We start from the raw sequence: 54,941 nt of genomic DNA, 5'->3' as shown, positions 1-54,941 counted from the left end.
AAGCGCTTTATTTGAGCTATTTAACAATTAGATTGTTTAATTATAATCATTTGGAAGATGAAAGTAATTCTCCCTCTATCTCCCTCAACATATAGATTGTCTAAGTCAAAAATATAAAAGTCTATATAATTAGTAAAGCACATCTTCTCCCTTATGTAAAAAGGGAGAAAATGTGCTTTTTTTGTTACAATTCATTGCACGGGACATCAAGGCAACAAATTGTGTACATGTCACAGGATTATCGAGTTTAAAATAGCCATCATCCCCCAATGCAATTCCTTGTTATTGTAAGAGGCTATATAGTTATAGCTCCATCGGCATTCACCTTCGTAGAGTGTACGTTACTAATAAAAAGTCATTATTATTACTACTTCCAAACCCTCTTTTGTAAACTAATGATTTTCGTTAAGCAAATGAAGAAGTTTGACAACTTTACTTTTTGAATTAATGATTGAATCTTGTGGACCAATACAAGATGGGCAACCAGTCTTACAAGGACAGGCTGTAATATGCTGCTGTGCCTTCATTACTAAGTCCTCCCATAAATCATAAACCTTGTCACTTAAACCAATACCACCTGGATACTTATCATAGACAAAAAACGTAGGTTGTTCGTTGTGCGTTGCCTTCACTTGTGGCACTACCGCTACATCACTACTATCACATTGAATAAATAATGGTATAAAAGCATTCATCGCATAAGCCGCACCCGTCATAGCATCTGTCAACTCTTCTTCAGTCCATTTTTCCGGCGCTAAAAACGATAGCCACGAAGAACTTGTATGCATTTCATCTGGCGGGAGATGAATTGGGCCCGAGCCAATGTTATCATGCGTACCAAAGCGGATTTTATTTAACTTAAGTAAAATCACTTTAAAATATGGATAAGTCACCACCTGTACATTCCACCTCATAACAACTGAGGCAACAAAGTTTTACTCATGTATATAGTATATGTGAATTAGGCGTATTAGGTATATATTATATATGCTATATACACCTATATTATATAAATACATTCAATAGATATTAATTGTTTACTTTGTTTACTTATATAAGCAGTCCTTTTAACCGCAAGGGTTTATGTATCACAGAAACGGCAACAGCGTCTGTTTACCCTTGTTGTCTTTGTTTACCCACTTTAACGCTTTAAATCATTGCTATTTGTTGCTTTTTTATAGTTTGTTGCCCTTTATTCTGTCCGTTTGTTTACCCTAACATCTGTAAATAGTGGTATAGTTTATTCAATGGAAAAATCATGAAAGGTGGGTATTTGATGTACGCAATTGATCAAATAAAAGAATATTTAAAGCCCAACGGATGGATGACTTTAACTAACCTTAAAAAGGAAATCGGGCTAATAGCTGAGCATATAAATGTTGATGAAATCATAGAAAGTGCAGGCGTTGCCGTTCGAGGCAAAATAGCTTTAAAAGAATATTTAGTTGTCCTGACTTCAGAAAGATTAATAACAACGGATAAACAAAAGAAACTGATAGCCCATAATTATGAGGAAATTACGCAGCAAATTGCTATAAAGAAATTTAACACAGTAGAGATACAGTTCCAATTTAACAAAGAAGTAATTGAATTAAGCATCGCTCAGAATGACACAGGGAAGGTTTTCACCCAAGCTATCCAAGACAAATTAGGAATTCTTCCTGAAATTCAAATGGATAGTGAAGAAAGAAAAGTTGTTCAGGTCATGAAGCCAATTAAAACGACTATTGATATCCTTAATGGTAAAGAACAGTTAAAAGACAAAGGTAGTATTTTTAAATTATCTCAAAACAAACAAGGTGAAGTTGAAATAAGTGTTGATTACCATAACACACCTGAAGTATTTCGCTTAATAAAATGGGAACGAGTGGAAAACATTCAAAAGAGCGCTTTTGACATCGCTGGATGGTCTTTAATAGGTAGTACATTTGGTAATGCTGGAGCTATTGCAGGAGCTATGGGGGCGAATATCGGCAAAGATAAGTCTGTAGCTACACTTTATCTAAAAAGGCTAAATGGCGAAAAAGTAGCTCTCGTAATTAAATGTGACAAGAAGGTCTTAGAAAAGCTTTCAATGTTAATAGTTGCTGAAGGTGAGGAAGTCGTTGCTCAAACAGTGACGGAAGTCCAACCAAGCGTAGCAGATGAGATAATAAAATTCAAACAGCTATTAGATGAAGGAATTTTAACTCAGGATGAGTTCGACGCTAAAAAGAAACAACTTTTAGGTATTTAAGCCACTCAAGTAGAGTGGCTATTTTTATAGGATTTCCTGAAGCTCGTGCCACGGTCTGCCGTACTCTTTTGTGTGCATTTTTGTTAAGTGGTCATTGTTATTTAGTTTCTTTCTTGGTGGAGCCATCTTACATATAAATGCTGGTTGAAGCTCTCCAGCTGTTCTTACACTTACAATTGCATGATGTGCAGGTAGCTTATAAGCCTCTTCAATTGGTATCGTATCTTCAAAACGATGCTTAGATATGTCGAATGTTTTGGTATAGTCGTTCATGAATAGGAATTGTTGTACTCCTCCCCCTTGTAAATTCTCTTGTAAACTAGGTGAAAGCTTATTCCAATGATGGAATGCATATAAACTGCCTAGACGCTCTTTTCTGCCTTCGGTGCCTATACGCCCCATTAGTTTACTTAATCCATCTGTTTGGTATTGCTCCGGTTCATTAAAGACCACAAAACAACCGTTTTTCTTTTCTTCTTGAGACATCAACATGCGTGTCATAAATGTTTTCAAAGTCACCCAATGCACCAGTGTTTTTGTTGCCAGCTCCCCTAAATTACGATTTGGAATACGTAAAATAATTACTTTCCCTTCTTGCATCCATTTTCCGAAATTAACGCTTTCTAATGGATCTTGTGCAAATATGTCATAAAGCACATCGTTACCAAAGAATTGATCTAATCGATTAATTATGGGATCTGCTTTACTTCCTAATTCGGCATTTGTGCCCCATGACATTAATTCTCTAGCTAGGCGTTGATTGCCTGAATCAATAAGCTGTGCAATGACATCAATTCTAAAATCTTCATCTTCAATTATTTGCTTGATTTTATACAAAGAGCCCTTGGACGCTTTAGCAGCTGCTTTTAAATATCTTTGTGACCTAGTTAGACCGTCTATTTGCATAAAATCTATCATTTCATCTGCAAAACGAGATGCACCATTGCGGCCAAGCTTTGTAATGACTTCTGTTAAATCCATTGGCACTTTGAATTCTTCGTCAGATAAATCAATATCTACAATTTTGTCAGCTGGTAATGAATCTCGCACGCTATCAGCCATCCCTCTACCATCCTCGTTGATGGCATCTGGAATGACGAAGCTAATGCCGTGCTTCATACTACTCTCTACAATCCAGTTAATAATTGCTGTATCTTTCCCAGCACCTTGACCACCGATAAAAGTGTAACCACGATAAAATTCATCAGGATTGGAAACTGGCATGAACACATCAATTTTAGAATCCTTTAATTCAGCAATACCTAAATGTATTCCATTGGAATCTTGCAGAGCTTTTGGTATCTCTACCTCAACGCGCTTTTTAGTGTTTAATGCATCAGCATATTTACGCTGTAAGTCTTTGTTCGGCATCATAAGCGCAAGTTTACTCATTTCGTCGGTGCTCACCAAATTCACGTTTGGGTCATTACGAGTAGTAAAATTTAATTGAAGCTTATTCATTTCTTCAATGATTTTTTCTTGCTTCTTTTTATTGGAGATCTTAACACCTTGTAATTCATTCGTATCAGTTAAGTCTTGCAAAGCGAGTGAGATAGATTCAGACACGCTGTCTCGTGTTAATCTATCAACAGAGTGAGAAGCAATACGGATATGCGAACTAAACACAGGTAGGTTTCCTTTTTCCCTGTTCAGTCGCGTTGTACCTATCTCATCCTCTAAACTATGCGCTTTGCTAATGACGGCTTTCTTTTCGATTCCCTTATCTGATTTAAAGAATGCATTACTTAATGCTTGAAAGATGTCCGTTAATAAATCATTAATTTCATTTACAACGGCACCCGCACCTATTTTAATTGCATTACCGATTCGTTTACCATTCAATGTTGGTCTTTGAGGTACTTTCCCTTTAGCTGCTTTCTCATACGTCCATTGAGCATTTTTCACCCATTTGTTTCGATTCTCAACTTCGTTGCAGATACTTAAACGAGCTGTATCACCTTCAAATTGCAATTCTTCAATTACATTTAACAGATTCCCAATCGGTGTTTTCGTATCATTAGCATTATGGTTCAAGCTAAATATGTCATGTTTTAAGTATCGTAGTTCCTGGACTATCGTATTTTCATTAGGTATATGTATATCTTCAATAGAAGCTTCTGTAAAAGTAACACTCATTTTATTCTCAATTTTTCTTTTTAGTTTTTGTGCTTGGTATTCACTTGTAGCTACATAAAACTCTACTGACTTGTTACCATCTCTTTGTTTGAAAAGAACATCGAACCAAAATAAATCCTTTTCACGAAATGTAAATTTGAACCCTTCTCTTTCAAGTCGTGTACCTCGTTTTTCGTACATTTCGTACATCTTATGCAACGCACGCCATAAGCGCTTATTGTTAACCGTTACATCAGCATGCGGAATAATGCGATATACAATCATATTATTCCGCACATACTTAAAATAATTCGATGACTTAAATGCATGTTTAATCTTATCAAACGAAAATACTGTTTTCGTTTTTTCTTCACGTAAGGCAGGTAAATACTCACTTACCACAGCAGGATAATACATCGTCACATTAAACACCTACCAAAATACAAATAGATGTAATGAGGGCGCAAGAATAGATACCAATCGGCTTTATCATACCTTGCCCAGCAGCAGTGCTTATAATAACTGCTGCGCCTGCAGCTAATGTAGCGTATCCAGTTAAATCAGGTAGCACACCAACAAACCAATCCCAAGATGAAGCAAAGACACCAGTGACAGTTTCAGAAACCGACTCCTTCACATGAGAAATCAGCTTACGATCCGCTTCTTCTACCCACTTATCCATAAATGACATTCATTCAACCCTTCTATATCGATTTTAAGAAATCACGAATATCAATAGCATGTCGAGCAAGGAAATAACCACAGCACACACCAATTAATAGTTCAATAGCCTTTGAACGATGTCCAAGCGTCCAAGCTGCACCAGCAAAAATTATGACTATCACAACTCCAGAATCGAAGATGTTCATTACTGCATCATACACATTTTTAAAGGTATTATCTGTCGTAGCAGCAAAAACTGATAATGGAGTAGTTAAAACCAAGCCTGGAATTGAAAGTGTAATAATTTTAGCCTTATTAAATTTTGGCTTTTTTACACTATCAAGTTCCTCCAACTTTACCTTCGTCAAATTAGGATTTTTGTAGTCTGCATTTAAAAAATCATAAGCAGGGTTTAATATCATCCAATCGCCTCCATGTATTTATTAAATATCACATGGCCAAACTAACAATAAAACATCGAGAGGAAAGTTGAAACATGACTTTTGTGATTGGATTAGGAATCGGTGCTGCCATCGGTATCGTTACGCACGTTATTGGGTCTTTTCTTTAATTGTTCTTGCATACGAGCCAGTTTTTCAGCCGCTGTTTGTTTTGTCTGATTAACTGGCTCGGTTTTTGTTTCCTCTACTTTTGATTTACTTGCTTCCTTTAGAGCAATGTCAGCAAGTATCAGTTTTTTTACATAACCTGAAAAATTTCTTCTTTTAACGTGGTCTAAAATTTTCTTGTCTGATTCGTTTTTACTGTTAAATGCTACGGGTTTTGAAAATCTGTTCTTTTCCACAAATACCACACCTCACTAACGATATGAGCGCTATTAGCGTTTTATACGTAAAAAATGTCGGATATTGAACCCGACCGAATTAGAAAGCTAATAGCGCTTGCTGCTATATAGCTTATGCACGAGTATGAGAAATGATGTCTGTCCTATAAAATCTTTTTCAAATACCGAAAAACGATTATAAGCACATAAACATAGGATCAACAGTGCATGCTGTCCATACAGAATTTTAATGCAAAAAGACTACCCCCAAAAGGAATAGTCTCAACAAAAATCTCTTTATCCTGTTACAATTCCAACTGCAAATAATTTTTGAATATCATACCTAGCTGGATGATTTTCTGGTACATCCTGGAATCCCTCTATTTCTAAAGTATATCTAATTCTGAAACCCTTATAATAAAAGCTGCTAAATGGCTTTGTGGCACTTTACCTTCCGGCTTACATTCTCTACTTGCTTATCCGTAAATAATTCTAGCTTCTAAAATTGATTGAATGTACCCAGAATTTTTATTTCTTGTAGGCACATAAAATGGACCATGAAATTCAAGGATGTTCAGGTAATGGGGTTTGCTTCATTGCGGATATTATAGTAGCTTTTAAATGAGCATTCGAACGACATTCAATATCTTTCGAGAAAAAAAAGTGGATATCCTTATAACGGATCCACTTTTTTTCTTTATGAATTTATTGCTGAAATAACCCATATAATAATGTTAGTAATAATAATTACAAGAAGTGTGTAAATTAGATACTTATCATCTTTTTTCTTCTCCGTTTTAAAGAATAAAATTTTGATGAACATAAATACAATTGCAAGACCGCCAAGTATTTTTGCAAGTATGAACGCAGACACCTTTATTTCTCACTCCCTTAATTACAGATTAAGAACATTGTGAACCTGACCAAATTGGCTTATCTAAAGTAAATCTTACTATAACTCCACACCCATTTGCACTAGCATATGTTAATATACCCGCACCTGCACCAATTAAACCACCAGCAATTGCAATAGCAATACCAACAGGGGGTAATAGAGCTGCAGTTATTGCTCCAGCAATTGTAGTAAGCCCTGCTCCCACTGTCAATAAACCTATAATTTTAGTAGTATTACAACTATCGAAGTACGTATCATAACCATACCAACGATCTTCATACTTATTCGTCCCTTCACAAGAAGCACGAGTATCCAGAGTATTTGCTAAACCATTAACCTTATCTACATCAGATTTTGTTGTATTTATGAGTTCCATTGAAACTCCATTTTTTTCTGCGGCTATATCATCAAAAAGAATTTGATCTCCTTCAAAGGTAAAGTATGGTGTAATATCCAGAGTATCTTTTATTATTTTATTATATTCTTTAATTTTTTCTTTTGCTTCATTTATTTTATCGGATGAAATGCCATTATCAATTGCTTTTTGTTGATCTAAAACAACAAAATCTCCATCCAATCCAACGGCTCCAACAAATACTTCTTCTAATTGAACAGCTTGTACCAATACACTCGAGTATTCATAATTAACTTTCACGCTTTCTGCAAAAACACTTCCAACCATACTAAATAATAATACTAATGATAAAATAGAGGTAAATAATTTTTTCATTGATATCTTCCTTCCTTTCCTTCTTTCTTTCTTTCTTTCTTTCTTTCTAGATTTCATTTAAAGAAGGCGGTGTCTTACTTAGCGGTATATTTGAGTAGAATCCAAGATGTCATTTGTGCAAAAGTAAAATATTACCTCCGCGAAACAAATATAACATATATTTACATAACTTTAAATGCGTTACGGTAAAATAATACATTTTACCCAGTACCTAAGCATTAACTTCATCATTATATAAATGTTGATTCAGCAGCTTTTCCACTTGCGTTTTCACAGCCATATTTGCATACGTCAACACGAGGTCTTCGCCTGCTGTGGCAACAATTAAATCACTAAAGTATTCATTTTTCTTTTCCCATCGCACTACTCTTATTTTATCTTTAGCCAACAGCCTCTTAGAGTTGTAACATTCTTGTGAAATGTCATCTAGAAGCTTATCGAGTATGGGTAAATATACTTTACTCATTTTAAGATTTTCAATCACCTTGTAGTCACGTTGTAATGTCTGTACTGCCATATCATAAACTACATATTTATGGAGTAATCGCCTTTGTTCAAAACTTATCATACAACTGAACGCTCCTTGTGAATGATTGGAACAACTGCCAAAACGTTATTGATAGCAAAAGTACGCTTCGCTTGTCGAGTAAAGCAGTATGCCTGGAATGAATCACCGATAACCTTAATTAGTTTTACTCGCCTTTTTGTAATTTCACCACTTCTTGACACATACATCATGTTTACTACATGATTGCGTTGCATGGCTTTTATCAGTTGTTCCTTCATTCTTCCCACTCCTCCAACGAGAACGTTTGTTTGTATTTTAGAACATTCGTTCCTTTTTGGCAATACATTTATTTTGGAATTATGGGAATTAAATGGAAAAAGGGGTTGACTTAACATACTAGTACTAGTATAATTAAAGTATAGAAAGGAGGTGAACTTTTGGAATACTTAGGAACAATAATAGCCCTAGTGTTCATCGCATTACAACTTCAATCAAAATGGCTGGACAACCAAAAAAAGAAGTTGGAAAATGAACAACTAAGGCTACAAAACAGAAGAACAAGAAGAGGGGGTTAACCCCTCCTTGTTTCCTAAAGTATACCATGAGCCCATGAAAATATTAAATATTATACTCATTGTCTCTCTTGTTGCATTGCTTGCGCTTTACGTTAAAGGTTATTTTTTAAAACGCGAGCAAAAAAGATTATTGAAGGAACGTGAAGAAAATGTCAAAAAATCCTCAAACGGAAGCAAATAAACGCTGGCAAGAAAAGAATAAGGAACGTGCAAAATATACTAGTGCCCGATCTAGGGCACGCAGCTTTATCAAAAATTCAGCTTTAGAAGAAGATTTAGATGAGTTTATGGCATTGATTTTAGAACGCAAACAAATGTTGAATGACATGAAAAAAGACCAAGATGGCATTTAGCTTTCTTGGTCTTTTTCTTTCCTATAAAGTTCGCTTTACTACTGAAATCAATAATCCTAAAGCTTCACCATCAGTCATTGAACAAACTCTTTCGCTATGATCCACTTTTAAAATTCCTTTTTGATAAGTCTCTTTTAACAAACCTTTCAAATCCTCTTTAGCTGTCGATGTTAGTGTGTTAGTCACTATTGGTTCCTCCTTTTGTTGGATAGTTGTTTTTGGTTTCATAGCCTCTTCAATTCGTTTTAAGAAGCTATTCCATCGGTTTTCATTTAAAATTCGATGCGGACAATATTTTCCGTTCCAATCTTGATGTTTTTTAACTCGCTCAATGCCCCATCCAAATTGTTTTAGTAACGAGGCTATATACTGCACTGCATTTTCCTCAGCAGCAATGTAACGAACTCCCCCACTTTTGCTGTAGCAAATTTCAACACCAATTGATTTACGATTACCGTTACCTTGACCATCCCCGCAATGCCAACCGTTACGGTTAAATAGGATTGCTTGAATAACTTCTACATCATCAACAGCGACATGATAGGATACCTGGTTGTCGTTAGTTATCATGTACTTAATCTCATTAGCTGCCGATGCATCATTGGCCGTATTATGAACCGTAATATACTGTGGTGTCATAGTGTAAGGCGATTTTATTGAATACTTACTAGATGGCAATAAGTTTTGTTTAAAAACGTAAGCCATTATTGCTCACCTTCTTTTTTAGCAGCCTTTAATAAATCAAAAGTTCCCGAAGCTGTTAGACCAGCCACAAAGCCAGCCATCAACATGACGTATGCTGGATACTCTGATACCGGCCAGCAAACTAAGCCAATAAAAATACCAATCACTACCGACGTGATTGGCATGTATTGCGTTTTAATTTTAAATGTCTTTTTTAGTACTTCCGAAACGGCTAAAACGATAGCCACCATCACCATTGCAATCATAAAAATATTTGTTAAATCCATTATTCATCATCCTTTTCATTGTTTTTATTTTTAAGTGAGTATTTTTCAATACGGTCCACACGACCTTCCAATACATTCAGCGATCGGTTCATACCTTCGAGTGCGATTGCTGTTCTTTCTTGTGATTCATTTGACCGTTCTAAGTGGTCCATTAATTTGTTTTCGCGTTCTTCTGCACGGTTCATTAAATTATCATTTTTGCTAATTAGATAGCGAAATGCTCCAAACGCTATAATTAAACAAGCTATTGCCCATACTGCTTGGCTTGTAGCAATTTCATTTACTGCAGCTACATCCATTCCATCACCAATCCTTTGCCCTAATAAAAAAAACCATCTCAAAAGAGACAGCTTTTACTTTATATTCAAAAACTAAAGATAGTTTTATAGGTATTTCATTAATATATTTTTTTCATCTATTTCAAAACCATGCTTTGTATAGTATTTAACTTGGCGGTTTCTATGTTCTATTGACTCTGAAACCATACGACCAGTTATAATTTTCATATTTTTTTGTTTCGCTATTTCAATTGCCTTCTCCATCAATAAATCTCCATACCCCTTACTCTTAGCATCATTTAATACTTTTATATCTTGAATTTGCATTGTATTATTTTTAAATATCAGATACATAAGAGCTCTATGGTATTTTTGATTTATTATGCTAGTTAAAAAAATTGTAGCGAGTTCATCATTTAAATCTTCAGGGTAACTCAACAATACAGACTCACCATACTTTGTCTCTACAATATCGTTGAAATATTTTTCTTCATGAAAACCAAATGTGTCTGCCCTATTTTTTTCTTTTACAAGCTTGCTATAATTAACTTTTTTAAGAATATTAAACATAACTATTCACCCTTTCATCTGCTATATTTCGACAAAAGGAAGGTATTTCCTGCAAAAAAGTTTGCTACTTCTTTAATTCTGGATTTATTGCCGAAATTTCTTTTTTAATTTTACTCATGAAATTAGGTCGGTCTTTATCAAACGTCAATTCAACCTTTTGCTTACCGTACTCGTAAATCTCTTTGATAGCAGTAATACGAGTATCAATCATTACGCCCCAACCTCTATCTTGTAATGTGATTGTATCCCCTAAGTCATAATCACGCTCGTACATAAGTCTTGATGATGTGAGTGCCTGCCCTTCCATAAACACTTCTTGGATGTGCTCTAATAACTTTTCATTCCCTCGTTTAGTTAAGTCTGCAACAATCTCAACAACAGGACGTGGTTGAGGTGTCTCACCTTCTGTTTCTTCAGATACATCCCTTGCATCTACAAACATTTCGAAGCGATCACGACCTTGTGAATCGCCGATTGTCACAATTCGCCTGTCTAGCCCCTCTCCTTGACCAGCAACAACAGCAAAATTCTTGTACTCTAAATCACTTTCTAGGTATGACAAGGATTCAAGTGTTTCAAATTCAGTACTAAAAATAGCAGAAGGTGTATTCTGTTGAGAGGCTGTTAAATCGCGTCCTTGACTAATCGTAAAAACAAATTGTTTAGCAGTAATGTTCAGAACGATATTCCAACCTAAGTTGTGAAGTTGTGATAATTCAGTAAGCTTTTCAGCTAAATTGTCATATCGTGATTGTTCTGAGACAGTAACACCTCTGTTTTGGTTCGAAGCCAGCACAAGGTTCGGGAATTTCCTTTTTGAATCAACTGGATTAATCATTTGCGTATTCACAAAATGCCTTATAACAGTTTCAACGTTACCTGTCACTGATTCATGAGTTTTATCCGTTGCAGGGTATATGAGCCTTTGAGTAGCAAAACTTTTAAGAGACTGTGCTTTAATGAGCCAGTTTTCTGTAGCTTTCCCATCCTCGTCTAACTCAATTTCTCGATGCCTGATAATAAAAGCTTTATGCAAATGATTACTAGGGAAAATGATATGTCCTTTTTGTAATTTGTCCGCATGTAGCAAGTACCGATTTATTTGTAATTCTAACAGCCCAATATCTGCATCTGAACGAGTCAGTTGTAAACTGCTATACTGGTCAATTTCGCATATTAGATTAAAATTGAAATCAAAAATACGTAAAGGTAAATTTTTAATGCTGTTCACCTTCTTTCATAATAAAAGCCCTCCACAGTTATCTGTGGAAGGCATAAAAAATAACGCTAAGCTTATGCTTGCGTTTGTCCTGTCGTCATCATATCCATCATTTCTGCATATTGTTCAGTTGTTATGCGATTATACGCTACATACAAATCAAGCAGTGTCATCATTTGTTGTGGATTATAATTCCCCGAACCGATTACTTTTTTTGCGTTTACATAAGTGATATTCATATTTATTTCCTCCAAGTTTTATTATTTAGGTTGTGTTGTCAATATTTCTGTTAAGAATGCTACATAGTCAACTTGCAATTGCGTGTAAGCCGATGTCAATTCAATTTGTTCTAAACGTTTTTCAATACTTGTTTCGACTGGTGGTACTGGCTCTGGCTCAGGTTCTGGATTCGGGTCCACTGGTTCCAAAACGGACTCGTAGTAAAAAGTACCATCATCACGTCTTCTTAAAATACCAACACCCTCTGGTAAAGCATCGAGGACGATAGCGCCCTCAATATCTGGTTCGTTATTAAATACTACGAAAGTGTCTCCCGAAGGATATAGCCATACTGTCATTTTATTACCTCCTCATAACCTTTTATATCTTTCATATATTCTGCTTTGAATAATCCATTAATTGCAGAACCAGTAGTACCTATGCCACTGATTGCGAACTCTGATGTCTGTATATAAACCTCTTTGGAGTCCTTGCCGTATAGCGGTACAATAAATCCCGTTGATGCGTATGGAGGGAGATAGTCAGATGTGTCGAAATATAACGGTTCCAATGGTTCAGAAGGTCGTCCGTCAAAATAAAACTTCTCTCGGGGACATCGTATGCTATTACCATATACGCCACCAGTAGTAGATTGATCCACGTATCCCTTAACAATAAATGATTCAGAATCCATTGAATGCATAGTTTTAGGATACGAACTAACGGACTCTAATCTTGTTACTCCTAATGGTGATTTTTTGTTAAGTATGAATACATACTCGTTGCTTGAGGAAATAACTTTATTTTCATCTTCATATATCACATTAGTACCTATAGCCTCAGCAAAGATAGAAGGTTCGTTTATATATGATAAAATTGTTCCACTTGAGAGATCCATTCTACATATAAATCCAACACTTGATGTGTTTAGCCCAGTTATAACTATTATATTTTTATCTGCTTCGTATGCGTCGAACACCCCATAGATGGTTTTAATAAGTGCGCTACCTCCAACATATTTGGGGGCAACGGCCAACTCCATCCCTTTAACGGGATTGGTTCCTGCATTGTGAGGTAGCTCAGCATTAATATAGTATAACATCGATGTTTTACCATGCCACAAAATGTTCTGCCTAGTCTTATATAGACCACCAGATGCTGGCACCGATGACGTTATATAACGTACCGCTGCATTACCATTAGCATTTATACCTACTATCTTGGAGGTATCGATTGTTATAATCGAAGTAGCACCACCTGATAGTGTGGCTATATACAATAAATGATTTCCGTGTTGAATAAGCATGTTTTTCGAATTTTTATATCCCGTTAATTGAGGCCCAGTCAGACTTGGATGGGAATTGTAGTATAAAGCGTCACCCATGGTTACAGTTTGTGACAATCCAGTATTTTTGTTATACAATATGTGAACCATATATCCACCAGGTGGGGTTTGATTACGCATGAAAATAAAGTCTTCAGTTATCGCACAGAGTGATTGACGACCTGTTATATTCGTAGTGGATAACTGACGCCCACCTTTTAATTCCTCACGCATTACTGGAAGATATTTATTACCCTTATTATCAATCACCTTGCCAGCAGTCTCGTCAATTACAGTTTTAACATCTTCCACCTGCGCATAATTCGGAAGATTAATCACGTCATGAGGTCCTGCCTCGGTAGCGCCATATACAAATGCTGGCGTGTCTAAAGTAGCGTTTCTTTTCAACCCGTATAGCATAGATTGAGCCAGTCCTTCATCATAGTATTTATGAGGTACTGGCGAGTCCTTATGGTCGTTGATTACGTTCATGATATTACCCGCGGCTTCTTCATCCAATACGCCTCTGATTGTAGCGAACCATTCGTCAAAGTTGGCCTTACGTCCTTGTATCCATGACTGGTATAATGCCTCTTCACCATCTCTCCATGCTACAAAATCACTTTTCTGACCTTCTTGCCACAAAGTAAACGACGCCTTTTCATCGTCCATCCATTTATTTAACTCTTCAGCAAATGAATACTTTCCGATGTTAAACCAGCTATCCCATTGCTGTTGGAACACGCTAGTTGGTACGCTTATCAGTGAATAAACAATTCCACATAAAGATTCTTGCATACGCTCATCAACTAAGAACAGAGGATTCAGTGTAGCAGTATTCTTTGTTAAGCGAATCTGTGCCAGGGAGATTTCATGAATATAATTATCCCTTTGCAATGCTGGTGCAACAGGGTTTGCTGCTGAAACACCTTCCTTTATAAACAACCTTATATATCGTGAACTATTTCGTTTATCCAATCGTAATACAATACGGTCAATGCGATCTAAATTAGGCTCTGGAAGGCTATGTGTTAGATATAAATCTTGTGTATTTTGATACTGATAACCTTGCATCAGCGCTTCTCCAGGCTCTACGTAAGTCTGCAATGTGCCTGCCTTAACCTTCACCTGCAAATTAGGACTGCCATCTTTATGAAGTAGTCCGGTACTTAATACTTTGCCAAAATAATCGGCAAAATCACTAGCGTAATGCCAACGCTCATCACCTGGTGCACTGTTAAAAAACTTAAATATCTCTGTCACGATTACCCCTCCTTATACAGCGTTGTAACGCTTATGATAACTAATATTGACGATAGCCCCTTGCACTTCATTATCAGCGGTGTAAGCTATGTCGTTTTCACCTATCTGTAAATTAAAAAATCGACTGTTTAAATCAATCCAAGTGTATACATTTCTTCTCACGCCTAAAGAATTAACAAACTCAACTGATTTAACGCCAGGCGTTGTGTCAAGAATCAGCCTTTCACCCTCAAGCAAAGTCTGTTTAATTCGAATAAACTCGCCTGTAGTGACGTTTTCGATTTTAGGATTTACCGCAGGTCCATAAAACTCTACATAAATTGGTGCCGGAGCATCACCGTCATTGTTGATAATACGTCTATCCCTTTGTTCACCCATCTGAAACGGACCTGAAAACGGAAACTGGAATAAAGGTTTGAATGCTGGTTCTTCTTCAACTTTCAAACTTCGCCAGTATGGATCAGGTGCAACAAAGTTCACAACGCCTTTTTGCATTGTTTTAGTTCGTGCGTCATCTGGATAAACAGGTACACTGTCAGCAACTACAAAGATTTCACGCACTAAATGTTCATTTTCATATCTCAATGTACCTGGTCCAAGTTTAGGATTTAATACTTTTGCGATTCGTTCCCTTCGCTCTGACACGGTGCCATAACCACCTTCATCAAAAGCATTGACGATTAAGAATTCAATATCTATCTCTCTTTCTTCGAGCAAAGCATCTATAAAAACGGAACCGTCTTGATAAGGGATTTTTTGCGTTTGTAAATTAACAGAAACGTCACCTAACCCATTAATTTTTTGTAAATAAAAAGGAGGGCCGCCAAATGAGACGACCTCTCCAAAACGATTAGTAAAAGTAATATTCTCCAAATGAGCGACCTCCTTTAATAGATTATTTGCTGTGCTACTCGTTTTAACTGTCTAGCATTCTCTGACGGGCTTAAATGTTTAGGAGAGTGTAAATTAACCTCCTGATGGACAATGTTTCCTTTAACTTCTCCACCATTCCCCTTCACTTCAACGTCAACTTTCACCTTGTGTTCAATTTCTGATTGGATAGCGTCGATTACACCACTTATATCGTTGATAATATCGCTCACATCGATTGCTGGCTTAACCCACTCTGCCACTTCAGCAGCTGCTTTAATCGCATCTTGTTTCATATCAGCAAGCCCAATGATGATTCCTTTAACAAGGTTGTGCCCTATCATTTTTTTACCCCAACGACTCGGACTGTGAATAGCTAAAGCACTTTCTATTGTGGCTTTGATGCTGTTTGCGATTCCCTGCGCTTGTGCCATAAGAGCAGGCGTCATATCAGATAATCCTTTTTGCATTCCGCGTATAACATTAGCACCAACTTGTGGCATTTTCGCTACTAACGCGTTGAACTGATTCTCTGTACCTGTACGAACTTCTTTTATTTGTTCTGCCCATTCTTTTTCGTACTTCGTGAGTTGTTCTTGTGTTTTTGTATGAAGTTCATTAATCTGCTGTTCAGTTTTAGCTTTCATACCTGTGAGCTCAGTCTCAGCTTGTGTTCTAGCTAAGCTAGATTTCTCTTTCCAAAGTGACACATACTCAGTTAATTGGCTTGTACTAAGTGAGTTTAATGCAGAGATTTCAGCAGCAGCACTTGGCCCCATTGCTTGTAACTCAGCAAGTAAACCCTCATCTATCCCTTTCGATGCTAGGCTTTGAACATTGGCAGCCCAATCTTTAAACGCTGCGTTCTGTCCTTTTAAATTATCGATAAGTTTTTGACCAGACACTTCTGCTTTTTCTTCCATCTCATCGAAAATGCCCATAAAACTATAAAGAGAACTTGATCGAGAATTTAAAGCATCCTCATATTCTTTATTGAGTTCTCGCGTACCGTCGATTAATTTCTGATTGGTTTCTTGCATTTTCCCCGTGAACTCATCATTTAAAGCCATTAGCTTTTCGTGAATAGCTTGCTTCGTTTCTGCTACTTTGTCTTCGTAGTAAATTCGCTCTTCACTGCCTGCTTTGTATTGCTTTACATATTTTTCATACGCCTCCAGTTCTTGAGTAAGAGACATTTGCCCATATTTTTTCACTCGGTCAATAAAGTACTTCTCTGTCTCAAATTTCTCTTTAGTCAGTTCAGACATCGCTTTATTGTAATTAATTTGGGCTTGAATACGTTCATCAGTACCATCTTTGAACTGTTTAGTTGCATACTGCCAATATTCGGCCTGTTGCTTTGTAGACCACTTCTCTAACCCGATTTGCTTATCTGCAAAATCTTTAAGAGCATTAAAGGTTTCTTTCTGCGTTTTAGACTTTATCTTCTCAAGTTCTTTACTCTCGGCCAATGCTAGCTTTTCACGACTAACTTTAGCGTCTTCCATAATCTTTGTGATTTGACGCTCTTGTGCTGCAGTAAGACTTTTACCTTTATCAGCGGCTTTAGCTTTAATTTCTTGGATTTTAGCATCTGTCTTTTTAGAAAGTTCAGCACGTTTAGCATCATATTCCTTTTGAATTGCTAGAGCCTCACTATTGGTTTCTTTGAGTGCATTGTTTACAATTTGTTTTGTCTGTAAGATCATCTTCTTTGTGATGGATAGTGTCTCACTAAAATCAGGAATTGTTTTTTGTGTCATTTTATTAACTGCATTTTTTACAACGTCAGTTGTACTCTCAATCCCTTTAGCTACTCCTATCGGAATCCATTTAGCAATAGCAATCATGACACGAGACGGTGAGTGAATCCCTAATTTATTCCGTAGCCATTCCGGTAATAGCTCGGCTAATTCCATAACTTTAGCTTTCACTTTACCAAACCAGTTGTTAATCCCGGTAACTAATCCAGCTACGATAAATTCACCGATTTTCACTAGGCTAATGCCTTCTAAGAATGACTTTGCAGCATTCCAACCATTTACCACAGCAGTTTTCACGTTATCCATCGCTGTTGAAACGGTTGTTTTAAATCCATTCCAAATGGTTTCAATAACTGTTTTTATACCATTTAGGATTGATGAGATTGTTGATTTAATACCATTCCAAATGCTCTTAATAATGTTTGCAATGGCGTTTAATACACTAGAAAAGAAGCTCTTGATACCATTCCAAACAGTACGGATTGTGCCCGATAAACTAGTAAAGAAATTATCTAAGAATGAAGCAATAGATTTCCAAACACTCGTGAAGATAGATTTAATGCCATTTAGCACTGTATCAAAAAATGTTTTAACACCTTTCCAGATAGTTTCAATGGTTGTCTTCATCCCATTGAAAATCGTCGTTACAGTACTTTTTATCGTGTTTAAAGTATTTGTAAAGATACCTTTAATCGTTGTCCAAACACCTTGTAAAAGCGTTTTTGCAGTTGAGCCAAATGCTTTTAATGGGCCAAGTAATTTACCAATAAAGTAAAGATTGATTACGCCCCAGACAGCTTGTAAAGCACCGCCAAGTATTTGCTTAACACCATCCCATACGCCTTGCCAGTCACCACTAAACAGAGAACTGAACGTTTTTATGATTCCTAAAATAACATTAATAGCACCTTGGATGACGTTTTTAATAGCATCCCATGTGGAGATGATTAAAGCTTTTACGACAGGCCATATAAACTGCATGATTGCTCCGATTGCAGACATCACAGATGTTACAACAGTTCCTATTACGTTCCATACAGTCGATGCAGTAGACATAATATTTGCTTGGTTTTCAGCCCAGAAGGTCGTGATTTGAGACCAGACTGACATAATCAAATCTTTAACAGCTGTTACTGCAATCGAAATTCCTGTTTTAATAGCTTCCCAAACAGTTTGAACTTGGCTACGGAACGTTTCATTTGTACGATATAACCCCACAAATACCGCGATCAAACCGGCTATAGCTGCTATAACTAGAGTAACTGGATTAGTTATAAGCCCAATTGCCGTGCCTAATTTCGGTAATACAGATGCGCTAATTCGTGCAATGGTTGCACCAAAGTTAGTAAATAAAGGTTTGATAAATTTAAATGCTTTGCCGAGCCCGCTTGTCATAGCAGTGCCCAATCCTTTAAATAAAGTTCCAAAAGCAATAATGTTCGGTACTATTGTAAGTAAAATACCACCAAACGAAATAAGACCAGCTATGATGACTCCTATAGATCGATTATTTTCCATCAAGCTATTTGCAAACTCTAAAAATTTATTAGCAATGTTAATAATAGCTGCACCAAGAGGAGCCATTCCGATACCTAAGTTCACAAGGAAAGTAATTAAGTTACCAATTAGAGTCATGACACTAGGTGCTGATTGTTGAACAAATGCTATAAACTGTTGGAAACCTTGATTTTGACTAAGGGTTGATGACCACTCTTTAAATCGAGCCATCATCGAGACTAGCCCATCCATCATTCCAGATGAAGATCCAGCAAATGCGCTAAAGAAATACACAACTCCAGCAATTGCATCTCTGAAGATAGCACGAATCTTTGGCATGTTTGTATTCACGTAGTCAATGAATGCTTGAAATTTCGCGCTACTACTTAACCCATTTGCCCACTCTGCAAAACGGGCTGTCATTTCTTCAAAGCCCTTTGCTGTACTTACACTTAACGGAGCAAAGGCTGTAAGCATAGATAGTAAGCCTTTGAATACATTTCCGAATGAGCGACCAAACGTCTCCAACATTGGAGCTCCACTAGCATTTAGATAATCTAAAAACTGCTGGATAGGTGGCGATTCGATAGCTGTATTTAGCTGAGCCATTAAATTAGCTACTGCTTGTGCACTGGTATTAAATAATGGTCTTAATTTATTTAATATAGAATCTGTTGCTTGCATTGCACTTGTAAAAGCTTGCAAGACTGGCGTTTCTGTCTCTTTCACAAGAGAACGATATGTTTTCTTTACGCTTTCAAACGAATTCCAAGCTTTCTTTTGTAGCGCTGTGAATGGTGGACCAGTTTCATTGAATAAATCTTTGATAGTTGGTATGGCTACAGCACCAAACGCAACTGCTGCTGCACCTGCTGCGACGAATGCACCAGCTAATGCAAATGTAGAACCAGCGACAGTACCAATCATTGGACCTAAATTTGCAATAGCCACCGCAACATTAGCCAATATGGGTGCTATTGCAGGAAAGACAGCCATCATTGTGCCCATTAAGGTGTGTTGCATTAACTCGCCGAAAGCTCGAATATTTGTTGCAATCCGGTTGATTTTATTCTGAAATTCTTCTATTCGAGCTTCTATCTTGATGACCACCCGTTCACGAATTAAAGATGCAATTCGTGCTCGGATTTCAGCCATTCGACGATTAAATTGACTAACATCTGCTCCAATGTCAACACGTACATCATTGGCTGTAGTGCGAATAGTGTTTTGAACTTGACGCATTCGAGCCATAAACTCTGTAATACGAGCACCTATACGTGCTGTAAAGTTACCATTCACCTTTATCACCCTCTCCTGTTATGATTCTCAGCCCATTTCTTCATGGCTTCTTGAGCTTTAGCATGACGTGTAGTATCAATCTTTTTGGATTCTTTCCACGCTTTATCCCCACTCGTAATACGATCTCGTGCAGACTTAGCATCAAATAAGTCCTTTGCAACATTAAGCTTCTTTTTATTAGCTGCGATGCGGTGAAACACAGCCATACGAGCCATGTTGTCATAGTCATCAATAACTTGTAATAAAGCGCCTTTCTTAAAAGCTTTGTACTCATTAGGCGTCCATGACATAATTAAATCCACATCATAAACACTCATGTGTTGGGCTACATCTGTTAAGACTTCAAGCCACTCTAATCCATCAACTCGATTTTCGCGTCCGATAGCATCTTGACTCCCTGAGCGTTCTCGGCTTTCTCCGCGTCTGTTTTGCCCATGTCTTTGAACATCTCTAAGTTCTTCCAAAACGTCTTCGCATCTCTTTTGAAAAAACCCGATGCATCAATTTCCTTGAATGCTTCTTTAAATAACTGATCAGATTCCCCGTCTTTGTTAATTCGCTCCTCTAAGGCTTCTTCTATTTCAGCAATAGAAGGTCGGCCTTTCGTACCTAAGTGAGCTAAACCGCAGTCCCAAAATGCTTTTAACGCATCAATATCGAATTGTAAAAGACCTGTATAGATACCATTGAACCCACCTAAATCATTTCCTTGTGCATCTTTTTGGTTGTAGTTTTTATCTGCTAAGTTTTTAAATGCAAATCCGAATTTTGCCTCTTGCTGTTCACCTTTAATTGTTAATGTAGCCATGTGTAATAGCCTCCTAAGTTTTGTTTTTTAGCATAAGAAAAAGCACTCACGAATGAGTGCTAAGTTATTTATGAAGCTGTAACAGTTACCGCCACTGTTGCTGTTTTTCCTCCACTTGCAGAAGTAACAGTAATTGTTGCTGAACCAGCAGCTACCCCTGTCACTAATCCAGCAGGTGTTACAGTTGCGATTGACTCGTCATTTGAAGTAAAAGTAACATTCTTATTTGGAGCTTCAGCGGGAAGGACAGTAACTGATAATTGACGTGTACTTCCAACTACTACTGAAGTTGATTGAGGTGTCACGGAAATACTAGAAACTGCAATGCCTTCTTCTTGTTCTCCACCAAACTCACCCGATTTCTGACCAGGAGCCTCAAATCCATATCGAGCAAATTCAATTACTTCAGATGGCAAAGGCTCAAGTTCTCCTGGTTGAGATTTACCGATTACTTGGAGCGTAGCTGAAATTTCTTGGAACCCATCGCCCGGACTTGATTTTTCTACAGATTCAACAAGTGTATATGCAAAAATAGCATCATGTTTTCCTGCTGCATTTAAAGATAAATCAACTTCCCATACCTTCAACTGTTTTTCATTTCGAATTGCATCAAGAATAGCTTTTTGTCCAGGATCCGTTTTATCCCCGTAAGCTGTAATTTCAAATGATTCACTAGATTGGCCATAGGCTAAAATACGCCCGAATTTCGTTTGTTCATCTACTAATTCATTCTCCATTGAATAAGAGTTTTCAGTAAGGTTCCCGATTAAAAACCCGTCAGCACCTAATGCGTTTGTCGCAACCTGCACTAGTAATACTGTATCTTTACCGTTTTGCATGTTTGTTTTCCCTCCTAAAATAAAAACAGCCCCATAAGGACTGTTAAATGATTTGTACTTTATATTGAATTGTTAAAATTCCATGCTTTACGCCAGGGCTATTGTCATCAAAAACGTGTGAATCACGCCTTGTGACACTTAATACATTTGCCCCTGGTATCGAGTAGTTCCGTCCCATAAGAGCTTGCTGTGAAGCTGATAGCATCTCATAAACCTTACGTTTACCACTATACTCATCGTTATCCATCCACCAAGCATGCATAGTAAAAGTTACTGTTTCGATATTGCTTGTCTTGGTGTCAAACGGACTTGAATAAGGTTCTGAAATAGTGACATAAGGATAAGGCGTGTTTTCATCTACTGCATCGTATACACCTAAATCCCATTCATCTTTTCTGGTGATGTTTGTTAGAGCTTCACAAGCTGTTAACTTCTGAAAAATGACTTTTTGTAGCTCGAAGAAAGGCAAGGCATAGTAATTACTCATAAGCCTAATCGCCTCATTTCTGTTTTAAAATACTCTTGACCAGCATCAACAGCCGGCCCCCAGAATTTTTGAGCTTTCATGCCTTCTGTTGTCACATAACGGCCAAGCTTTAGACTGTAATAAGTCCAAGGTGTTCTTCGACCATTACCGTTCTCAGCATAAATGCCTGTACCATGTTCCACATATACAGCATAATGGGCTCCTACAGTAACAACAGCGTTGTACTTCCCTAGCATTTTCATTTCGATAGAGTCTTTCAAACTTCCATCATCAACTGGTGCAAGGGCCTTTGCTTCTGATTGAATAAGCCTTGCTGTTTCATAAACTATGTCTGAAATCTTATCTAGTAATCCTTCTTCAAAACGTTGTGCTGCTCTTAATAGTTGACGACCACTGAATGTAATTTTAGCCATTACGCAGTCACCAACTTTAACGCCACACGCATAGTTTCATGTTGACCACCTTGATCTTCAGGACGTCCTGCAAAAGCATATAGTTCACCTTCATACCGCAATCGCATAGCTGATGTTAAATCAGTACGATATGGGTAATACATGTACCTATCCAAAGGATTGCTTAACTGTTGCGCATAATACTGCTCTTTGCTCGTTGGTGTATCAACAAATGCTTCTAAGGTATCAACAGGCACCCAATCCGTCTTAAAACCTCCAGCACCATCAGGAACGCGTTTCTTCTCTACTACCTCGACTGTGTGAAAATATTCATCGTAAGGCATGATATTTCACCTTCTTGTAAGGTCGTAAATACGTCCAGATAGCTTTAGGAAACTCTGTGTCATAAGAATACGAAACAGTTCCCATTACGCGCCCTTTTAATCCTGTTGTTTGCATATTGAATTGAATAGCCTTTGCAATGAACAGCCGCACACCTTGTGGCATAGTTTCAGGACACCACTTTCCATTACAGTGGTCTTTTGCTAGATCGAATAAAATAGGAGCCATTGCACGATAAAACTCGTCATGCTTGGCTCCGTTGATTCCATTGAACTGTTTCAGCTGATTGATTTCTTCTTGTGTTGGTTGCCACATATTGACCACCTACTTTTCAGTTTCTACTTCTGTCTTTTTAGAAGTGGCACGTTTAGGCTTTTCTGCTTGTGTTTCCTCAAACTCACCTGAACGTAAAAGACGGGTACCGTGTTCATCAGTGACCGCCCATGTGATACCTGTCTTTAAGTTTTTCACTAACAATTATAGCCCCTCCTTACTCTGGACGTTTAGCTGATAATACAGCTAAAGCTTCAGGACGTGTCACTTTGGCCCCATAGAGGTGGAGGCCTTTTACAGCATCAGCAAAGCGTTTCTCCATGCGGTAGCCTTCAACCTTAGCAGCTTGTTCAGCGTACGTCCATGCCATATTGTGACCAGCAATAATTTTAGAGTTTGCTACGACACCTGAACCTGTTTCAACTGACGGTGCGTTATTTGACTTCATTAGTAAGAAACCTGCAGCACGGCCAACAACACCATTAATTAAGCGTTCGTCAGCTGGTAATGCACCAGAACCTACAAAGCGATCATCTTTTAATAAAAGCCCTTCAAACCAAGGTGGCAGAACAGCAAATCGTCCTTGTGTTGGAACGTTTGATTCATCAAGTTTAGTTGAAAGGTCAACAAGGTACTCATAAGCATTGGCTTTCGTTACTTCAATCGGTGCTGCATCAGTGCCAATTGTGTTAGTTGCATGTACATAGTGAGATGCAATGAACTGATCTGCTACATTCGATAATGCATAAGCAGCTTCACGCATTGCAGCATCCATTAATTTTGGATTTTGTTGAATTTTATCTAGATCATCAATTAGGAAGTTGAAGAACTTCGATTGGTCAATCAATAGATTTCGAGTGTTATCAGACAGTTCTTCTGGATCCGTCATATCTGCATTACGAGTGTAGTCACCTACTGATACAGCACCGATACCATTGATTTTCACTGTGTCACCGTATGCCTTGATTTCACCTTCATAGTCACGATTGATTACACCAGCTTGTCCAAAAACTAAAGACTTTTGTAAGTTGTGTAATAGTCGAGCTGACCAGATTGTTGGAATAAAGTTTTTAATAGTCATATTGAAATTTCCTCCTTACCGCTAATGCGGAATCATAATAAATTGTTTTTTACGATTTCATCCCAGTTAGCATTGATTTCATCAGGTGTCATTTTAAGAACTGCCTCTTTTGTCAATGTCGTTGGGTTGCCACCTTTTGGTGGGGGTGGCGTTCCACCGTCTTTAAATCGTTTGTCCACTTCTGCTTGAACAGCAGCATTAAATTCAGCTTCTAATACTCCTAAATTAGCAGTTGTCTTTTCTGCATCTTCTCCGACAAAGAATTCTACTAATTTACTTGGTAGACTCTTTTCTGTTGCAGTTGATAACGCATGATTCACTAACTTTTCACGAGTAGCATCTTTTTGTGACTGCTCAAATTGTGCCTTTAAATCGCGTAACTGCTTTGCTTCCTCCGTTTCCGGCGGATAACGCTTTGAAATTTCTTCTTCTAATTTCTTTGGAAGAGTTTTAGTTTCATACGTTTTAATTGCATCCGTTACACGAGTATCAGCAAAAGACTGTAGGTAGCTTTTACCTTCAGCATTTTCGTTTAAGAAAGCTTGAACCGATTCAAGTGTCAATGTAGCCCCTTGACCGTTTCCTGGTGGTGCTGGCTCCGGTGTAGGTTCAGGCGTTGGCTCTGGATTTGGATCTCCTGCAAACATTTGAATATCTAAAGGTAAAAAGGTTTTTAAATTGAATATATTTTGATTCATAATTTCCTCCTTGCCCAATTTAGTTATTCTGTAGAATCCCTAAACTGTTCAAAAGTGTATTTGTTCTCGTTCTTTATAGCGTCTGCGAGAGGAAAGACAAAACTTTATATAAAAGTTGGATTTTTATATGCTTCTGCCGTTTCACTATCCACTTGTAGGAAGTGACTTAGGTTTTCGTTATTAAAAGATGCGACTAGCAATTCTTTATTATAGAAATCAACAAAGTCTTCATGTCTGCAAACGTCAGTTACATTATCTACAAGAATACCTATCTCATTTTTAAGACTTACTATAAATTTTGCCAACTCTATACCTTCTCTCAATATTTTTCTAGCTTACGTGCTAGTCACGAGATACGTTGATTCTCATTTGGATCACCTTGTCTTTCAGCGTTATCAGCTTCTTGCTTTAATCGCTCAATTACCTCAGGAGATAAGATTCCTTCAAGTTCATCAAAAGGGAAGTCTTTCATAATCACACCTTCTTTCGTCTTGGTCGCATAAATGCTTTTACGTACCAATGAGAGTCTGCTACAGCACTTTTAGGCACATCTGCAAGAACTAGTTCAGGTACTGTAAACATTTCTAGGTTAAAAGCTACAGACGGAATTGAACAACCCTGCCCAGCTCTAATAATTCCTTTAGACATGAGCACAAGAAAACCTACAATACAAATTAAAATTAATAAACCAACGAATATTAGCATGTTATTCACCACCTTTTAGGCATATAAAAAGCCACTTATTCAGTGACTACATTTAATATTATAAATTTGTGCTAATGACAACTTTTCTTTTTCTCTGTACAATTGGCAATACTCATCAAACTTTTCATCAGTTAAAGAATTAAGAGCTAATACCTCGATTAGACATTTTGGGCCAAGACTGTTTAACTCCTTTAGTAAACCAATATCAATGTTACGTTTAGCTAATTTAGCAATTTCAGTGTTCCATTGATTTATTTGTTCAACTAGGCTATTTTCATTATTTTCTGGTGTACTAAAGTGATATTCTCCATCTGTACAAGGGACTTGAAATATTGCTGTTGCTTTCTCCAAGATTTCACACAATGCTAAGTCCGTTTCCTGTCGGCTATTTGCATTGAAAATTATTTCAAGATTCAATGTAGAATAACCATCATAGTTAACTTCTGACTTATTACTTTTCAGACCAATCCATTTCACATGTTTTAAATCAGAAAAATCATGTTTATTATGAATTTCTTTAACTGTAAGTGCCTTAGTTAACTCTGCAATTTCGTTAACATCACCTTCGAATGTTTCATATAGTTCAACTGCACCAACCTTACTGGACTTTGAATATTCCATTTTCTACACCTCTCCGCTAAATTTTTTCTTCCACTCTTCATAACTCATAAACGGCACTGTAACGCTTGGTGGCTTAACTTCTTTGTATGCTTTGTTAAAAGCTTGCTTGTAAGTAAGACCTAAATCCTCCATATAAGCATCAATACGAACAGCCAATTTCTTTTGGTATGCGTCATCCATATAGTCTTTACCACGTCTGTATTCAGGAAGCTTACCGTTTACCATGTAGATCGTATGACATCGACATTGAATATCCATTGAAGCAACGCCCCATAGCCTTGGAGCTTTTGATTTCAATGCACCATAGTGATAATAGCCGTCTTTATCAGCCTTTTGCCCATCTAGCTTTCTATGTGACTTTCTAACTCTTGTATCGAGTGAAGACATCCACACTTTTGTTAACCGAGCTGTATTACTAGCCTGTTCTTCTACAGCTAAATCTGCTTGTGACCTTACTCGCCCTCCTTCTGTACGAGCAACAAGGATAGCTTTCTTTTTAGCCCAACCCATAATAGCCTGTTCTAATCGAAATGCCATTTCAGTGTAACTTTCTCCAGCTTGTAAGCTTTGTGCTATCTCAATGTTTAAACGTCTGATAATGTCGTTCCTTTGCGTTTCAAATACCTTAGGTAACGTTAAAAATTCAATTGGATTGACTATAGCACTTTCAATCATTTCAACTGTAGGTATCTTAAAGCCCATTTCTTCGCTGGTCGACTGCTCTAGCAGGTATGCCATCATTAGGTATTTCTCAATGTAAAGACGCTCCTCAGACTCTCGTATAATTTTGATAACAGCTTTGTAATCAGCATTGAGCTGTTCAGCCATTAGCTTCATTTCCTGGTTGAATCGATTGTATTTGTTAACGTCAGTCCATGAGGCTTCACCATTTCTGCCAAACTTACGATGCATCTGAAGCATCTGGTCAAGAATAGCTTTTAAGCGCTTATTAAAGACAACTTCAATGTCTTTCTCAGACTTTTTCTCCAACTCATCTAGGATTTTATTAATCTCTTGTTGGTTCATTGCTTTTCAACTTCTTCAGCTTCATCATCCAAGTCCTCTAAACCCTCACCATACAACTTAGCATCCTTTTCCATCTCTTCTAGCTCATAGTCCACATCATCAACTATAGACATCTTAGAAAGGCGTGTACGCTCTGATACTAAACCTTTTAGAGCTTGTGAAGCCTGAGCCTCTGATAATAAATCAATTGGAATGTTTCGCTTGTACTCAAACCAAAGTTTTAAGTAATCGTCCTTTGAACAGATACCCTTCTTAGCCCAAGCGCTGCATAACACTTTGAATTGATAGCGTAAAGCAGTGGTAAACTTACGCTCCATCGTTTTGCATTTGTTCTCGAGTGCCATAAGCTTGAACTTCATAGCTACTCCACTTGCATTGCCGGCAAATGATTCATCGCTAAAGTTCACACTTTTAGCTAAACGCATGATGTTTTCTTCTAAGCGGTCAAGGTGATTCTCAATCATCTGGTCATTAACTTCTTTGGTTAGATATTTGATGTCATCATCTTCACCCATCAACTCGAAAATGCCAGTGCGTGCAACCTTCTGTGCATCCTCTTCATCCATTCCCATGCCTTTAAGCACCAGGTACGCTAAACGCCACTGTTCAATCTCATTAGATGCATCGGATAGTGTACGGTCGTAAGCATCAATCAAGTTGTACACTTTGTCAGCATCACCTTGAAGCTCCTCATTGTTAGGAACCCCAAATAGAGGGCAATAGTTGAATAAATGCTTGCGCTCGTCTTTTAGAACGAATGGCGAATCCTTATCTGTACGAGAATAGCGCTTTTCAGTTGTAGCATCATAAAACACCAGCTGCTCGACTTCTACTTTCTCACCTTCTGCATCTAGTACAGCGCTTTTGAAATATCGCATAGCGTATTTAGGTTCACTCACATCTGCTTTTTCTGAAAGAATGATTGTTTCCCATGGATCGATGACCATCGCACGTTCATTCCCGTCAGTGTCAATGTAAAGTAAACGAGCAGAATAGCCACAGATAGCTGTTTTCTTACCAGATTCACTGTCCATGTCATCAATAGAATTTCGTAAATTAAAAAGCTCAATTGCCTCAGATAACTTAATAAGGCTTTGAGCTTGTTTGTCTACCACATATGAAATTGGATTACCGAACATATAGCCAACCTTTGTGTCTACAATTTCAGCATCAAGAGGGTTGTTTAAAGTATTGTTCACCTTATCATCCACTCGTTGCACATGCGCATTACCTTGGGCATAGTCTGCTGGTTTACGTGTTAAAATCGGCACTGCTGATACCTCAGCCTTATAGCGATTGTAGTTAAGTAAACGTTTATTACGTTCTGTTTGCGTTTCTTTTACTAACTTGTCGAGTAGTAGAGGCGTAATGCCCTTTTCATCGATGTATTGAATATATTCGTTCATGCTTACGCCTCCTTATTTTGAATTGGCACCTTTCACACTTGCCACCTCGTAGTCATCTAAGCCGTACCACATTGCTGAAAATGTATGGGGATCAATATTGAATTCATCCTCAATGATTTCATCAGTTTTAGGGTCTTTCTTGAATGTTAGCTCCTTCAATTCACGTATCGTATTAACGCAAGCATCAGAACAGATGATGCGCTTAAAACGTTTCATCTTCTTTGTATTCTCAACTCGTGTGAGCTTTTTACAGGAATACATACGGAAGCCACGCTGTTTAAAATAAGCAATTGTTTTCGGCTCAGCGTTATCAGCTTTAATAATTGATTTCTTAAGCCCTAACTCCTCAAGCTCATCTGCTGTTTTGTCGTCCGTCATGCCTCGCTTATAGTATTCCTCGTAGATATACAACCACTTTTTTTCATGGTCAACCACCATACGCAAAACTGCATTGTATGAATCAACAAAACCGAAGTCCATGCCGTTTTTACGTATCGGTTTACGAATAGATGCTATTTCAGCCATCACCTGGTCATGATGCTTTATTTCAAATTGTGGTAGTACTAACTTTCCGTTCACACCAAATCTCCCTTTGCGTGCAATTCTGTGTAAATCTGGATCATATGATTTCATCTCGTCCAGCTGGTCAATATAACTTTCAGGTAGAAAAAGATTATCGTCAGCAGTTGAGTGATGATAGTAGATGTCTGTTGGAATATCCGAACTTTGCTTTTTTGGAATCACTATGGTCTTCTGCGTATAAAGCTCTTCATCATCCAGCACATGATAATCTTCAATTTCGTTCTTGAAGAAATGTTTGTACACCCAATTCCCTTTTGACACAGGGTTGGTTGAAAGAATCATGTACAATGGCAAACTTGGATGTCGTAATCGCCCTAGTAGCTCTTTAAATCCTGTGTACTTGATTTCACTGCACTCTTCTAACCAAACGAGTGAAATGTTGTTTATCGATTTCAACTTCTCCGGCTTATCCATACCTCGAAAGATAATCTTTGAGCCATTAGGAAATTTGATTTGCATTGGTGAACTACCGATTTTCACTTTGCTTGCTAGCTGTAGATCCTCAATAATTTCGCTAAACAAAGAAAACGTACTATCACGGTGCGTGTCGTAAACTTCACGAACAACCAGGATAGTACGTTTCTCTTCTAAAGCTTTTAGCGTAATCTTTAAAGCTGCATGATAGGACTTTGAAGAACCATAACCGCCAACTAAGAGCTGAAACTTTTGGTTCCAGTCAAAAAGAAAATCTTCAAAATGCGGGTTTACCTCTTTTACTGTAGTCAATCGTCTCAACTCCTTATACATTTCTTGAATTTAGTATTCGTTTTAGGTTTACATAATTTTGGTTTTCGGAAGTTAATAATTTCTCAAACACTATTGTATCAACGTTTCTAAAACACCGATTATTATTGATTATGCAAGTTTTTATACATTATTGATTTACCAGGCTTTAAGCAACCTAAGTATTTTTATTTCCCACGATTTCTTGCATAAATTTAGTCGCGTTTTTTGCCTACAATTTTAATTTCAATCGGGCCTGTTTGTTCATCTTTACCAAGCTTATCGATTTCCACTTTCGTCTTATCAATGGATAGCTGCATCTGCTCTAACTTCAATCGTCTTTCATCGGCTTCATCAGCCAGCTTAATAAAATGGTTGATTGAAGTACGCAATTCACTAATTGCCCTTGATTGAGCTGTAAGGAGTTGCGCTTGTCGTTCCCAAGCAAACTGGAACTCATATTCAGTTTCTTGAGATGGATTTTTACCACCTTGCAACTTCTCACGTTTCAGCTCTTTAATCATTTCGTCTTTTGATTCAACATGCATGATTTTCTGCGCTCGTAAGATTGCAGCGTATTGAATTGTGATTTGATCCCACATTAAGTCAGCAGCAGACTTCGCATTCATTGCTTCGATAATCTCCTGTGTTTCGTCAGGAAGGTACTTTGCGAACAGTCCATGCGTCTTACCATAGTCGTTGTGCTTCGGAAATCGATGACTTGGGTTCGGGTTACCTGAACGCTTTCTAGGTGGTTTAGATGTAGCATCTTTTTTGGATGGTTGCATCTTTTTATTTTTGGATGCATCTTTTTGGGTTGCAACCTTCTTCCACCCTTCTCGGCTTTTCCTGCTTTTCAACGTTCCCTCTTTTACACCATGTTTTTCTGCTAGCTCAATTAATGTAATCTTTGATGTTTCCCATTCGTTTCGAATATCGTTCCAGTTTGTCATGTCATAAACAACTCACTTCCGTTCCTGATTAGGATTTTTTATGTACTCGGATTAACTAAAAAACCACCCACGCTTTATGCGTGAATGGCTTATTTGTAGGGCTTTCATCATTTTCATCGATATTTTACCCCTTCACTATATATGTTGGCTCGTATGGGTTTCGTACGGGTGTTATGCTTCAAGCTGAATATTTACAGCAATATTTTTGATTTTCTTTTCTGCATTGTCCAGATGTTCTTGAACTGTGCTTTTAGCAATCCCTAACTCATCAGCTATCTCTTGCATGCTTCTCATGTGAGCTGTATGCAGTAAAAAACATGTTAGCTGTCGTTCAGTTAGGTGTTGAATTACTTGCATTACTGCTCGTTTACGATTATCACTGATGATCCTATCAGCTGTAGGCGTTATATCAAGACAAGGGAATATTTCTAAGTCTAGTAATGCTCTTCGGGAATATGCTGACTTTGATTCTACAGCTCGGCTATATGCATCTGGCTGTTCTCCTGTTTTCATCCACCGTATCGCATAATCCATATCAGCTATGATTTGATTGGCTATTTCAATCTTCAAAGGGCCGTCCATCTTTGCCTTATCTCGCTCCATAGATTTCTTAGCCTTTTTGTATTCTAAGATTAAATCAATCAATACCCAACACCTCGCTCATGCGGGCTTTAACGGCATCCATCAACGCTTCCTGTTGTTGCTCTTTACCTTGCAACACACTCATTACGCGCTCGTCTATGCTGTCTTTCAACACCAGGTGATGGATTACGACAGTTTCCTTTTGCCCTTGTCGGTGAAGTCTTGCATTAGCTTGCATGTAAAGCTCTAACGACCAACTCAGGCCATACCATACAATCGTGTGTCCACCATCCTGCATGTTCAGTCCGTGGCCTGCGCTTGCTGGATGTGCTAAAAGTAATTCAATTTCTCCGTTGTTCCACTTCTCGATTGTATTAGAGTCTTCTAGTTCTTTTGCTTGTTTAAACTTCTTCTTGATACGTTCTACATCATGTTTGTAGTTATAAAAAACTAAAACAGCCTTACCTTGTGATCCCTCAACAATCTCTTCTAAGGCATCCAACTTTACGCTATGAATGATTTGCACACCATCGTTATCGTTGTATGCTGCCCCACTAGATAGCTGTAAGAGCTTATTACTCAAAACAGCTGCTGTTGTCGCCACAATATCACCATCTGCAAATTGCAATAACGAATCCTTTTCCAGCTGATTGTACAGTTCTCTCTCTTTTGGCGCTAAGTCTAGTTCAACGATATTCATTACGGCTGCAGGTAAATCCTTCAGGTAATCTTTCGCTTTCATGGACAAACATACGTCTTCAATCTTTTCGTAAATTTGCTGCTCTGCACCTTCTCGTAATTCTGTGTGATAGATGCGGTATGGATCCTGAATAAAATACTTACGCTTGTACGCTGTAAATGATTTTTCTAATCGCTCACCTGTGTCAATTAAGTAAATCTGTGACCACAAATCAATCAAACTGTTTGGTGCTGGCGTTCCAGTTAACCCTACTACTCGTTTCGTCCGAGTTCTCACTTTACGAAGTGCTTTAAATCGCTTAGAACTTGGATTCTTAAAACTTGATAATTCATCAATGACCATCATGTCAAACGGCCAAGTCTTTCCGTTCTCGTAGTACGTTACAAGCCATTCAACATTTTCACGGTTAATCACGTAAATGTCAGCCTGTTTTTGAAGGGCTTTTCGTCTTTGTTGTTCTGGGCCTAGAACCTTGCTTATTTTTAAATGTCTCAGGTGCTCCCATTTGGCAACCTCTCGTGACCATGTATCTTCTGCCACACGTTTAGGTGCAATCACTAACACCTTTTCGACTTCAAAGTAATCATTTTTTAATTCATCAACTGCCGTTAGTGTCGACACAGTTTTACCTAGCCCCATGTCTAGTAATAAGGCGTAGGCTTCGTTTTCAATAATTCGCTCAATCGCAACCTTTTGGTATGCGTGGGGGATGAAGTTTGTCATAGTTCAACCCTCAATTCTGCTATTAGTTTATCAACCAACGGTTTAGAATTCAAACAAAAAACTCTACACTTTAATTCTTTTAGTGTTTCTATCGTTTTTACTTGAATCGGTGAAAGCTTACCTGTTTCATTTTTTAACTCTACAAAAATGACTTGTCCATTTGGAAGAATGATTAGCCGATCAGGTACACCTCTATTTCCCGGGCTTACAAACTTATAACAAAGCCCTCCTAATTTTTCTATTTCTCGTTTCAAATAATTTTCAATTTGCGATTCTCTCATGTCTGTTTTTAACCTCCGATGTGAAAGGTAAACAAGGCAACAAACATACACACACGTATAGAGTATTATTGATTTAGGCGTATTAGGTATATGTATAATCCATATATTACCTATACTATATACCTAATTAATATAAATACACTCTATAGATATTATTTGTTTACTTTGTTTACTTATATAAAGAAATGTAATAACCGCAAGGGTTCAAGACGGCAACAGACACGTAAAATATTCGTTTACCCTTGTTGCCTTTGTTTACCCACTTTATTACGCTAGTGCATTAACATTCGTTGCCGTTTTACGACTTTGTTGCCGTTAATTTTAAGGTTTGTTTACCCTACATTTTGTAAGAGTTGTTACTAATCAACACGTATAAATGCCCTTTGTGTGCCGTACTCCCCACCGAATTTTAGGGTAGATTTGTGAGGTTTCCATCCTGGTAAAGTAGCTAAAATCGAATTTATTTCCCGACTTTCATGCATCGGAAACGAACCTCTATCCTTCCCTAAACACTCGCACCAAATTTCTAATGCACATACTTTTTCTCGTAATCTTACATCAGGTTTTTGCTTTTCAAGTGCTTCATTATTTTCAAGAAGCTCCTCTTCTTCCTCTGTAAATTCATCAGAAAAATCGTTTTCTCGCATAGCTAATTTGCGGTCGTTAATCGACTTTTTATACCAATCTGATGTAATCGGTTTTTCCAAGAAGCTAAGAATTTGTCCGGCATATGTCGACTCTACTGTATGGGCTAACTGCATATTAAGTGCCTCGGCCGCCATCGCCTCATCCAAGTATAAAGGTGAACCACTTCTATACAGATGCACTGCTTCTGCCCATAACTGATCGATTTCTAAGCTCCCTTTTTCAGAATCAAGCTCTTTCCATTTACGCTTACTATTTGCTTGCACTTCCACTGGTAGAAACCGACGGTTTCCTGTTCGGTCACGAAGAAACTCGTGTTCATTAGTTGTACCAATAAAGATGCACTGGCGTGGAAATTCTTCTGGACGTTTACCATAAGCAACACGATAACGGTCAACCTGTTTCGATAAGAATTGTTTAATCGTTTCCACTTCACTTTTCTTTGTTGCCGCAAGCTCACCCATTTCCATAATCCACACGCCATGCAAGCTTTCATAGGCTTCTTTTCCATGAATCGATGTTAAGCTGTCACTAAACCATTCACGTCCTAACATATTAAACAGCATTGATTTACCAAGCCCTTGTGGACCGACAAGTGTTAACATGAAATCGTATTTGCAACCAGGTTCGTAGATGCGTGCAACTGCTGCAACCAATGTCATGCGAGTCACTGTTCGAACATACTCCGAATCACTAGCCCCTAAGTAATCTATTAACAACTTATCAACACGATTTATTCCATCCCACTCTAAGCTATTCAGGTAATCACGCACAGGATGGAACGTATTTGCACGTTGCACACCACCTAATGCATCTGCAACCTTAGAGCTACCTGTAATCGACCAAACCATATCTAAATAGTTGCGTAAGTCCTCATCATCACCGTTGGACCAGCCAACACCCTTTTCTTTCTTACGCCAAGGTAAGTCTCTTAGTACTTCAGGCTGTCTACTAAACTCATTGAAGGCGAAACATCCTTTAAGATGCGGATCATTTTCTAAAATCAACTTTAGATTCTTTGCCGTAACTTCAAGCTCACCAGCTTTATTAATATCGAATTTCGCCTTCCACATCCCATCATCTTGTGGCTTTTCAGTGCTATCTGATTCTGTATCATCTTCAATGTCGAAGTCCTCAGCAGCACTTTTTATTCGTTCATCTGCGAGCATCATTTTCACTTTATCAAGAGAACGAACTTTATCGTTCATTGCCTTTGCTGATGGTAACCGATTGACTGGCGTGCCTTCTTTTGCATCCTCATCTAAATCATTGAATAGATGCAACCGGACTAAATCATAAGCGTTTACCAGCTGTTCACTTACTGGGTCAGTACCGTGATGGCTGTAAGCGAACACATCATCATAGAGTACTAGACCACCTGTTGTGGAACCACCGTTAAACGTGTAGCGACCATCACCTGCATCAGAGTAAACATCTGATAAAAACGTTTCAATTACTTCAGTGATTGTGTACGTACGACAGAAGGCACCAACCATACCAGGTTTCGTTAATGGGTCGCCTTGCTTGTCAGCCATTTTCTTTCGGCTTTCGCGTTGCCGACTGGATTCAGGCCATTCTGCTGGATCTCGCCAATCGTTGTACATCTTTAATATCTCGGCTGGGTCTAACCACTTCGCATCCTGGTAATCGAATACGTATTCACCGTCATTCGCTGTAGATGGCCAGTACATTAAACGATGCGGTTGATAGGTTGTATCATCGAAATAATCAATACCAAAAATATCAGCAAGCTTCTTTGCAACAGCTACATATTCCTCTGCTGACACAGGTCGAGACAAAGGAATGATTAAACGTATACGCGGCTTATTAGGTGTATGCTTGTGTGTGCTATAAATGGCACAAGCATTATCAAAGAACGCTGTTACCCCGTCCCAGAAATCGCCTTGGATGAAGTCAGCATCTAATGTAATCAGTTGTCGCCAGGCTACGCTATCAGCCTTTCTTCGACCACCTTTTAAGCTACCGCCTACAAAGCCTCCTACGTCTTTAATGGAACCTTGCTCGTCTTTTGAGAGCTTCATATACTCTCCAAGTGATTCTTTTGTACGTACAGTTGTAGACAGCTTTTTCAGGAAGTCACTGTACGACATGTCAGTGTTCTTCCATGCTGTTGATCTACGGGATGTTGCTGTTGCAATCGTCAGCATGCCATCATGCTGTATTGCAATCTTTTTTGGTTTATCTGCTGACTGCTGCATGTGTTTCAATCCTTTCTTTTGAGATTATTAGCTTTCTATCTATTTAATTATTTACATTCCCTTTTTTACCAAAATTCGCTATAATATTACTAAAATAGCGAGGTGTTTTTTTTTATGTCAGAAGAAAATAGTTTTTTTAAAGATATTTCACAATCAATTAAAGTTCCGGCAGATGTTACTAAAGCTGTACTTCTACCTCCGGCACAACAGATTGGTAAAGGTTTGGAGGACATTTTCTATCTTGTTTTCGCCCCTCTTGCAAAGAAGAGGGCGAGAGCAGAGCAAAATATTGAGGACTTCAAGAGAGAAATAGCTGTAGAAGTAGCTAAGATCGATAATGATGATATTGTTGAGCCCAAATTAGCTGTAGTAGGACCTGCATTAGAATCCTCAAAGTATTACATTGAGGAGGAAACTATTAGAGTGATGTTTGCTAAACTTATTGCTGCATCAGTAAATAAGGAATACGCAAATAGTACAGTTCCAGCTTTTGTAGAAATAATTAAGCAATTATCTTCTTTTGATGCTCAAATATTCAATACTCTTTTCAAGGAGCAGATTAGGGATAAAAGTACATCCCCCAAAATAGGTGCTGGGCGAATTAGAGTTCAAAACAAAACAGGTGGTAAGAATATCGTAGAAACTTTTTATCCTTTCCCTGAATTAAACATAAAAAATTTAAATCAATATTCTGCTTCATTGGATAATTTAGTAAGATTAGGGCTTATTAAGCTTACTCATGGAGTTGCTTATACAAATAAAGAGTGCTATGAAAAATTATATAATCATAATTTATTAAATGAACTCAAGAAAAAACAAGACTTGAAAAATATTGAAAGAATTAAAAAAGGGTTACGACCATCTGAAATAATATTTGTCGAATCTATATGGAAAGTAACTACTTTTGGTATGGAATTTGGTAAATGCTGTTTAAAATAATAGCTAGCCTATTTACCCAAATTAAATAATTTTATCCTTTATGCTCGTACGGCTATACATTTGTGCATATTTCAAAGCTGTACGAGCAGACAAGGCTTCAGCTTTCCAGTGTGTGACTTGTTTAGTCATTTGCTCATTTACCACTTCCAGAGCGTCAATGTACTCTTGTTCATACACCATATCTCCGTTTTCACGGCGTTCGATTACAGCTTCAGCTTGTTTTAAATCCATTTGATTCACTCTCCTCTAATGACTTTTTCAAGGCCATCAAATACACCATACTATCAGCATGTTCCTCTAACGCATGTTGGCACCATTCCACTTGTGTTAGGTTATCTGCACGAACTGACTCACCGTACTTGCGTATACCTTTGTTTGTTTGATTCGCAAACAGTTGCTGGATATCTACCAAAATACTATTTGACTGTTGAGCTTCATAGGCTTCTATCCTTACTTCACAAATAGAATTTGATATTTTCAAAGAAGTAATTTCACCTTCCAGCTCACATATTTTGTACTCCTGTTTAAGTAGCAAATCCTTATACTCTGCAATGGCTTCTTGTTCAGACGTTTCTTCTGGTGTTATCCTACGGTTAATTGATTGTGTAGTTCTTTTTACGTCTAACTTTTTAGCTAGCCAAGTTTTTGTATGCTTGAACAATTCATTCACTCTCCAATACCATTTTTAAAATCAGTTGATAATCAGCTTCACTCAAAATAGATTTAGCTGCATCGTGGAACTTAAAGTGAAATGCATCTTCACGTTTCTCACGTTCTTTCTTACGTTCAAAGCTCATAAACCTTTGCAGTTCAGTAATTCGAACATTTTTATATTTAAGTTCATTGCGAACCTTAGCACGATCAGTTTGTAAAGCCTTGTACTCTTTGTATATTTCATCTTTGAAAAGAGCCTCGCTATCAGATAAAAGCTGACGATATTCTCGAAGTTGTTCATCCATCTGCACAAGCTTTTCGCGAAGCCCTTTCACTTCTATTAGCAGGTTGTCATATTCTTTTTGGTGCATGTTTTCAACCCCTATTATAAACCAACGGTTTATATTTTTCGCATAATAAAACTAGTAATCATTGTTTTGTCTATCAATGTTCTCCTGATGCTTTTTAGCGTAAGCTGCTTCGACTTCTAACCAAGTGAAGCCTAACATCTCAACTAAACCAGCGAACAGGTTGAATGCTATTGCATAAGTAACTGAACTTTCTTCATTGGTTACAATCGTTTGCATAAGTGCAATATACTGTCCTGTAATTGATTTTTTCTTCAATGCTTTAATAGTTGTAACGTACCAGCCAAGTGCAATGCCGCGTGCTAAAATTAAATGTAGGACATCTACTGTTTCTTCTAACAAATTTTCACGATTGACTTTCTTGTTCTGCTTCCAATACTTGAAGGCTTGCCACTCATTAGCTGATTCTGCTAATTCAACTAAGATTGAGAGCTGTTGTTCCTCTAAATAATCCTGGGTATTTAACCCATGCTTTTCAGCGATAAAGTTTTCAAGCTCTGCCTGTTTTGCATATAACACTTGCAGACGATTACCCCATAGCTGTTCATTTAATGCTGTATTCTCCGTTTTTAGAGATTCAATAAAAGTCAATGCTTCTTTAAATTGCGATTTTAGATCGCCTAATTCTTTTTCAAGGATAGCAACACGGTTTGTATCAATTTCAGGAGTCTTAATGCTTTTTTCCCTTAACGTTGGTGTAGTTTCGGCTTTGTCTTCTGATTGAGCTTGTCTACCATACGTGCCAATAAGTCCGTTATCCTGTTTAAATTTATAAAACTTATTGTTATCCAGCCCAACTTTTTCACGAATAGCTTTATCAATTAATCCCTGGGCTTTGAAATCATGATACATTTCCACTGTAATTGCTTGTGTCATTTTCACACCTTCACTTTCAAGTTTTTTCACTAGTACTGGTTGATGCGTGACCATAGTTCTTATGACTGCTTTTGCAGGTTGTGTGTTAGTACGTAGCGCTCTTATGGCTATTATGTTTTCATCCAGTTGTTGGCCGATTTCGCGGTAAGGAGTAATACCTGGATATTTGGATTCTGTTAGCATATCTATCTGCCGAAGCAATGATATACGTTGCTTTATAAAATATTCATGGTTCATGGGTTCAATCCTTTCTGCCGCGTTCTTTTTTGAGCTGGTACAGTAATAGCATCTTCAACAGACCACCCACGTTTTACCCTATTAATTATGGTAACGTAACTAAGGCCATTACTTAGTGCAGTGCAGATTTGTTCATTAGTAAATCGCCTATTCTGCAAAGGCTTTGTTGCTGCTGTCTGTGGACTCATCCCTGTTTTCATACGAGCACTAAATAATGCTCTACTAACGCCATGGGTTTGTGCTGTTTGCTTCCACTCATGCCAAGCAAGTCCTACAACTGATTTCGCTCTTTGTTTCACTGGTTCTATGATTGAATCATCGATTTCTTTAATCTGGTTAGCTTTCCGATACTGCCTAGTTACAGTAATGTACTTCTTCCCAATATTCGTTATTTTGCTGAAGATCGGACACCCTTCACAAGCAGTAACATCTTGGCCTTTGTTTGGACACTTGTCACAATGTTTCTCAGTTAATTTCCGTTCTTGTAACCCTAACTTTTTACGTTTGGCTTTTGCTTCGTTCCGATCCATTTAACTCCCTTCTTTCTAGCTGTAGATTTTCATATCCTCTAGCTCATCGTGTATAGCTTTAAGACGGTTTTTACTGCGAATGATTTCAGCGCTGTTATTATCTTTCATAGCTTGTGACAAACTAGCAAGTTCGTAATCTTGTTCAAGTGCTAACATGTGGCGGTACTGACGTTCAATATCCACTTTGCGGATGATTCTTATAATCTGTTTCATAAACCTGGCCCCTTTTCTGTTAAATACTACCTCTTTCATATATAATCATTTAATGATTATGAATTGGAGGTAACACATTTGAATGATTATTTAGTCCAAACAAAATACGCAGCAAGTAGTTTAATAGATTTAATACGAACAGAAGAGATTGCATTACAGGATTTATTTTCTACTTTGAATTCTTTAAAAGGACATCATCAGTTTTTGTATGCAGATTTTAGAAGAAAAGATTTTGACCCGGATGATCATTTTAATGAACATCAAGTTATGCATGCTTTCGCACTTCAAGCAAAGGTTAGAGATCAAATTGATCGGGTTGAAACTAAAATTAATAATTTGAAAATATCCATTTCATCTAAAGAAGAATCAATAAAGGCTCTATCTGGTGCGCTTTTACAAATAGCAAAACAAGGTATTAGCATCGTCCATGGAAATCTAGATAACTGCTCTTCAGGTAGAATCATAAGTAATGAGCCTGTTAAAAATATTATTTGGCAGGGAAGAAATCAGTCTTTACATTACGAAGAAGGTATTTACAGAGCACCCATTGTCAACTGTTTTAATAATTTAGGCATACAACTACATGCTATAAACTTAGCAAAAGAAGTAATAGATTTATTAAACTGGACTACATATGATAACTACCAAAATGATCTAATTACACTATTAGGCTATTTTTGAGCTCCATCTTTTTGGTGGAGCTACTTTCCTTTAATCCTCATATTTTGCAGTAAATCCAGTTACTCATTACGCCAATAATTCATGTTAAAATGAAATTATCTAGATAGGAGGATTTTTTATGAAAAAAATTTCAATGCTATTATTTATTTCTGGATTATTCGTTACATTCTTAGGTCTTTTCCCTTTTATCTTTGCTTATCCATTCAGTGATAGTCCTAATTCAGGTCCTTCAAATTTGTGGGAGCTTATCCTTATGATTTCTTACGAAGGAAAGGGATGGTATTTAATTTTAGGGATTGTGTTGCTATCAGGATCACTTATCACAAAAAGAAGAGCACATGTTTAATTAACTATTCAAAAGCTCACTCTTACTGCACAATTTCTATCTAGTAAGCACTTGCTGCTGGTACTTCCAATGCCCATTTCCGACCTTCTTGGCTATTAAGCCATTCCTCAATTTTTGAATTATGATCTATTCTCTTTACACCCGATTTTTCTTTAAGTTCCAGTAAAGGTAAATACTTATGCCCATAACCATGTATGCGAACCTCATAAACGCCTCCAACTAATTTTCCACTTCTACGTTTTGTAAGAGTTGCTATATGTTTAATTCTTTGATCTACAGTTACAGACCAACCACATTTACAACTACGTGTGAATATTTCATCACCAATTATTAAAGCTCCTTGTGATGGTTCTCCCCCTACTTTATCGTTACCGCATGCTGGACACTTTGAATACTTTTTCGTTAATTCCATTGCGTCTCTCATGTTCAATTATTCTTCATCCTCTCTGTACAATATTTATCTAATAAGACCTACAAGGCATCACAACTACACGTACTAATTCATCATCAGAACTGAAGTAACAAGGTCGCATACTGCTTGAAAACTGCATCTTACATGTTTGTATGCCTAAATCCTTTAGCAACTTAAAAGCTTTCGTTAATAGCGAAACGTCAAAGCGAATATCTACATCATTCTGTTTTGGTTTCTTATCCATCAAATTGTAGGTACTAATAAACTCGATACCTTGATAGAATATTTTGTATTGATCGCTCTCAGTTTCAAATCGAAAAGCACCTAACGGTGACACACCTTCAACCTTTTTCACTGCCTCCAATCCTTGTGTTAAAAGCAGCATTTCCTTCAAATCTAACAGAAGCGTTTCTGTTATCTCATATCCAAAGAACTTAGAATAATTAAACACTGGCACTTTTGAAGGCTTACCGTCTAAAGCAATCGTGCGATTTGGATTATCAGGACATACGTCCTTTGCTAGCACCCCGATTATTGAATCAGTCATAAACAGATTTCCGTCCACATCAATGTGCACAACATGAGCAGATTCTTTTAGATGATCTAAATTCGTGAAGTGCTTTGCATGTTTCATGAGTGTATCGAACATTCTTTGACCTCTCCTTTTTCGAATAATGGGAGCTCAACGGCATCAGATATGACAACCATAAGATAAACTTTGAAACTACCTTTTGAACCCGTGCGTGTATTGATATAAGCGATTTGTAGCCCATCTTGGTACTGTGTGAATTCAATTGACCAATACTTGCCTGTTAACTTCTTAATCATTTCATCAACAATTTTGGAGTTAACAACGGCACCAGTTTTCAAGCGTACAGGCTTCATTTTGTTAAGGCTTTTGTATTCAGTAATCTTAGATTTACGAACGCTAATTTTGGATTTCAAATCCTCAATGCTAGCCTTTATTGAAAAAATACTTGCATCGGCTTTGTCGTGTAATTTGCTATTCATAATATCTTTACGACCGATTTCACGCTTTTGCTGCTGTGCCTCTTTTAACTCTAATTGTTTTTCATCAACAGCTTTCTTATAGACCCCAATTTCAAATTCACAGCGTTTTACTTCTTGTGCAATCCACTCGTTAAACTTCATAAGCTTCACCTGCTATCGCTAGTAGGTCTTTTAATTGACCAGATAAAACAAGAAAGTTGTAACGATCACCTTCATCGATTGCTTTATCAATAGCAAATTCAAGGTTTGCAATTTCAGCACCTAAAACTGCATCTCTCATATCTTCACTAGAAGCGTATAGACACTCACGGTTATAGGCATTCACCAAGTCTTCAACTTTGTAATTTTCTGTTATATAAGAATTTCTGCAATTTACTCCATCAAGCCCGTAGTCAAATGACATAATTCTTTCCCTCCTAATCTTTTTTATAAAATGGTGTTTCAAAGCCATCAGCTTCTAAAGGTAACCCCTCTGCCCAGCTGATAGATCGGCCCATGATTTCTTCAATGATTGCAATTGTATCAACGTCGGATTCCATCACAGCTTCATCATGGATGTGCATAACGATTGGATAACCTTCTTTATCAAGTCGCAACATGGACATTGCTAAGCAGTCGCGAGCAATTGCTTGAACTGCGTTCTCGGTTAATTTCCCACCATAAGTAGAAGTTTCACACCAAGCTTTTGATGTACCATCAACACCCCAAAAGACAATTTCTTGTTTACCTTCAAACTTCTGATGATCTTGTAATCTCGCTTTGTAATAGCAGAGTCTACGGCCACTTGGTAACTGCATCATGAGTGAACCGTGAAGCATAAAGAATTTCATACCCTTATTAAATGAAATGACCTCACTAGGATTCTCGATAGCTCTAATTGCAGCAGCTTCAATATCCCACCACAATGTTTTAATTTTTGGATTGGCTTTTCTCCATGCATCAACCAGTGGTTTAAGTTCTAATTGTGCGATACCCATTTCAAGTGCACCCATTGAGATAAGTGCATTTTCCCCGCCTTGATAACCAAGCGCTAGTTCAGCAACTTTACCTTTTTGGCGCAACGGTGAACCTTTATCAATCGTTTCAATCGGTACTTTAAACATCTGTGCTGCTGATGCTTCATAAATCTTGCCGTGCGTATTAAACACTTCTAATCGCCATTTCTCTCCTGCAAGCCAAGCAATTACTCGGGCTTCAATTGCACTAAAATCACTCACTGCAAATGTCTTTTCGTCAACAGGTATGAAAGCAGTTCGAATAAGTTGCGATAAAACAAAAGGTACTTGGTCATATAACAGTTCTAGTGTTAATAAATCAGAATTTTCAACTATTTCCCGAGCAATATTTATATCAGAAATCTTGTTTTGTGGAAGGTTTTGCACCTGTACCAACCTTCCTGCCCATCTGCCTGTTCGAGAAGCACCGTAAAACTGAAGTAAACCTCTTACTCGTCCATCTGCACAAACTGCAGCTTTCATTGTTACAAACTTCGCTGTACTTGTTTTAGACAGCTCCTGCCGGATTTCAAGCATTGTTTTGATGTCACCATCAGTCTTTTGAATGTAAGTTTTCACAGTATCTTTTGTGAGATTTGGAAGCTCTAAGCCTTGTTCTTTGAACCATTCCATGAGCTGTTTAGGGCTGTTGGGATTTTCTAACCATGTGATTTTCTTGCCCCATTCCATTAACTTAGCTTTGTAAGTTTCATCAATTGCTAGTGCACCGTCAACCACCGACATATCTAGTAGTACGCCTCTGTCGTTGATTTCTTGGTCCAGGTGATACAGTGCCATTTCAAACTTGTCCGATTTACTACCAAGATTGAGGTACGGATCCACTGCATAACCGACTGCCTTTTCTGTTTCAACGTCTTGTCGGCAATACTCAACAAAAGCATTCCACTTTTCCAAGTCATCTTCAGGCATATTACGAGTCCGTTTGTCATTCTTGGTCGGCTTTCGTGGTTTACTGAAAAAGTTAATCAGATGTGTACCTGCACTATCTTTTTGTTCATCTAGCTCTAATGCGAGAGCTGCACCTTTTAATGTTGCTGGTAGTCCTGCTTTCATGGCATCGACCATTGTACAGCGCCACTGTTTAGGATTTAGGTAGTTCAAAGAGTAATCTTTGTTTAAAAGTGATAATGCATCAGGAAAATTACGTTTCAAATATTCACCTAATGCAATACGCTCGAACTGTGCATTGAACGCTTTCTTTAAAATCTTTGGATTCGTTAAAGCGAATAAAATATCCTCTGGAATTTTTTCACCATTAGCAAGCTCAATAGTTTTTGTTGGTCGTCCATCCACTGAATAAGCAAAGATGAGTATGTCAAAGTCAGGAGCTTCGCAGTACTTGTAGACACCAACTCTTTTAAGGTCATAGCTTGAATAGGTTTCAATGTCGATATTGAGAGTTCTGATTGCTGTCTCCTCCTTTCTATTCATCATCCTCAACACCAGTAAGCCATATTGCTAAATCTGTATGTTTTTCTTCATAATTTTCAAATTCAGTCCATCTGTAATAACCTTCTGTAGTACGTACTTCAATACGTAAACCACTATCTATAATAATTTCTGCATCTTCTAAGTCGTATACTCTTCCAAAAGCACCATTACAGTAGAAATTTTTAAGCTTTTGACCAACATACGAACGAGCATCCTCAAGTACTTTAACTCTGGCTTCTAACGCTTCAATCTTCTTAAGTAACTCATCCATCTAATTCACCACCTAGAAATTTTTTTAGTTTGGACAGGTTCATTTTATCAACTAATTCATGAGCTTTTTTGCGAGCTATCTTTGTATCACTTTGTCGTTGCACAGATGCTTCAAAAGCTTCTTTTGAGAGCCATAAACGGTAAGGTGTTCCCCATCCACTGGGCTTCACTTCATAGGTACGTTGTTTGATACGCTCAGCTAAGTGTTTTCTTTCGAGTATTCCATCTTTGTATTTTTCGATTAAATCTAATCGCATTGCATAAGCACTTGTATTATTCACTTCGATGATTTCATGTTCATCTATTGAACGTTTCTCTTGTCGTAAAAACCTCTCTATAGACTCTATCCAAACATGTTGACCAACTACTAAAGGTTGATATTTCTTAGTTTTTGCCACCGTACATCCCCTCCTCTACAGCTTTCCAGAAGTCTTCTACTTCTGCCCACAACTTGTACTCATATTTACATTTAATTTTCGCCGTATTCGTGAGTGTTCGTTTAAGGAATTTACGCTCATACATCTGATTGATCGGTCTTGCAGAAATGTACAGCTTGTTTACACTAGTAATCAAATATTCAGTGATAAACGGCTTTGATTGCTCTAAGCGATTTCTTACTGAGACCCATACACGTTGACCAACTTCAAACTTTTGTGCTGTCATTATCTTTTGCCTCCTTAGCTTCAATTGCTGCAAGATAGGCTTTGACGTATTCGGCTTCAGTGATTTCTTCTAAGTAGCCAAGTGCACCGAATCTGAAATCTGCATCAGATATGATGTACATCGTATCTAGCCCATTTAAGCGTTCTAATGTTTCGTGCTGTCTTCGCATGATGCCATATGAGAAGTTCGCCATTCGTTCTGTATCAATATTTTGTAGCCCTTCTTTTTCAACTAGTGCTAAGTAAAATGCCTTGATCTGTTGTATTGAGGTGAAACACTGTATTGGTCACACTCAGGTAAATCAAACTCTTTACGGACAGCTTGTGTAATCTCAATTAACTTCTTTTCAGCGTCACGGGCTTTTAAAATGGCTTGGTAATACGCGCTTTCAGGTTTTACACGGTAATGCTTCATTTAATCAGCTCCTAATTAGATTTAAAGGTATTTCCTTCCCTTCGTTACACCTAAAAACTTGTATTTCTTCCTATTAAATAGGTGTTTTAGGTATAAAGAAAAGAAGGCCCAAAAATAGACCTTCCTTATGCAGTTTTAATTAGTCGAGTAAATCTTCATCTTCAGCAAAATCATTGTCCACCTCATCAGCGAAGTCAGATTCAGCAGAAGCACCACCAGCTAAACGTTCACCGTCACGTGTTTTGAATAAGTTTTGAAGTCCAGCAGCAATACCTCGATTCCCGTTAGCATTGAACGGATAGAAATTCACGGACACTTTACCGAAGCAACCACTGTAGAACTCGTCCTCGTCTGTGATCTCAACCACTGCACCAGTTCCTTTTTTCACGATGCCAGGTTTGTTTTTAGATGTTGCGTTGAAGAAGTAATGCCCTGCATACGTTTCATCATCTGGACGTTCTTCATCACCATCACGTAAAGGTGTTTTAAGGTTGCCTGGAATTTTACCGTTCCACTTCGCTTTACCTTCTTGCTTAGCAGCTTCAATTGCTTCATTGATCTTTTTGATTGTATCCGTATCGGATTTAGGGATAAGAACAGCTACTGAATACTTTGGTTCGTTTCCTTCAATTGCTTTTGGTTCCCATACGTTTGCATAGCTCATGCGAGCCTCATTAGTAATTACTTTAGTTCCTTCACGTTTAGCCATTTTAAATTCCTCCAATGTTTGTTGTTTTATTGTTTTATTGTTTTTCACGTAAATCAAATTTAAAGTTTTCATTTAAAAAAGGTTCTAGCTTAACTGTTTGAGCAGTATAAACATCTACTTCAATTACAGATATTAGACGTTGGTCATTACTACTTGAAATTGAGCTAAGTAAATCAAGAGCTGAATGTTTTGAGTCAGCAATATTTGTACGTTCTTCATCGAACATCGCAGCATCATCATTGACAGTAACTAAATAACGTTTCATGTTTCCACCACCTCTCAAGTAGTCATTAATAAAGCTTTTTCGGTTAATCGAATGGTACGAGTTTTCGATTTATCTAACTCGATATATCCTTTTTCAACTAATCCGTTAATGTGTGATTGCACGGTTGATGTTGAAGCGAGGTGGACACCCATAGCAATTTCACGAACTGTAGGTGCGTAAGTATGCTGTTGTTTAAAATCGTGAATAAATTGAATGATTTGTTTCTTACGATCACCTAAGCCTTTTACTGTTGTGTTCATACTGTCACCTCACTTTTTAATCAACCAACGGTTTCGTTTTTAATCAAGTAAATCTTCAGCAAAATCGCTAGCAGCTGATTCAGCTGACTGGATTGCAGGACGTTTATCATCTTCAGTCACAAGAACTGGTTTACCTGGTGGTTTGACGATAACCCCATCTAATATTTCGGCAAATACTTTTTTACCGACTTTCTTTTCAAGATTTGTAATACTTTCTAGCTTACGTGGTGCATATAAATCATCTTCGGTAACGCCACCTTTTTCGAGTAGACGCTTCACAGCTTCAGGTTCATTAGTGATAGCTCGGTTGCTTCGACCTTCTACAAGTTTAAATCCTTCATACGTTGTACCACTTAGTGCTTGATCTAGCGCATAAGCTTTGATATCCTTGCACCATTTCTCGATGTCATCAACTACGAATAAGATTTCAGCTAGTTCTTCAGGTGTAAGTGTTGCTGGTTCTGGTGTGTTTACATCAATTGTGCCGTCATCTGCAAATTCTGCTTTAGCTGTTTCTAGCGCTTCATCAGCTCTCGCTCTACAAGTAGATTTGATTTTACAGAACCTGCAATGTTCACCAGGAACATAATCACCATCACCTGTATCAGCCATTTCAGCTTTCGGCTTTACTTCATCATTAGCCCATTTGTATAAGTCCTCTGCTGACATCTCAAAAGTAGAGATACTGTCTAGCCTTGGCTGTACAATTGTCATGTGTACTTCTTGAATGTCGTACAGTACATCATGAGCTGTAATAGCACCTAATGCATACAACTTCATTTGCGGATTTTCATAGGCATCAACTGCTACACCTTTACCGTATTTCAAGTCAATGATTTCTAGTACACCGTCTCTCACTAAGAGGACATCACCTGTACCAAAGCCATTAGGCACCCATTGACTGAAATCTAAACGCTGTTCAATGAGTACAAGTGCATCAGGTGTTTCAAGGCGAGCAGCATTTACACGTTCCATTACGAAATCGGTATAAACCTCAACCATCTCTTCCATTTCAGGGCCGTAATACTGCTTTTCCTTCTTGAACTTGTTGATGCGCCTAGTTGCTTGTGCCTTAGTGATAACCCCTAGTTCACGGTCTAGTATGATTTCGCTATACTCATGAGCTTGTGTCCCTTCTTCTGCAAATGGGCTTTCAGGTTCTTTAATGCCTTGTGCTTCAAGTTCTTGCATGAAGATTCCTTCTGCACGTGCCGAAGGTGTACACGCTAACCACCGTTTTGAACCGCTAGCGCTAAGTAGCGCATGCGCTCTCTCGCTATGGCCTGTCATTAAGCTTCACCTACTGCTTTTTTAATGGCTGCTAATAAATCTGGATACTTTTCGTTTGGTACATCAGATAGCTTTGGTGCTTCAAAGGATGTAAGAATTGCTTTGAAATCTGCTTGGCGGCCATTCGATGTAAGTTTAGTAGCTTCAGCACGAACCATTTCAATAGTGATTCCGTGGTCTTCTGATTCAGATGTTTGCTCAGCATCTTCTTGAACTTCTTGAGCTTTTGATTTACTCTCAGCTTCTTGCTTTGCTTGCTGTTTAGCCTTCTCTATAAGTGCAGCTTTATCAGCTTGAATTTTGTCGTATTCAGCTTTAGAAATTGGATCAAAGATATCTTTTTCAAGGAAAGTAATATCCTCACCTTTTTTCACTACAATAGCAGCTCCAGAACCTTCATGAACAAAGTATAAAGTTTTTTCTGCTACATCAGATACTTCCTCTTTTTCTTTTGAAGCTTTAGAATTAGTTAGTTTTACAGCATCTGTAACAGATAAGTTTTCAGATGGTGTACTGAGGGCTGAAAGAACAGCACCAAATAAACTAATTAATTGTGAATCTGCTTTAATAACATGAGTAACTTCGATTTTCATTTTTGTTTTCTCTCCTTTTGTGCTACAATAGCACTGATAATCATTGGTGTGATTTGTCATTACCGTTAACTGTTCCAGCAGTTAGCGGTTTTTTGCGTTCATGGACTGTTGCACCTAGCACTTCAATGAAATAGTCTTCCACGGAATCAATATGAACAGCTTTATCGTTTACCACGAAATAAGCATCGCCCTCTTTAATCTCTTTCCCAAACATGTCTTTTGGTGCTGTTGGACTCATCTAATCACCTACTTTCCGAAGATTAATTCAATATCAGATTTTTTTGCTTTACGTGCTTTAAGCTTCAAATCCGTTTCGCTGTAAATAGCTGAGCGAATCATCTCACTAGTGAGACGTTGTTCCTCAACCAGTTCCGCAATACCTTGAGTACTCAAATCCTTTTGAGGAACTTCAAGTTCTTCGGCTAGTTCCTTTTTATTCAGAGTTGATTTTGTGACGTTCCCTACAGTCAGAACATATGGTGTGTTATTCTTGTAAGCTAGTACCTTGCCATTCTTTTGAATGTGGTCAAATAGCTTACCTTCAAGCTTGTCCTGTTGATCTTTCAGATTGGCACGTTGACGTTTGATGTCTTCAATCTGTTGATACAAACCGTTAGCTTCAGACTGTTGGATGTTAGTGTTGATTTGTAAATCACTCATTAGCTTGTCCTCCTATTCAGTTTTATGGTGCTGGTATATCTTTAGGTTGTCCTGTATAGCGATGCACAAGCTTCCACTTCTCTGTTGTGCACTTCGAGATGAGCCAGTTATCACTATTTAGGTTCAACGACTGTAAATGCAAGCGCTGGGCAACTGTGAGACGTTTACCGTTTTTCACTTTTGATGCCCTTTTAATAGTTTGATAGCATCTTCAACTACTCGTTTTTGTTCTTCAGTTGAAAGTTCAGTTAGAAGTTTTTCTAACTCAAGCTGAGTACGAATTTTACCTTCACTTACTGGTTCGTATTTGCGAAGAACGATGTTGTCCCCCTCTGTGAAGATTTCTAGAGAATCCTTCTCTTCGATGCCAAAATTACGACGAAGTTCTTTAGGAATTACTATTCTTCCTAACTCGTCTACTTTTCTAGTTATGCCAGTTGATAGCATTTTACTTCCTCCTTTGTGTTTTCATGTGGCAAGGTATTTCTAGTCCATTTCCTTGCAAGCTGTTGATAGCCTTGCGGTTTCTGTTACCGCTTTGGTATCCCTAAAACTTTAATTGGAAGAAAACCAAAGCGAGAACAGAGTCTCGCACTCTAGCAAAAATGTTTAATACCTTTTAGAAACATTACGGTATGCTCGGTGTTTTGAACGTGTTTGTCTAAGCATCATGGCAACTGCATCGTTTTCTTTTCGGTTATTTATGAGATTACGCATCTCGATAGATACTAAACATACCTCTTTTGCAGTAAGCATTTTTGACATAAATAATGCATATTTTGACATAGCAACACCTTACCTTCTACCAATTTTAGTATTTTTTGTATTTTTATAAATAAAAATTATGAAATCGCTTGAATAAAGAGCCTAAAATCTGTTAGAATGTAAACAATTAGTTAACGTTTTATAGACAACAATTTCGCGAATTTTGACTATAAACTTTTACATTCACTTGATGCGCCAACATCAAGTAAATCATTTGTTTCTTTCCAAAGTTTTTCAACATCTTTTTTACCGTCCCCCCACGATTGAATGATCTCAATTGCTGCGGACGGATTACATTTTGATAACTGACTAATTCTTTTTGGTAAGTTAGAAATGATAGTTACAACTTCCATATCAATCGGTAACATGGTGGCTCTTGCCTCCTTTTATTTTACAGATGATGTAAACCAACGGTTTCGAATTAAATTAAAAAATATATTTAACCGGCGGTTTAAAAAAGTATTAAAAATAAAAGTAACGACCACAGTATTTAGAAATAACTGCTTTTGGTTACATAAATAAAGTAATAATTGAGTTGATTTGATTATATAGTATTTTACAAACTAGGAAACTCCTAATTTTTGTTTGAGTGCTATATAATGTAAAACCTATATTATCAACCGACGGATTAAAAAGCAAGTCTAATCTATTAAATTTTTAAATAAATTTTTGAAAAGGAGTAATTTCAATGTCAAATATGGAAAATCGTAAAACTATGAGCCCTATTCTTGGATCTCACTTAAAACAATTAAGGACTACCAAAGGTTTAAAACTAGCAGAAGTATCTAACCGTTCTGGGTTAACACCTCAAATTATTAGCCTATATGAACGAGCATTGCGAATCCCCTCAACAGAAGCACTATCTAAACTTGCAAAAGTTTATGATGTTGAAATTAAAGAATTAATTCAAATTCGAGAATTAACAGTAGTTGATACTGTTGAATTATTAGGCGACGATGCCCCACCTAGTTTGAAAAATGAAAGAAATATGATTGTGCATGCTAGAAGTTCATCAGTATCATTCCTAAGAGAAGATCAGGCAGATTATGTTTTAAAAGAATCTGACACACCACAATGGGAAGTTGACGGTACTCCTCTTAGCGAAGAAGAGCTAAAGGATGCACAAGATTACATTCGCTCAATCCGGATAATGCGCGAGATGAGAAAAGATAAATAAACAAATACAGAACGCTTGTTCTTGTTTTTATGTTACCATAGAGTTGAAATATTTGTAAAGCTATTTCGAACAGAATATTTCAAAATTGATATCTGAAGGGAAAGTTGATAATGAGTACCAATATTCGTGCCATTCTCTACTACAGGGTTTCAACTAAATTACAGGAAAAGAAATTCAGTTTAGCAGCGCAAGAAACCGAACTAGCTCGTTACGCAAAACAACAAGGCTGGGAAATTGTAGCTACATTTCAAGATACAGATTCAGGGGGTAAGCTTGATAAGGCTGGATTAAACGCATTGCTTGATTGCGTAGAAGAAGGTAAAGCAGATGTCGTGTTAGTTATAGATCAAGACCGCCTATCTCGTCTTGATACAATGAGTTGGGAATATCTAAAAGGCATTTTGCGTGAAAATAAAGTTAAAATTGCTGAACCAGGTATGATTACCGATCTCGCTAATGAAGATGACGAGTTTATTAGTGACATTAAAAACTTAATAGCTAAACGTGAAAAAAGAGCGATTGTTCGTAAAATGATGCGTGGTAAGCGTCAATTTACTCGGGAAGGAAATGTTTGGGGTGTTCAACCTGAAGAGTACAACTACGATAAAGCTACAAAAGAATTATCGATTAACGAAGAACGTGCTTGGATTATCCCTTTTATAGACCATTTGTATATAACTGAAAGAGCTAGTACAAGAGAAATTGCTCGACGTTTAAATAACAGAACATCAACTTCAAAGGGTAAAAAGTGGACAGAGATTCAAGTACTTGTGAAATTAAAAAACCCTTGCTATCACGGAGTTTTGCAGAAGTCATTTAGTAATGGGGAAACTATTAGTGTACCTGATGTTTACCCAAAGCTACGAACACAAGAGGAATTTGAAGCTATTCAAGAGATTATCGCAAAGAAACGTAATCGTAGACCCGCCACTCCTCATATCCTAAGAGATATAGATATTAAATGTTCTTCTTGTGGGCATACAGTTTCCGTTCATAAGATTGACCATTACAGTGATGAAGACAACTATGTCCTAAAACACAGCTACGAGCCTACGAGAGAGCTTTGTACCACTAAACCTTATATCAATACTAGAAGAGTAGAAAAGTCGTTTATAAAGGCTGTAAAAGACATTTTAAAGAGCGAAGATATTGCAAAACAGTATATTGATCCTTCAAATTACGATAATAGTCAAATTAGCGAACTAGAACTTTCAATCAAGCATTACAAAAAGCAAACAGCTGACATACATCTAAAAAAAGATAGATTATTAGAGTTATATCTGAGTGGACGCTGGTCGATGGAAAAGTTGGATGAAGAAGGTGTAAAGCTAGATAAGGAGCTTTCAGAAATTGAAAATGCTCTTGAGCGCGACAAAAATAAGATTTCACTCCTTAAAGCAAACAAGTTGAATTATGATTCTGTAGTTAGCTTTTTAAGTGCAGTAGCAAATTTTGATACGTGGTTATCAACAGAAAGGCAGCAGCAATCAATTGGGATGCTGTTCCCTACCGCAACTCTTGATGTTGAAAATGAAATTTTGATTCTCAACGGCCTTTTACCACAAGGAGTGACACTACCAATCAATGTACCAATTCAAACTTCTGAGGAAATGATTCAAGAAGCAATATTAAGAAAAGCAAAAGAACGTTATGATGCTTGCCAAAAGTATATCAACGAAAATCCTGGCACCACGCTCAATAAACTTTCTGAAGTTATGCATTCAAACCATTCGACTCTCGAATCAGATCAATTAAGATTTGGGAAGTTTAAAAATTTAGCTTTAGCTAAGGGTAGTACGGCGTTGAGAGAGAAAAGACTAGAGATTCTCCGTTCTGCTATGAAAAAACATCCTGATGCATCAGGTCGTGAATTAGAAAAGCTAACGGGCATTAACCGAAAAATGATTTATAAACTAACAAAAGAAGAGGGCTTGGGGGTATAAACAAAATACACCCTTCTTCCCCTCTTCTTTTTGTATGTTAGTTTAAAATATGCAGTAACTCCCTAACTTTTCGTTTCATGTTTACTAAAGAACTTTGAGGCCCTATGCATGATGGGCATCCTGATTCACAAGGACAGTTTGCGACATGATTCATTGTCTTGGTTAATAAGTCTTCCCATAGATCATAAACCTTGTCACTTAAGCCTATCCCGCCTGGATACTTGTCGTACACAAAAAACGTTGGCAGATCATTATGTGTAGCCTTTACTTGTGGCACAACTGCTACATCGCTTGAATCACATTGAATAAATAATGGGATAAAGGCATTCATTGCATAAGCTGCTCCAGTCATCGCTTCTGTTAACTCTGCTTCGGACCATTGTAGTGTATTGCTAAAGGATAACCATGACGAGCTTGTATGCATTTCATCTGGCGGTAGATAGATTGGACCCGACCCAATATTATCATGTTTTTCGTTTAATCTTATTTTTTTAAAAATTGTAGCTTGTGCTACTAATCCTACGTCACCAAAACTAATCGTCCCACCTTGGTAGTTTCGGCTTCGATCTTCTTCAAGTACTTTCATTTCCACAGCTAAATTAGCATCTGTGTAATAATCGACATCTACTTCACGTACAAAAGCTTTTTTTTCTTCCCAATCAAGTTTTTCTACTTGGAATTGAATGCCTTGGTGCAAATAGATAGCTTCCTCATGTAATAGTGTCATGGCACTATGACGATCCATTTCTCCAATTACCTTTGTGCGAGCAGGTACAGTCATATCGATGATGACAACATTTTCCTGAGATGCTGAACGAAGGCTAATATCGTGCGCCGGAAAACGATCATTCATCCAATGCCACTTTTCACTCGTTTTAAAAACAACACCTTCCTCTGCTAAATACTCGAGTAGTTCTTGTATTTCAAATTCTCCATACGAATCATTTGTTGTAAAAGGTAACTCAAAAGCTGCACATTTTAAATGATCCATTAAAATCAA

74 protein-coding genes and 1 pseudogene (1 of these 75 cut by a window edge) are annotated in these 54,941 nt (G+C 37.5%); 8 read left to right on the top strand and 67 right to left on the bottom strand.

Annotated features, from left to right (window positions below):
- Positions 1–392: 392 nt before the first annotated feature.
- A pseudogene (locus ACQKNX_RS02450) lies at positions 393–851 on the bottom strand (Zn-binding domain-containing protein); the annotation flags it as partial.
- 425 nt (positions 852–1,276) lie between these two features.
- On the opposite strand from ACQKNX_RS02450, the gene ACQKNX_RS02445 reads away from it, so the two are divergent.
- Positions 1,277–2,236: an SHOCT domain-containing protein gene (locus ACQKNX_RS02445; protein WP_427427412.1), complete on the top strand. Its 960-nt coding sequence runs from the start codon at positions 1,277–1,279 to the stop codon at positions 2,234–2,236.
- 24 nt (positions 2,237–2,260) lie between these two features.
- On the opposite strand, the gene ACQKNX_RS02440 is transcribed toward ACQKNX_RS02445, so the two are convergent.
- From ACQKNX_RS02440 to ACQKNX_RS02410, 7 genes are all read right to left on the bottom strand, one after another.
- Complete coding sequence (locus ACQKNX_RS02440; protein ID WP_427428254.1) at positions 2,261–4,768, bottom strand: ATP-binding protein; 2,508 nt, start codon at positions 4,766–4,768, stop codon at positions 2,261–2,263.
- 7 nt (positions 4,769–4,775) lie between these two features.
- Complete coding sequence (locus ACQKNX_RS02435; RefSeq protein ID WP_427427411.1) at positions 4,776–5,042, bottom strand: hypothetical protein; 267 nt, start codon at positions 5,040–5,042, stop codon at positions 4,776–4,778.
- A gap of 13 nt (positions 5,043–5,055) precedes the next feature.
- Positions 5,056–5,436 (bottom strand): glycosyltransferase, encoded by a 381-nt coding sequence (locus tag ACQKNX_RS02430; protein WP_427427410.1) that lies wholly within the window; start codon positions 5,434–5,436, stop codon positions 5,056–5,058.
- A gap of 92 nt (positions 5,437–5,528) precedes the next feature.
- The gene (locus tag ACQKNX_RS02425) at positions 5,529–5,819 is read right to left on the bottom strand and encodes a hypothetical protein (RefSeq protein ID WP_427427409.1); all 291 of its coding nucleotides are present in this window, start codon (positions 5,817–5,819) and stop codon (positions 5,529–5,531) included.
- An 881-nt stretch (positions 5,820–6,700) separates the two neighbouring features.
- Positions 6,701–7,423 carry a hypothetical protein gene (locus tag ACQKNX_RS02420; RefSeq protein WP_427427408.1) on the bottom strand — a complete coding sequence of 241 codons (723 nt, stop codon included), beginning with the start codon at positions 7,421–7,423 and terminating at the stop codon, positions 6,701–6,703.
- Between the two features lie 211 nt (positions 7,424–7,634).
- On the bottom strand, positions 7,635–7,940 hold the full coding sequence (locus ACQKNX_RS02415) for an aconitate hydratase (protein ID WP_427427407.1): 306 nt from the start codon (positions 7,938–7,940) through the stop codon (positions 7,635–7,637).
- Between the two features lie 47 nt (positions 7,941–7,987).
- Positions 7,988–8,209, bottom strand: coding sequence for a transcriptional regulator (locus tag ACQKNX_RS02410; protein ID WP_427427406.1), 222 nt, complete (start codon positions 8,207–8,209; stop codon positions 7,988–7,990).
- 159 nt (positions 8,210–8,368) lie between these two features.
- Here ACQKNX_RS02410 and ACQKNX_RS02405 point away from each other — a divergent pair, with 159 nt between their 5' ends.
- Both ACQKNX_RS02405 and ACQKNX_RS02400 read left to right on the top strand, forming a co-directional pair.
- Positions 8,369–8,506 (top strand): hypothetical protein, encoded by a 138-nt coding sequence (locus ACQKNX_RS02405; protein WP_337981313.1) that lies wholly within the window; start codon positions 8,369–8,371, stop codon positions 8,504–8,506.
- Between the two features lie 149 nt (positions 8,507–8,655).
- Positions 8,656–8,859 carry a hypothetical protein gene (locus tag ACQKNX_RS02400; protein ID WP_427427405.1) on the top strand — a complete coding sequence of 68 codons (204 nt, stop codon included), beginning with the start codon at positions 8,656–8,658 and terminating at the stop codon, positions 8,857–8,859.
- A gap of 21 nt (positions 8,860–8,880) precedes the next feature.
- On the opposite strand, the gene ACQKNX_RS02395 is transcribed toward ACQKNX_RS02400, so the two are convergent.
- The 32 genes from ACQKNX_RS02395 to ACQKNX_RS02240 all read right to left on the bottom strand — a co-directional run bounded on the left by ACQKNX_RS02395 (position 8,881) and on the right by ACQKNX_RS02240 (position 36,218).
- Positions 8,881–9,564 carry a peptidoglycan recognition protein family protein gene (locus tag ACQKNX_RS02395; RefSeq protein WP_427427404.1) on the bottom strand — a complete coding sequence of 228 codons (684 nt, stop codon included), beginning with the start codon at positions 9,562–9,564 and terminating at the stop codon, positions 8,881–8,883.
- Positions 9,564–9,830 (bottom strand): holin, encoded by a 267-nt coding sequence (locus ACQKNX_RS02390; protein ID WP_427427403.1) that lies wholly within the window; start codon positions 9,828–9,830, stop codon positions 9,564–9,566. Before ACQKNX_RS02390 ends, ACQKNX_RS02395 begins: the two co-directional genes overlap by 1 nt.
- The gene (locus ACQKNX_RS02385; protein WP_427427402.1) at positions 9,830–10,171 is read right to left on the bottom strand and encodes a BhlA/UviB family holin-like peptide; all 342 of its coding nucleotides are present in this window, start codon (positions 10,169–10,171) and stop codon (positions 9,830–9,832) included. The genes ACQKNX_RS02390 and ACQKNX_RS02385 overlap by 1 nt, the downstream gene beginning before the upstream one ends.
- Before the next feature lie 42 nt (positions 10,172–10,213).
- Entirely contained in the window at positions 10,214–10,678 is a 465-nt protein-coding gene (locus ACQKNX_RS02380) for a GNAT family N-acetyltransferase (RefSeq protein WP_427427401.1), read from the bottom strand.
- A gap of 64 nt (positions 10,679–10,742) precedes the next feature.
- Entirely contained in the window at positions 10,743–11,909 is a 1,167-nt protein-coding gene (locus tag ACQKNX_RS02375) for a siphovirus ReqiPepy6 Gp37-like family protein (RefSeq protein ID WP_427427400.1), read from the bottom strand.
- Positions 11,910–11,971: 62 nt separating this feature from the next.
- Positions 11,972–12,136, bottom strand: coding sequence for a hypothetical protein (locus tag ACQKNX_RS02370; protein WP_427427399.1), 165 nt, complete (start codon positions 12,134–12,136; stop codon positions 11,972–11,974).
- A gap of 21 nt (positions 12,137–12,157) precedes the next feature.
- On the bottom strand, positions 12,158–12,475 hold the full coding sequence (locus ACQKNX_RS02365; RefSeq protein ID WP_427427398.1) for a hypothetical protein: 318 nt from the start codon (positions 12,473–12,475) through the stop codon (positions 12,158–12,160).
- Positions 12,472–14,703, bottom strand: coding sequence for a hypothetical protein (locus ACQKNX_RS02360; RefSeq protein ID WP_427427397.1), 2,232 nt, complete (start codon positions 14,701–14,703; stop codon positions 12,472–12,474). Before ACQKNX_RS02360 ends, ACQKNX_RS02365 begins: the two co-directional genes overlap by 4 nt.
- A gap of 12 nt (positions 14,704–14,715) precedes the next feature.
- On the bottom strand, positions 14,716–15,576 hold the full coding sequence (locus ACQKNX_RS02355) for a phage tail family protein (protein WP_427427396.1): 861 nt from the start codon (positions 15,574–15,576) through the stop codon (positions 14,716–14,718).
- Between the two features lie 14 nt (positions 15,577–15,590).
- The gene (locus ACQKNX_RS02350; protein WP_427427395.1) at positions 15,591–20,132 is read right to left on the bottom strand and encodes a hypothetical protein; all 4,542 of its coding nucleotides are present in this window, start codon (positions 20,130–20,132) and stop codon (positions 15,591–15,593) included.
- 5 nt (positions 20,133–20,137) lie between these two features.
- Positions 20,138–20,596, bottom strand: coding sequence for a hypothetical protein (locus tag ACQKNX_RS02345; protein ID WP_427427394.1), 459 nt, complete (start codon positions 20,594–20,596; stop codon positions 20,138–20,140).
- Positions 20,485–20,940: a tail assembly chaperone gene (locus tag ACQKNX_RS02340; protein ID WP_427427393.1), complete on the bottom strand. Its 456-nt coding sequence runs from the start codon at positions 20,938–20,940 to the stop codon at positions 20,485–20,487. Before ACQKNX_RS02340 ends, ACQKNX_RS02345 begins: the two co-directional genes overlap by 112 nt.
- Positions 20,941–21,008: 68 nt before the next feature.
- Positions 21,009–21,779 (bottom strand): phage major tail protein, TP901-1 family, encoded by a 771-nt coding sequence (locus ACQKNX_RS02335; protein WP_427427392.1) that lies wholly within the window; start codon positions 21,777–21,779, stop codon positions 21,009–21,011.
- A gap of 43 nt (positions 21,780–21,822) precedes the next feature.
- Positions 21,823–22,266 (bottom strand): DUF3168 domain-containing protein, encoded by a 444-nt coding sequence (locus ACQKNX_RS02330; RefSeq protein ID WP_427427391.1) that lies wholly within the window; start codon positions 22,264–22,266, stop codon positions 21,823–21,825.
- Positions 22,263–22,679, bottom strand: coding sequence for an HK97-gp10 family putative phage morphogenesis protein (locus tag ACQKNX_RS02325; RefSeq protein ID WP_427427390.1), 417 nt, complete (start codon positions 22,677–22,679; stop codon positions 22,263–22,265). Before ACQKNX_RS02325 ends, ACQKNX_RS02330 begins: the two co-directional genes overlap by 4 nt.
- Entirely contained in the window at positions 22,679–23,002 is a 324-nt protein-coding gene (locus tag ACQKNX_RS02320) for a phage head closure protein (protein ID WP_427427389.1), read from the bottom strand. The genes ACQKNX_RS02325 and ACQKNX_RS02320 overlap by 1 nt, the downstream gene beginning before the upstream one ends.
- Positions 22,989–23,315, bottom strand: a complete 327-nt coding sequence (locus ACQKNX_RS02315; RefSeq protein WP_427427388.1) for a phage head-tail connector protein — start codon at positions 23,313–23,315, stop codon at positions 22,989–22,991. The genes ACQKNX_RS02320 and ACQKNX_RS02315 overlap by 14 nt, the downstream gene beginning before the upstream one ends.
- Before the next feature lie 9 nt (positions 23,316–23,324).
- A complete protein-coding gene (locus tag ACQKNX_RS02310) occupies positions 23,325–23,471 on the bottom strand; it encodes a DUF7302 family protein (RefSeq protein ID WP_427428253.1) in 147 nt (48 codons plus the stop codon).
- 19 nt (positions 23,472–23,490) lie between these two features.
- Positions 23,491–24,354 carry a P22 coat protein - protein 5 domain protein gene (locus ACQKNX_RS02305; RefSeq protein ID WP_427427387.1) on the bottom strand — a complete coding sequence of 288 codons (864 nt, stop codon included), beginning with the start codon at positions 24,352–24,354 and terminating at the stop codon, positions 23,491–23,493.
- A 32-nt stretch (positions 24,355–24,386) separates the two neighbouring features.
- Positions 24,387–25,052, bottom strand: a complete 666-nt coding sequence (locus tag ACQKNX_RS02300; RefSeq protein WP_427427386.1) for a DUF4355 domain-containing protein — start codon at positions 25,050–25,052, stop codon at positions 24,387–24,389.
- 104 nt (positions 25,053–25,156) lie between these two features.
- Positions 25,157–25,357, bottom strand: a complete 201-nt coding sequence (locus ACQKNX_RS02295) for a hypothetical protein (protein WP_427427385.1) — start codon at positions 25,355–25,357, stop codon at positions 25,157–25,159.
- A gap of 41 nt (positions 25,358–25,398) precedes the next feature.
- Positions 25,399–25,524, bottom strand: a complete 126-nt coding sequence (locus tag ACQKNX_RS02290) for a hypothetical protein (RefSeq protein WP_427427384.1) — start codon at positions 25,522–25,524, stop codon at positions 25,399–25,401.
- A 2-nt stretch (positions 25,525–25,526) separates the two neighbouring features.
- On the bottom strand, positions 25,527–25,757 hold the full coding sequence (locus tag ACQKNX_RS02285) for a hypothetical protein (protein WP_427427383.1): 231 nt from the start codon (positions 25,755–25,757) through the stop codon (positions 25,527–25,529).
- Between the two features lie 39 nt (positions 25,758–25,796).
- Positions 25,797–26,378: a hypothetical protein gene (locus tag ACQKNX_RS02280; RefSeq protein ID WP_427427382.1), complete on the bottom strand. Its 582-nt coding sequence runs from the start codon at positions 26,376–26,378 to the stop codon at positions 25,797–25,799.
- Between the two features lie 3 nt (positions 26,379–26,381).
- On the bottom strand, positions 26,382–27,404 hold the full coding sequence (locus ACQKNX_RS02275) for a phage minor head protein (RefSeq protein ID WP_427427381.1): 1,023 nt from the start codon (positions 27,402–27,404) through the stop codon (positions 26,382–26,384).
- On the bottom strand, positions 27,401–28,810 hold the full coding sequence (locus ACQKNX_RS02270) for a phage portal protein (RefSeq protein ID WP_427427380.1): 1,410 nt from the start codon (positions 28,808–28,810) through the stop codon (positions 27,401–27,403). Before ACQKNX_RS02270 ends, ACQKNX_RS02275 begins: the two co-directional genes overlap by 4 nt.
- Positions 28,811–28,822: 12 nt before the next feature.
- Positions 28,823–30,118, bottom strand: coding sequence for a PBSX family phage terminase large subunit (locus ACQKNX_RS02265; protein ID WP_427427379.1), 1,296 nt, complete (start codon positions 30,116–30,118; stop codon positions 28,823–28,825).
- Positions 30,119–30,330: 212 nt separating this feature from the next.
- Positions 30,331–31,068: a phage terminase small subunit gene (gene terS, locus ACQKNX_RS02260; protein ID WP_427427378.1), complete on the bottom strand. Its 738-nt coding sequence runs from the start codon at positions 31,066–31,068 to the stop codon at positions 30,331–30,333.
- 171 nt (positions 31,069–31,239) lie between these two features.
- Positions 31,240–31,671 (bottom strand): sigma factor-like helix-turn-helix DNA-binding protein, encoded by a 432-nt coding sequence (locus tag ACQKNX_RS02255; protein WP_427427377.1) that lies wholly within the window; start codon positions 31,669–31,671, stop codon positions 31,240–31,242.
- 34 nt (positions 31,672–31,705) lie between these two features.
- On the bottom strand, positions 31,706–33,073 hold the full coding sequence (locus tag ACQKNX_RS02250) for a DEAD/DEAH box helicase (protein WP_427427376.1): 1,368 nt from the start codon (positions 33,071–33,073) through the stop codon (positions 31,706–31,708).
- Entirely contained in the window at positions 33,070–33,354 is a 285-nt protein-coding gene (locus ACQKNX_RS02245) for a VRR-NUC domain-containing protein (protein WP_427427375.1), read from the bottom strand. Before ACQKNX_RS02245 ends, ACQKNX_RS02250 begins: the two co-directional genes overlap by 4 nt.
- Positions 33,355–33,713: 359 nt before the next feature.
- Entirely contained in the window at positions 33,714–36,218 is a 2,505-nt protein-coding gene (locus ACQKNX_RS02240) for a VapE domain-containing protein (RefSeq protein ID WP_427427374.1), read from the bottom strand.
- 114 nt (positions 36,219–36,332) lie between these two features.
- Here ACQKNX_RS02240 and ACQKNX_RS02235 point away from each other — a divergent pair, with 114 nt between their 5' ends.
- A complete protein-coding gene (locus tag ACQKNX_RS02235) occupies positions 36,333–37,157 on the top strand; it encodes a DUF4393 domain-containing protein (RefSeq protein WP_427427373.1) in 825 nt (274 codons plus the stop codon).
- A 21-nt stretch (positions 37,158–37,178) separates the two neighbouring features.
- Here the strand turns inward: ACQKNX_RS02235 and ACQKNX_RS02230 are convergent, their stop codons facing one another.
- From ACQKNX_RS02230 to ACQKNX_RS02205, 6 genes are read right to left on the bottom strand one after another with little or no spacing between them, the layout of a single operon-like run.
- Positions 37,179–37,388, bottom strand: coding sequence for a hypothetical protein (locus ACQKNX_RS02230; RefSeq protein WP_427427372.1), 210 nt, complete (start codon positions 37,386–37,388; stop codon positions 37,179–37,181).
- Entirely contained in the window at positions 37,369–37,818 is a 450-nt protein-coding gene (locus tag ACQKNX_RS02225; protein ID WP_427427371.1) for a hypothetical protein, read from the bottom strand. The genes ACQKNX_RS02230 and ACQKNX_RS02225 overlap by 20 nt, the downstream gene beginning before the upstream one ends.
- A 1-nt stretch (position 37,819) precedes the next feature.
- Positions 37,820–38,182, bottom strand: coding sequence for a hypothetical protein (locus ACQKNX_RS02220; protein WP_427427370.1), 363 nt, complete (start codon positions 38,180–38,182; stop codon positions 37,820–37,822).
- A gap of 51 nt (positions 38,183–38,233) precedes the next feature.
- Positions 38,234–39,292, bottom strand: coding sequence for a dUTP diphosphatase (locus ACQKNX_RS02215; protein ID WP_427427369.1), 1,059 nt, complete (start codon positions 39,290–39,292; stop codon positions 38,234–38,236).
- On the bottom strand, positions 39,289–39,822 hold the full coding sequence (locus ACQKNX_RS02210; protein WP_427427368.1) for a hypothetical protein: 534 nt from the start codon (positions 39,820–39,822) through the stop codon (positions 39,289–39,291). Before ACQKNX_RS02210 ends, ACQKNX_RS02215 begins: the two co-directional genes overlap by 4 nt.
- A gap of 15 nt (positions 39,823–39,837) precedes the next feature.
- On the bottom strand, positions 39,838–40,035 hold the full coding sequence (locus ACQKNX_RS02205) for a hypothetical protein (protein ID WP_427427367.1): 198 nt from the start codon (positions 40,033–40,035) through the stop codon (positions 39,838–39,840).
- Between the two features lie 78 nt (positions 40,036–40,113).
- Between ACQKNX_RS02205 and ACQKNX_RS02200 the strand changes: the two genes are divergently transcribed.
- Positions 40,114–40,716, top strand: coding sequence for a hypothetical protein (locus ACQKNX_RS02200; protein WP_427427366.1), 603 nt, complete (start codon positions 40,114–40,116; stop codon positions 40,714–40,716).
- A gap of 118 nt (positions 40,717–40,834) precedes the next feature.
- A complete protein-coding gene (locus ACQKNX_RS02195) occupies positions 40,835–41,062 on the top strand; it encodes a hypothetical protein (protein WP_427427365.1) in 228 nt (75 codons plus the stop codon).
- A 40-nt stretch (positions 41,063–41,102) separates the two neighbouring features.
- Here the strand turns inward: ACQKNX_RS02195 and ACQKNX_RS02190 are convergent, their stop codons facing one another.
- From ACQKNX_RS02190 to ACQKNX_RS02095, 20 genes are all read right to left on the bottom strand, one after another.
- On the bottom strand, positions 41,103–41,486 hold the full coding sequence (locus ACQKNX_RS02190; RefSeq protein WP_427428252.1) for a DUF3797 domain-containing protein: 384 nt from the start codon (positions 41,484–41,486) through the stop codon (positions 41,103–41,105).
- Between the two features lie 37 nt (positions 41,487–41,523).
- On the bottom strand, positions 41,524–42,123 hold the full coding sequence (locus ACQKNX_RS02185; protein WP_427427364.1) for a hypothetical protein: 600 nt from the start codon (positions 42,121–42,123) through the stop codon (positions 41,524–41,526).
- On the bottom strand, positions 42,105–42,626 hold the full coding sequence (locus ACQKNX_RS02180; protein ID WP_427427363.1) for a hypothetical protein: 522 nt from the start codon (positions 42,624–42,626) through the stop codon (positions 42,105–42,107). Before ACQKNX_RS02180 ends, ACQKNX_RS02185 begins: the two co-directional genes overlap by 19 nt.
- Positions 42,616–42,888: a hypothetical protein gene (locus ACQKNX_RS02175; RefSeq protein WP_427427362.1), complete on the bottom strand. Its 273-nt coding sequence runs from the start codon at positions 42,886–42,888 to the stop codon at positions 42,616–42,618. Before ACQKNX_RS02175 ends, ACQKNX_RS02180 begins: the two co-directional genes overlap by 11 nt.
- 13 nt (positions 42,889–42,901) lie before the next feature.
- Entirely contained in the window at positions 42,902–44,935 is a 2,034-nt protein-coding gene (locus ACQKNX_RS02170) for a DNA polymerase (RefSeq protein WP_427427361.1), read from the bottom strand.
- Positions 44,925–45,203, bottom strand: coding sequence for a hypothetical protein (locus tag ACQKNX_RS02165; RefSeq protein WP_427427360.1), 279 nt, complete (start codon positions 45,201–45,203; stop codon positions 44,925–44,927). Before ACQKNX_RS02165 ends, ACQKNX_RS02170 begins: the two co-directional genes overlap by 11 nt.
- The gene (locus ACQKNX_RS02160; RefSeq protein ID WP_427427359.1) at positions 45,196–45,600 is read right to left on the bottom strand and encodes a hypothetical protein; all 405 of its coding nucleotides are present in this window, start codon (positions 45,598–45,600) and stop codon (positions 45,196–45,198) included. Before ACQKNX_RS02160 ends, ACQKNX_RS02165 begins: the two co-directional genes overlap by 8 nt.
- The gene (locus ACQKNX_RS02155; RefSeq protein WP_427427358.1) at positions 45,587–45,865 is read right to left on the bottom strand and encodes a hypothetical protein; all 279 of its coding nucleotides are present in this window, start codon (positions 45,863–45,865) and stop codon (positions 45,587–45,589) included. The genes ACQKNX_RS02160 and ACQKNX_RS02155 overlap by 14 nt, the downstream gene beginning before the upstream one ends.
- Positions 45,846–46,058 carry a hypothetical protein gene (locus ACQKNX_RS02150; protein WP_427427357.1) on the bottom strand — a complete coding sequence of 71 codons (213 nt, stop codon included), beginning with the start codon at positions 46,056–46,058 and terminating at the stop codon, positions 45,846–45,848. The genes ACQKNX_RS02155 and ACQKNX_RS02150 overlap by 20 nt, the downstream gene beginning before the upstream one ends.
- A gap of 44 nt (positions 46,059–46,102) precedes the next feature.
- Positions 46,103–46,279, bottom strand: a complete 177-nt coding sequence (locus ACQKNX_RS02145; RefSeq protein ID WP_427427356.1) for a hypothetical protein — start codon at positions 46,277–46,279, stop codon at positions 46,103–46,105.
- Positions 46,280–46,418: 139 nt separating this feature from the next.
- Positions 46,419–46,988 (bottom strand): DUF2815 family protein, encoded by a 570-nt coding sequence (locus ACQKNX_RS02140; protein WP_427427355.1) that lies wholly within the window; start codon positions 46,986–46,988, stop codon positions 46,419–46,421.
- Between the two features lie 34 nt (positions 46,989–47,022).
- Positions 47,023–47,253: a hypothetical protein gene (locus ACQKNX_RS02135; RefSeq protein WP_427427354.1), complete on the bottom strand. Its 231-nt coding sequence runs from the start codon at positions 47,251–47,253 to the stop codon at positions 47,023–47,025.
- Between the two features lie 14 nt (positions 47,254–47,267).
- Positions 47,268–47,513 (bottom strand): LexA family protein, encoded by a 246-nt coding sequence (locus ACQKNX_RS02130; protein ID WP_427427353.1) that lies wholly within the window; start codon positions 47,511–47,513, stop codon positions 47,268–47,270.
- A gap of 39 nt (positions 47,514–47,552) precedes the next feature.
- Positions 47,553–48,803 (bottom strand): DUF2800 domain-containing protein, encoded by a 1,251-nt coding sequence (locus ACQKNX_RS02125; protein WP_427427352.1) that lies wholly within the window; start codon positions 48,801–48,803, stop codon positions 47,553–47,555.
- Positions 48,803–49,396: a hypothetical protein gene (locus ACQKNX_RS02120; protein ID WP_427427351.1), complete on the bottom strand. Its 594-nt coding sequence runs from the start codon at positions 49,394–49,396 to the stop codon at positions 48,803–48,805. The genes ACQKNX_RS02125 and ACQKNX_RS02120 overlap by 1 nt, the downstream gene beginning before the upstream one ends.
- 40 nt (positions 49,397–49,436) lie before the next feature.
- Positions 49,437–49,634, bottom strand: coding sequence for a YqaI family protein (locus tag ACQKNX_RS02115; protein WP_427427350.1), 198 nt, complete (start codon positions 49,632–49,634; stop codon positions 49,437–49,439).
- Positions 49,635–49,642: 8 nt separating this feature from the next.
- Positions 49,643–50,056 carry a hypothetical protein gene (locus ACQKNX_RS02110; protein WP_427427349.1) on the bottom strand — a complete coding sequence of 138 codons (414 nt, stop codon included), beginning with the start codon at positions 50,054–50,056 and terminating at the stop codon, positions 49,643–49,645.
- A 22-nt stretch (positions 50,057–50,078) separates the two neighbouring features.
- Positions 50,079–50,234 (bottom strand): DUF6906 family protein, encoded by a 156-nt coding sequence (locus ACQKNX_RS02105; RefSeq protein ID WP_427427348.1) that lies wholly within the window; start codon positions 50,232–50,234, stop codon positions 50,079–50,081.
- Entirely contained in the window at positions 50,231–50,503 is a 273-nt protein-coding gene (locus ACQKNX_RS02100; protein WP_427427347.1) for an AbrB/MazE/SpoVT family DNA-binding domain-containing protein, read from the bottom strand. The genes ACQKNX_RS02105 and ACQKNX_RS02100 overlap by 4 nt, the downstream gene beginning before the upstream one ends.
- 485 nt (positions 50,504–50,988) lie before the next feature.
- Entirely contained in the window at positions 50,989–51,189 is a 201-nt protein-coding gene (locus ACQKNX_RS02095) for a hypothetical protein (RefSeq protein WP_427427346.1), read from the bottom strand.
- Positions 51,190–51,509: 320 nt separating this feature from the next.
- On the opposite strand from ACQKNX_RS02095, the gene ACQKNX_RS02090 reads away from it, so the two are divergent.
- Positions 51,510–51,998 carry a helix-turn-helix domain-containing protein gene (locus tag ACQKNX_RS02090; protein WP_427427345.1) on the top strand — a complete coding sequence of 163 codons (489 nt, stop codon included), beginning with the start codon at positions 51,510–51,512 and terminating at the stop codon, positions 51,996–51,998.
- 110 nt (positions 51,999–52,108) lie between these two features.
- Positions 52,109–53,941 carry a recombinase family protein gene (locus tag ACQKNX_RS02085; RefSeq protein ID WP_427427344.1) on the top strand — a complete coding sequence of 611 codons (1,833 nt, stop codon included), beginning with the start codon at positions 52,109–52,111 and terminating at the stop codon, positions 53,939–53,941.
- A gap of 37 nt (positions 53,942–53,978) precedes the next feature.
- Here the strand turns inward: ACQKNX_RS02085 and ACQKNX_RS02080 are convergent, their stop codons facing one another.
- Positions 53,979–54,941, bottom strand: partial view of a DEAD/DEAH box helicase gene (locus tag ACQKNX_RS02080; RefSeq protein ID WP_427427343.1) — the 3' portion only. Its footprint extends 1,305 nt past the window's final position; 963 of the gene's 2,268 nt are visible here — the last part of the coding sequence; its start codon lies off the right edge, out of view; the stop codon is at positions 53,979–53,981.

This window comes from Lysinibacillus sp. NPDC093712 (assembly GCF_050280025.1).
In the GTDB taxonomy this organism is placed as follows: Bacteria; Bacillota; Bacilli; order Bacillales_A; family Planococcaceae; genus Lysinibacillus.
This window is presented reverse-complemented; position numbering and strand designations above follow the sequence as displayed.

Bases quoted from the DNA above. Each gene is read 5' to 3' on its own strand.
- ACQKNX_RS02445 (WP_427427412.1), top strand. From the start codon at position 1,277: ATGTACGCAATTGATCAAATAAAAGAATATTTAAAGCCCAACGGATGG.
- ACQKNX_RS02440 (WP_427428254.1), bottom strand. From the start codon at position 4,768: ATGTATTATCCTGCTGTGGTAAGTGAGTATTTACCTGCCTTACGTGAA.
- ACQKNX_RS02435 (WP_427427411.1), bottom strand. From the start codon at position 5,042: ATGTCATTTATGGATAAGTGGGTAGAAGAAGCGGATCGTAAGCTGATT.
- ACQKNX_RS02430 (WP_427427410.1), bottom strand. From the start codon at position 5,436: ATGATATTAAACCCTGCTTATGATTTTTTAAATGCAGACTACAAAAAT.
- ACQKNX_RS02420 (WP_427427408.1), bottom strand. From the start codon at position 7,423: ATGAAAAAATTATTTACCTCTATTTTATCATTAGTATTATTATTTAGT.
- ACQKNX_RS02415 (WP_427427407.1), bottom strand. From the start codon at position 7,940: ATGGCAGTACAGACATTACAACGTGACTACAAGGTGATTGAAAATCTT.
- ACQKNX_RS02410 (WP_427427406.1), bottom strand. From the start codon at position 8,209: ATGAAGGAACAACTGATAAAAGCCATGCAACGCAATCATGTAGTAAAC.
- ACQKNX_RS02400 (WP_427427405.1), top strand. From the start codon at position 8,656: ATGTCAAAAAATCCTCAAACGGAAGCAAATAAACGCTGGCAAGAAAAG.
- ACQKNX_RS02395 (WP_427427404.1), bottom strand. From the start codon at position 9,564: ATGGCTTACGTTTTTAAACAAAACTTATTGCCATCTAGTAAGTATTCA.
- ACQKNX_RS02390 (WP_427427403.1), bottom strand. From the start codon at position 9,830: ATGGATTTAACAAATATTTTTATGATTGCAATGGTGATGGTGGCTATC.
- ACQKNX_RS02380 (WP_427427401.1), bottom strand. From the start codon at position 10,678: ATGTTTAATATTCTTAAAAAAGTTAATTATAGCAAGCTTGTAAAAGAA.
- ACQKNX_RS02370 (WP_427427399.1), bottom strand. From the start codon at position 12,136: ATGAATATCACTTATGTAAACGCAAAAAAAGTAATCGGTTCGGGGAAT.
- ACQKNX_RS02365 (WP_427427398.1), bottom strand. From the start codon at position 12,475: ATGACAGTATGGCTATATCCTTCGGGAGACACTTTCGTAGTATTTAAT.
- ACQKNX_RS02340 (WP_427427393.1), bottom strand. From the start codon at position 20,940: ATGGCTACATTAACAATTAAAGGTGAACAGCAAGAGGCAAAATTCGGA.
- ACQKNX_RS02335 (WP_427427392.1), bottom strand. From the start codon at position 21,779: ATGCAAAACGGTAAAGATACAGTATTACTAGTGCAGGTTGCGACAAAC.
- ACQKNX_RS02330 (WP_427427391.1), bottom strand. From the start codon at position 22,266: ATGAGTAATTACTATGCCTTGCCTTTCTTCGAGCTACAAAAAGTCATT.
- ACQKNX_RS02325 (WP_427427390.1), bottom strand. From the start codon at position 22,679: ATGGCTAAAATTACATTCAGTGGTCGTCAACTATTAAGAGCAGCACAA.
- ACQKNX_RS02320 (WP_427427389.1), bottom strand. From the start codon at position 23,002: ATGCCTTACGATGAATATTTTCACACAGTCGAGGTAGTAGAGAAGAAA.
- ACQKNX_RS02315 (WP_427427388.1), bottom strand. From the start codon at position 23,315: ATGTGGCAACCAACACAAGAAGAAATCAATCAGCTGAAACAGTTCAAT.
- ACQKNX_RS02305 (WP_427427387.1), bottom strand. From the start codon at position 24,354: ATGACTATTAAAAACTTTATTCCAACAATCTGGTCAGCTCGACTATTA.
- ACQKNX_RS02300 (WP_427427386.1), bottom strand. From the start codon at position 25,052: ATGAATCAAAATATATTCAATTTAAAAACCTTTTTACCTTTAGATATT.
- ACQKNX_RS02290 (WP_427427384.1), bottom strand. From the start codon at position 25,524: ATGAAAGACTTCCCTTTTGATGAACTTGAAGGAATCTTATCTCCTGAG.
- ACQKNX_RS02285 (WP_427427383.1), bottom strand. From the start codon at position 25,757: ATGCTAATATTCGTTGGTTTATTAATTTTAATTTGTATTGTAGGTTTT.
- ACQKNX_RS02280 (WP_427427382.1), bottom strand. From the start codon at position 26,378: ATGGAATATTCAAAGTCCAGTAAGGTTGGTGCAGTTGAACTATATGAA.
- ACQKNX_RS02275 (WP_427427381.1), bottom strand. From the start codon at position 27,404: ATGAACCAACAAGAGATTAATAAAATCCTAGATGAGTTGGAGAAAAAG.
- ACQKNX_RS02270 (WP_427427380.1), bottom strand. From the start codon at position 28,810: ATGAACGAATATATTCAATACATCGATGAAAAGGGCATTACGCCTCTA.
- terS (WP_427427378.1), bottom strand. From the start codon at position 31,068: ATGACAAACTGGAACGATATTCGAAACGAATGGGAAACATCAAAGATT.
- ACQKNX_RS02255 (WP_427427377.1), bottom strand. From the start codon at position 31,671: ATGGAGCGAGATAAGGCAAAGATGGACGGCCCTTTGAAGATTGAAATA.
- ACQKNX_RS02250 (WP_427427376.1), bottom strand. From the start codon at position 33,073: ATGACAAACTTCATCCCCCACGCATACCAAAAGGTTGCGATTGAGCGA.
- ACQKNX_RS02245 (WP_427427375.1), bottom strand. From the start codon at position 33,354: ATGAGAGAATCGCAAATTGAAAATTATTTGAAACGAGAAATAGAAAAA.
- ACQKNX_RS02240 (WP_427427374.1), bottom strand. From the start codon at position 36,218: ATGCAGCAGTCAGCAGATAAACCAAAAAAGATTGCAATACAGCATGAT.
- ACQKNX_RS02235 (WP_427427373.1), top strand. From the start codon at position 36,333: ATGTCAGAAGAAAATAGTTTTTTTAAAGATATTTCACAATCAATTAAA.
- ACQKNX_RS02230 (WP_427427372.1), bottom strand. From the start codon at position 37,388: ATGGATTTAAAACAAGCTGAAGCTGTAATCGAACGCCGTGAAAACGGA.
- ACQKNX_RS02220 (WP_427427370.1), bottom strand. From the start codon at position 38,182: ATGCACCAAAAAGAATATGACAACCTGCTAATAGAAGTGAAAGGGCTT.
- ACQKNX_RS02215 (WP_427427369.1), bottom strand. From the start codon at position 39,292: ATGAACCATGAATATTTTATAAAGCAACGTATATCATTGCTTCGGCAG.
- ACQKNX_RS02210 (WP_427427368.1), bottom strand. From the start codon at position 39,822: ATGGATCGGAACGAAGCAAAAGCCAAACGTAAAAAGTTAGGGTTACAA.
- ACQKNX_RS02205 (WP_427427367.1), bottom strand. From the start codon at position 40,035: ATGAAACAGATTATAAGAATCATCCGCAAAGTGGATATTGAACGTCAG.
- ACQKNX_RS02195 (WP_427427365.1), top strand. From the start codon at position 40,835: ATGAAAAAAATTTCAATGCTATTATTTATTTCTGGATTATTCGTTACA.
- ACQKNX_RS02190 (WP_427428252.1), bottom strand. From the start codon at position 41,486: ATGAGAGACGCAATGGAATTAACGAAAAAGTATTCAAAGTGTCCAGCA.
- ACQKNX_RS02185 (WP_427427364.1), bottom strand. From the start codon at position 42,123: ATGTTCGATACACTCATGAAACATGCAAAGCACTTCACGAATTTAGAT.
- ACQKNX_RS02180 (WP_427427363.1), bottom strand. From the start codon at position 42,626: ATGAAGTTTAACGAGTGGATTGCACAAGAAGTAAAACGCTGTGAATTT.
- ACQKNX_RS02175 (WP_427427362.1), bottom strand. From the start codon at position 42,888: ATGTCATTTGACTACGGGCTTGATGGAGTAAATTGCAGAAATTCTTAT.
- ACQKNX_RS02170 (WP_427427361.1), bottom strand. From the start codon at position 44,935: ATGATGAATAGAAAGGAGGAGACAGCAATCAGAACTCTCAATATCGAC.
- ACQKNX_RS02165 (WP_427427360.1), bottom strand. From the start codon at position 45,203: ATGGATGAGTTACTTAAGAAGATTGAAGCGTTAGAAGCCAGAGTTAAA.
- ACQKNX_RS02155 (WP_427427358.1), bottom strand. From the start codon at position 45,865: ATGACAGCACAAAAGTTTGAAGTTGGTCAACGTGTATGGGTCTCAGTA.
- ACQKNX_RS02150 (WP_427427357.1), bottom strand. From the start codon at position 46,058: ATGGCGAACTTCTCATATGGCATCATGCGAAGACAGCACGAAACATTA.
- ACQKNX_RS02145 (WP_427427356.1), bottom strand. From the start codon at position 46,279: ATGAAGCATTACCGTGTAAAACCTGAAAGCGCGTATTACCAAGCCATT.
- ACQKNX_RS02140 (WP_427427355.1), bottom strand. From the start codon at position 46,988: ATGGCTAAACGTGAAGGAACTAAAGTAATTACTAATGAGGCTCGCATG.
- ACQKNX_RS02135 (WP_427427354.1), bottom strand. From the start codon at position 47,253: ATGAAACGTTATTTAGTTACTGTCAATGATGATGCTGCGATGTTCGAT.
- ACQKNX_RS02130 (WP_427427353.1), bottom strand. From the start codon at position 47,513: ATGAACACAACAGTAAAAGGCTTAGGTGATCGTAAGAAACAAATCATT.
- ACQKNX_RS02125 (WP_427427352.1), bottom strand. From the start codon at position 48,803: ATGACAGGCCATAGCGAGAGAGCGCATGCGCTACTTAGCGCTAGCGGT.
- ACQKNX_RS02120 (WP_427427351.1), bottom strand. From the start codon at position 49,396: ATGAAAATCGAAGTTACTCATGTTATTAAAGCAGATTCACAATTAATT.
- ACQKNX_RS02115 (WP_427427350.1), bottom strand. From the start codon at position 49,634: ATGAGTCCAACAGCACCAAAAGACATGTTTGGGAAAGAGATTAAAGAG.
- ACQKNX_RS02110 (WP_427427349.1), bottom strand. From the start codon at position 50,056: ATGAGTGATTTACAAATCAACACTAACATCCAACAGTCTGAAGCTAAC.
- ACQKNX_RS02100 (WP_427427347.1), bottom strand. From the start codon at position 50,503: ATGCTATCAACTGGCATAACTAGAAAAGTAGACGAGTTAGGAAGAATA.
- ACQKNX_RS02095 (WP_427427346.1), bottom strand. From the start codon at position 51,189: ATGTTACCGATTGATATGGAAGTTGTAACTATCATTTCTAACTTACCA.
- ACQKNX_RS02090 (WP_427427345.1), top strand. From the start codon at position 51,510: ATGTCAAATATGGAAAATCGTAAAACTATGAGCCCTATTCTTGGATCT.
- ACQKNX_RS02085 (WP_427427344.1), top strand. From the start codon at position 52,109: ATGAGTACCAATATTCGTGCCATTCTCTACTACAGGGTTTCAACTAAA.